General features: G+C 68.8%; 69 protein-coding genes (1 of these 69 cut by a window edge). 13 read left to right on the top strand and 56 right to left on the bottom strand.

Annotated elements, in window-relative coordinates:
- Positions 1-26: 26 nt before the first annotated feature.
- From ligD to IH54_RS0106780, 3 genes are all read left to right on the top strand, one after another.
- The gene (gene ligD, locus IH54_RS0106790) at positions 27-1,040 is read left to right on the top strand and encodes a non-homologous end-joining DNA ligase (RefSeq protein ID WP_031513808.1); all 1,014 of its coding nucleotides are present in this window, start codon (positions 27-29) and stop codon (positions 1,038-1,040) included.
- Between the two features lie 98 nt (positions 1,041-1,138).
- Positions 1,139-2,122, top strand: a complete 984-nt coding sequence (locus IH54_RS0106785; RefSeq protein ID WP_031513806.1) for a GlxA family transcriptional regulator — start codon at positions 1,139-1,141, stop codon at positions 2,120-2,122.
- Between the two features lie 145 nt (positions 2,123-2,267).
- Entirely contained in the window at positions 2,268-2,885 is a 618-nt protein-coding gene (locus IH54_RS0106780) for a DJ-1/PfpI family protein (protein ID WP_031513804.1), read from the top strand.
- On the opposite strand, the gene IH54_RS0106775 is transcribed toward IH54_RS0106780, so the two are convergent.
- Positions 2,867-3,409, bottom strand: a complete 543-nt coding sequence (locus tag IH54_RS0106775) for an Lrp/AsnC family transcriptional regulator (protein WP_078861985.1) — start codon at positions 3,407-3,409, stop codon at positions 2,867-2,869. The two genes, IH54_RS0106780 and IH54_RS0106775, sit on opposite strands and share 19 nt — an antisense overlap.
- 253 nt (positions 3,410-3,662) lie before the next feature.
- On the opposite strand from IH54_RS0106775, the gene IH54_RS0106770 reads away from it, so the two are divergent.
- Positions 3,663-4,706, top strand: coding sequence for a lactonase family protein (locus IH54_RS0106770; RefSeq protein WP_031513800.1), 1,044 nt, complete (start codon positions 3,663-3,665; stop codon positions 4,704-4,706).
- Positions 4,707-4,814: 108 nt separating this feature from the next.
- Here the strand turns inward: IH54_RS0106770 and IH54_RS0106765 are convergent, their stop codons facing one another.
- The 8 genes from IH54_RS0106765 to IH54_RS0106730 all read right to left on the bottom strand — a co-directional run bounded on the left by IH54_RS0106765 (position 4,815) and on the right by IH54_RS0106730 (position 12,101).
- Positions 4,815-5,708 (bottom strand): sirohydrochlorin chelatase, encoded by an 894-nt coding sequence (locus IH54_RS0106765; protein WP_031513798.1) that lies wholly within the window; start codon positions 5,706-5,708, stop codon positions 4,815-4,817.
- Positions 5,709-5,874: 166 nt separating this feature from the next.
- A complete protein-coding gene (locus tag IH54_RS0106760) occupies positions 5,875-6,843 on the bottom strand; it encodes an N-acetylglucosamine kinase (protein ID WP_031513796.1) in 969 nt (322 codons plus the stop codon).
- Positions 6,844-6,850: 7 nt separating this feature from the next.
- Entirely contained in the window at positions 6,851-7,687 is an 837-nt protein-coding gene (locus IH54_RS0106755; protein ID WP_031513794.1) for a phospholipid scramblase-related protein, read from the bottom strand.
- A gap of 26 nt (positions 7,688-7,713) precedes the next feature.
- Positions 7,714-8,391: a uracil-DNA glycosylase gene (locus IH54_RS0106750; RefSeq protein WP_031513792.1), complete on the bottom strand. Its 678-nt coding sequence runs from the start codon at positions 8,389-8,391 to the stop codon at positions 7,714-7,716.
- A gap of 72 nt (positions 8,392-8,463) precedes the next feature.
- Positions 8,464-9,558 carry a WD40/YVTN/BNR-like repeat-containing protein gene (locus IH54_RS0106745; RefSeq protein ID WP_031513789.1) on the bottom strand — a complete coding sequence of 365 codons (1,095 nt, stop codon included), beginning with the start codon at positions 9,556-9,558 and terminating at the stop codon, positions 8,464-8,466.
- Between the two features lie 92 nt (positions 9,559-9,650).
- Positions 9,651-10,343, bottom strand: a complete 693-nt coding sequence (locus tag IH54_RS0106740) for a TetR/AcrR family transcriptional regulator (RefSeq protein ID WP_052397146.1) — start codon at positions 10,341-10,343, stop codon at positions 9,651-9,653.
- Between the two features lie 146 nt (positions 10,344-10,489).
- Positions 10,490-11,428, bottom strand: a complete 939-nt coding sequence (locus IH54_RS0106735) for a M56 family metallopeptidase (protein ID WP_031513785.1) — start codon at positions 11,426-11,428, stop codon at positions 10,490-10,492.
- A 124-nt stretch (positions 11,429-11,552) separates the two neighbouring features.
- Complete coding sequence (locus tag IH54_RS0106730; RefSeq protein ID WP_031513783.1) at positions 11,553-12,101, bottom strand: DUF5134 domain-containing protein; 549 nt, start codon at positions 12,099-12,101, stop codon at positions 11,553-11,555.
- Between the two features lie 448 nt (positions 12,102-12,549).
- Here IH54_RS0106730 and IH54_RS0106725 point away from each other — a divergent pair, with 448 nt between their 5' ends.
- Positions 12,550-13,083 carry a GNAT family N-acetyltransferase gene (locus IH54_RS0106725; protein ID WP_031513781.1) on the top strand — a complete coding sequence of 178 codons (534 nt, stop codon included), beginning with the start codon at positions 12,550-12,552 and terminating at the stop codon, positions 13,081-13,083.
- Between the two features lie 28 nt (positions 13,084-13,111).
- Here the strand turns inward: IH54_RS0106725 and IH54_RS0106720 are convergent, their stop codons facing one another.
- A complete protein-coding gene (locus tag IH54_RS0106720) occupies positions 13,112-13,780 on the bottom strand; it encodes a glycerophosphodiester phosphodiesterase (protein ID WP_078861984.1) in 669 nt (222 codons plus the stop codon).
- Between the two features lie 224 nt (positions 13,781-14,004).
- Here IH54_RS0106720 and IH54_RS0106715 point away from each other — a divergent pair, with 224 nt between their 5' ends.
- Both IH54_RS0106715 and IH54_RS0106710 read left to right on the top strand, forming a co-directional pair.
- A complete protein-coding gene (locus tag IH54_RS0106715; protein WP_052397145.1) occupies positions 14,005-15,423 on the top strand; it encodes a DUF6421 family protein in 1,419 nt (472 codons plus the stop codon).
- A 268-nt stretch (positions 15,424-15,691) separates the two neighbouring features.
- The gene (locus IH54_RS0106710) at positions 15,692-16,375 is read left to right on the top strand and encodes a pentapeptide repeat-containing protein (protein WP_031513773.1); all 684 of its coding nucleotides are present in this window, start codon (positions 15,692-15,694) and stop codon (positions 16,373-16,375) included.
- A gap of 14 nt (positions 16,376-16,389) precedes the next feature.
- Here IH54_RS0106710 and IH54_RS0106705 read toward each other — a convergent pair whose 3' ends face one another.
- The 5 genes from IH54_RS0106705 to IH54_RS0106685 all read right to left on the bottom strand — a co-directional run bounded on the left by IH54_RS0106705 (position 16,390) and on the right by IH54_RS0106685 (position 19,718).
- Positions 16,390-17,259, bottom strand: coding sequence for an aKG-HExxH-type peptide beta-hydroxylase (locus tag IH54_RS0106705; RefSeq protein ID WP_031513771.1), 870 nt, complete (start codon positions 17,257-17,259; stop codon positions 16,390-16,392).
- A gap of 92 nt (positions 17,260-17,351) precedes the next feature.
- The gene (locus IH54_RS45355; RefSeq protein ID WP_159011697.1) at positions 17,352-17,528 is read right to left on the bottom strand and encodes a hypothetical protein; all 177 of its coding nucleotides are present in this window, start codon (positions 17,526-17,528) and stop codon (positions 17,352-17,354) included.
- 269 nt (positions 17,529-17,797) lie between these two features.
- Positions 17,798-18,277 (bottom strand): helix-turn-helix domain-containing protein, encoded by a 480-nt coding sequence (locus IH54_RS45350; protein WP_159011695.1) that lies wholly within the window; start codon positions 18,275-18,277, stop codon positions 17,798-17,800.
- 515 nt (positions 18,278-18,792) lie between these two features.
- Positions 18,793-19,209 (bottom strand): hypothetical protein, encoded by a 417-nt coding sequence (locus tag IH54_RS0106690; RefSeq protein ID WP_031513769.1) that lies wholly within the window; start codon positions 19,207-19,209, stop codon positions 18,793-18,795.
- The gene (locus tag IH54_RS0106685; RefSeq protein ID WP_052397144.1) at positions 19,206-19,718 is read right to left on the bottom strand and encodes an ATP-binding protein; all 513 of its coding nucleotides are present in this window, start codon (positions 19,716-19,718) and stop codon (positions 19,206-19,208) included. Before IH54_RS0106685 ends, IH54_RS0106690 begins: the two co-directional genes overlap by 4 nt.
- A gap of 163 nt (positions 19,719-19,881) precedes the next feature.
- Between IH54_RS0106685 and IH54_RS0106680 the strand changes: the two genes are divergently transcribed.
- Both IH54_RS0106680 and IH54_RS0106675 read left to right on the top strand, forming a co-directional pair.
- Positions 19,882-20,748 carry a helix-turn-helix domain-containing protein gene (locus IH54_RS0106680; protein ID WP_031513764.1) on the top strand — a complete coding sequence of 289 codons (867 nt, stop codon included), beginning with the start codon at positions 19,882-19,884 and terminating at the stop codon, positions 20,746-20,748.
- Positions 20,749-20,764: 16 nt separating this feature from the next.
- Entirely contained in the window at positions 20,765-20,959 is a 195-nt protein-coding gene (locus IH54_RS0106675; RefSeq protein ID WP_031513761.1) for a DUF397 domain-containing protein, read from the top strand.
- Between the two features lie 145 nt (positions 20,960-21,104).
- On the opposite strand, the gene IH54_RS45345 is transcribed toward IH54_RS0106675, so the two are convergent.
- Complete coding sequence (locus tag IH54_RS45345) at positions 21,105-21,260, bottom strand: hypothetical protein (RefSeq protein ID WP_159011693.1); 156 nt, start codon at positions 21,258-21,260, stop codon at positions 21,105-21,107.
- Between the two features lie 558 nt (positions 21,261-21,818).
- On the opposite strand from IH54_RS45345, the gene IH54_RS0106665 reads away from it, so the two are divergent.
- On the top strand, positions 21,819-22,097 hold the full coding sequence (locus tag IH54_RS0106665) for a hypothetical protein (protein ID WP_031513758.1): 279 nt from the start codon (positions 21,819-21,821) through the stop codon (positions 22,095-22,097).
- A gap of 113 nt (positions 22,098-22,210) precedes the next feature.
- On the opposite strand, the gene IH54_RS0106660 is transcribed toward IH54_RS0106665, so the two are convergent.
- From IH54_RS0106660 to IH54_RS0106575, 17 genes are all read right to left on the bottom strand, one after another.
- Positions 22,211-22,600: a hypothetical protein gene (locus tag IH54_RS0106660; RefSeq protein ID WP_031513756.1), complete on the bottom strand. Its 390-nt coding sequence runs from the start codon at positions 22,598-22,600 to the stop codon at positions 22,211-22,213.
- A complete protein-coding gene (locus IH54_RS0106655) occupies positions 22,600-23,037 on the bottom strand; it encodes a hypothetical protein (RefSeq protein WP_199923340.1) in 438 nt (145 codons plus the stop codon). The genes IH54_RS0106660 and IH54_RS0106655 overlap by 1 nt, the downstream gene beginning before the upstream one ends.
- Entirely contained in the window at positions 22,944-24,134 is a 1,191-nt protein-coding gene (locus IH54_RS0106650; protein WP_031513752.1) for a hypothetical protein, read from the bottom strand. Before IH54_RS0106650 ends, IH54_RS0106655 begins: the two co-directional genes overlap by 94 nt.
- Positions 24,118-24,348, bottom strand: coding sequence for a hypothetical protein (locus tag IH54_RS0106645; protein WP_052397143.1), 231 nt, complete (start codon positions 24,346-24,348; stop codon positions 24,118-24,120). Before IH54_RS0106645 ends, IH54_RS0106650 begins: the two co-directional genes overlap by 17 nt.
- On the bottom strand, positions 24,345-24,728 hold the full coding sequence (locus IH54_RS0106640) for a hypothetical protein (RefSeq protein WP_031513748.1): 384 nt from the start codon (positions 24,726-24,728) through the stop codon (positions 24,345-24,347). Before IH54_RS0106640 ends, IH54_RS0106645 begins: the two co-directional genes overlap by 4 nt.
- On the bottom strand, positions 24,725-24,940 hold the full coding sequence (locus IH54_RS45340; RefSeq protein ID WP_031513746.1) for a DUF7187 family protein: 216 nt from the start codon (positions 24,938-24,940) through the stop codon (positions 24,725-24,727). Before IH54_RS45340 ends, IH54_RS0106640 begins: the two co-directional genes overlap by 4 nt.
- On the bottom strand, positions 24,937-25,269 hold the full coding sequence (locus IH54_RS0106630; RefSeq protein ID WP_031513743.1) for a hypothetical protein: 333 nt from the start codon (positions 25,267-25,269) through the stop codon (positions 24,937-24,939). The genes IH54_RS45340 and IH54_RS0106630 overlap by 4 nt, the downstream gene beginning before the upstream one ends.
- Before the next feature lie 17 nt (positions 25,270-25,286).
- Positions 25,287-25,937: a toprim domain-containing protein gene (locus tag IH54_RS0106625; RefSeq protein ID WP_031513742.1), complete on the bottom strand. Its 651-nt coding sequence runs from the start codon at positions 25,935-25,937 to the stop codon at positions 25,287-25,289.
- Positions 25,938-25,951: 14 nt separating this feature from the next.
- Entirely contained in the window at positions 25,952-26,383 is a 432-nt protein-coding gene (locus IH54_RS0106620; protein WP_031513740.1) for a CHC2 zinc finger domain-containing protein, read from the bottom strand.
- Positions 26,380-26,532: a DUF7215 family protein gene (locus tag IH54_RS46085; RefSeq protein ID WP_199923339.1), complete on the bottom strand. Its 153-nt coding sequence runs from the start codon at positions 26,530-26,532 to the stop codon at positions 26,380-26,382. The genes IH54_RS0106620 and IH54_RS46085 overlap by 4 nt, the downstream gene beginning before the upstream one ends.
- Positions 26,529-26,906 carry a hypothetical protein gene (locus IH54_RS0106610; protein WP_031513738.1) on the bottom strand — a complete coding sequence of 126 codons (378 nt, stop codon included), beginning with the start codon at positions 26,904-26,906 and terminating at the stop codon, positions 26,529-26,531. Before IH54_RS0106610 ends, IH54_RS46085 begins: the two co-directional genes overlap by 4 nt.
- Positions 26,907-26,921: 15 nt before the next feature.
- On the bottom strand, positions 26,922-27,797 hold the full coding sequence (locus IH54_RS0106605) for an AAA family ATPase (RefSeq protein WP_031513736.1): 876 nt from the start codon (positions 27,795-27,797) through the stop codon (positions 26,922-26,924).
- A 531-nt stretch (positions 27,798-28,328) separates the two neighbouring features.
- A complete protein-coding gene (locus tag IH54_RS0106600) occupies positions 28,329-28,769 on the bottom strand; it encodes a hypothetical protein (RefSeq protein ID WP_031513734.1) in 441 nt (146 codons plus the stop codon).
- A 204-nt stretch (positions 28,770-28,973) separates the two neighbouring features.
- On the bottom strand, positions 28,974-29,441 hold the full coding sequence (locus IH54_RS0106590; protein WP_031513732.1) for a hypothetical protein: 468 nt from the start codon (positions 29,439-29,441) through the stop codon (positions 28,974-28,976).
- Between the two features lie 72 nt (positions 29,442-29,513).
- A complete protein-coding gene (locus tag IH54_RS0106585; protein WP_031513730.1) occupies positions 29,514-30,458 on the bottom strand; it encodes a hypothetical protein in 945 nt (314 codons plus the stop codon).
- Positions 30,455-30,754, bottom strand: a complete 300-nt coding sequence (locus tag IH54_RS0106580; protein ID WP_159011691.1) for a hypothetical protein — start codon at positions 30,752-30,754, stop codon at positions 30,455-30,457. The genes IH54_RS0106585 and IH54_RS0106580 overlap by 4 nt, the downstream gene beginning before the upstream one ends.
- A 268-nt stretch (positions 30,755-31,022) precedes the next feature.
- Complete coding sequence (locus IH54_RS0106575; RefSeq protein ID WP_031513728.1) at positions 31,023-31,490, bottom strand: hypothetical protein; 468 nt, start codon at positions 31,488-31,490, stop codon at positions 31,023-31,025.
- A 122-nt stretch (positions 31,491-31,612) separates the two neighbouring features.
- On the opposite strand from IH54_RS0106575, the gene IH54_RS45335 reads away from it, so the two are divergent.
- Complete coding sequence (locus IH54_RS45335; RefSeq protein ID WP_031513727.1) at positions 31,613-31,966, top strand: hypothetical protein; 354 nt, start codon at positions 31,613-31,615, stop codon at positions 31,964-31,966.
- 261 nt (positions 31,967-32,227) lie between these two features.
- Here IH54_RS45335 and IH54_RS46615 read toward each other — a convergent pair whose 3' ends face one another.
- The 23 genes from IH54_RS46615 to IH54_RS39390 form a co-directional block, all read right to left on the bottom strand.
- Positions 32,228-33,130 carry a glycoside hydrolase family 25 protein gene (locus IH54_RS46615; protein ID WP_063762233.1) on the bottom strand — a complete coding sequence of 301 codons (903 nt, stop codon included), beginning with the start codon at positions 33,128-33,130 and terminating at the stop codon, positions 32,228-32,230.
- Between the two features lie 70 nt (positions 33,131-33,200).
- Positions 33,201-33,539, bottom strand: coding sequence for a DUF2746 domain-containing protein (locus IH54_RS0106555; RefSeq protein WP_031513722.1), 339 nt, complete (start codon positions 33,537-33,539; stop codon positions 33,201-33,203).
- Positions 33,536-34,804 (bottom strand): tail fiber domain-containing protein, encoded by a 1,269-nt coding sequence (locus tag IH54_RS0106550; protein ID WP_031513719.1) that lies wholly within the window; start codon positions 34,802-34,804, stop codon positions 33,536-33,538. The genes IH54_RS0106555 and IH54_RS0106550 overlap by 4 nt, the downstream gene beginning before the upstream one ends.
- Before the next feature lie 12 nt (positions 34,805-34,816).
- Entirely contained in the window at positions 34,817-35,293 is a 477-nt protein-coding gene (locus tag IH54_RS0106545) for a DUF7298 domain-containing protein (RefSeq protein WP_031513717.1), read from the bottom strand.
- On the bottom strand, positions 35,293-35,559 hold the full coding sequence (locus IH54_RS0106540) for a hypothetical protein (protein WP_159011689.1): 267 nt from the start codon (positions 35,557-35,559) through the stop codon (positions 35,293-35,295). The genes IH54_RS0106545 and IH54_RS0106540 overlap by 1 nt, the downstream gene beginning before the upstream one ends.
- 32 nt (positions 35,560-35,591) lie before the next feature.
- A complete protein-coding gene (locus IH54_RS0106535; protein WP_031513713.1) occupies positions 35,592-36,809 on the bottom strand; it encodes a siphovirus ReqiPepy6 Gp37-like family protein in 1,218 nt (405 codons plus the stop codon).
- Positions 36,810-37,667 carry a phage tail domain-containing protein gene (locus IH54_RS0106530; protein ID WP_031513711.1) on the bottom strand — a complete coding sequence of 286 codons (858 nt, stop codon included), beginning with the start codon at positions 37,665-37,667 and terminating at the stop codon, positions 36,810-36,812. It lies immediately after the preceding gene.
- 7 nt (positions 37,668-37,674) lie between these two features.
- Entirely contained in the window at positions 37,675-40,971 is a 3,297-nt protein-coding gene (locus IH54_RS0106525; RefSeq protein WP_031513709.1) for a phage tail protein, read from the bottom strand.
- A 3-nt stretch (positions 40,972-40,974) separates the two neighbouring features.
- Positions 40,975-41,295, bottom strand: a complete 321-nt coding sequence (locus tag IH54_RS0106520; protein WP_199923338.1) for a hypothetical protein — start codon at positions 41,293-41,295, stop codon at positions 40,975-40,977.
- A 65-nt stretch (positions 41,296-41,360) separates the two neighbouring features.
- Entirely contained in the window at positions 41,361-41,705 is a 345-nt protein-coding gene (locus IH54_RS0106515) for a phage tail assembly protein (RefSeq protein WP_031513705.1), read from the bottom strand.
- A gap of 144 nt (positions 41,706-41,849) precedes the next feature.
- Positions 41,850-42,590 carry a hypothetical protein gene (locus IH54_RS0106510; RefSeq protein WP_031513703.1) on the bottom strand — a complete coding sequence of 247 codons (741 nt, stop codon included), beginning with the start codon at positions 42,588-42,590 and terminating at the stop codon, positions 41,850-41,852.
- 11 nt (positions 42,591-42,601) lie between these two features.
- Positions 42,602-43,099, bottom strand: coding sequence for a hypothetical protein (locus IH54_RS0106505; protein ID WP_031513701.1), 498 nt, complete (start codon positions 43,097-43,099; stop codon positions 42,602-42,604).
- Entirely contained in the window at positions 43,099-43,542 is a 444-nt protein-coding gene (locus IH54_RS0106500; protein ID WP_031513699.1) for a DUF5403 family protein, read from the bottom strand. The genes IH54_RS0106505 and IH54_RS0106500 overlap by 1 nt, the downstream gene beginning before the upstream one ends.
- Positions 43,542-43,874 carry a hypothetical protein gene (locus IH54_RS0106495; RefSeq protein ID WP_031513696.1) on the bottom strand — a complete coding sequence of 111 codons (333 nt, stop codon included), beginning with the start codon at positions 43,872-43,874 and terminating at the stop codon, positions 43,542-43,544. The genes IH54_RS0106500 and IH54_RS0106495 overlap by 1 nt, the downstream gene beginning before the upstream one ends.
- A 5-nt stretch (positions 43,875-43,879) precedes the next feature.
- Positions 43,880-44,353 carry a hypothetical protein gene (locus tag IH54_RS0106490; protein ID WP_031513694.1) on the bottom strand — a complete coding sequence of 158 codons (474 nt, stop codon included), beginning with the start codon at positions 44,351-44,353 and terminating at the stop codon, positions 43,880-43,882.
- A gap of 71 nt (positions 44,354-44,424) precedes the next feature.
- The gene (locus IH54_RS0106485) at positions 44,425-45,483 is read right to left on the bottom strand and encodes a hypothetical protein (protein WP_031513691.1); all 1,059 of its coding nucleotides are present in this window, start codon (positions 45,481-45,483) and stop codon (positions 44,425-44,427) included.
- A 68-nt stretch (positions 45,484-45,551) separates the two neighbouring features.
- Positions 45,552-46,061 carry a hypothetical protein gene (locus IH54_RS0106480; RefSeq protein ID WP_031513689.1) on the bottom strand — a complete coding sequence of 170 codons (510 nt, stop codon included), beginning with the start codon at positions 46,059-46,061 and terminating at the stop codon, positions 45,552-45,554.
- Between the two features lie 18 nt (positions 46,062-46,079).
- Positions 46,080-47,168 carry a hypothetical protein gene (locus tag IH54_RS0106475; protein WP_031513687.1) on the bottom strand — a complete coding sequence of 363 codons (1,089 nt, stop codon included), beginning with the start codon at positions 47,166-47,168 and terminating at the stop codon, positions 46,080-46,082.
- Complete coding sequence (locus IH54_RS0106470; protein ID WP_031513685.1) at positions 47,165-48,649, bottom strand: phage portal protein; 1,485 nt, start codon at positions 48,647-48,649, stop codon at positions 47,165-47,167. The genes IH54_RS0106475 and IH54_RS0106470 overlap by 4 nt, the downstream gene beginning before the upstream one ends.
- 31 nt (positions 48,650-48,680) lie before the next feature.
- Positions 48,681-50,321, bottom strand: coding sequence for a hypothetical protein (locus tag IH54_RS0106465; protein ID WP_031513684.1), 1,641 nt, complete (start codon positions 50,319-50,321; stop codon positions 48,681-48,683).
- Positions 50,322-50,337: 16 nt separating this feature from the next.
- Entirely contained in the window at positions 50,338-50,769 is a 432-nt protein-coding gene (locus tag IH54_RS0106460; protein WP_031513682.1) for a hypothetical protein, read from the bottom strand.
- Between the two features lie 286 nt (positions 50,770-51,055).
- A complete protein-coding gene (locus IH54_RS0106450; RefSeq protein WP_031513680.1) occupies positions 51,056-51,292 on the bottom strand; it encodes a hypothetical protein in 237 nt (78 codons plus the stop codon).
- Positions 51,289-51,567 (bottom strand): hypothetical protein, encoded by a 279-nt coding sequence (locus IH54_RS39390; RefSeq protein ID WP_043180011.1) that lies wholly within the window; start codon positions 51,565-51,567, stop codon positions 51,289-51,291. Before IH54_RS39390 ends, IH54_RS0106450 begins: the two co-directional genes overlap by 4 nt.
- 1,106 nt (positions 51,568-52,673) lie before the next feature.
- Here IH54_RS39390 and IH54_RS45330 point away from each other — a divergent pair.
- The gene (locus IH54_RS45330) at positions 52,674-52,844 is read left to right on the top strand and encodes a hypothetical protein (protein WP_159011687.1); all 171 of its coding nucleotides are present in this window, start codon (positions 52,674-52,676) and stop codon (positions 52,842-52,844) included.
- Between the two features lie 10 nt (positions 52,845-52,854).
- A protein-coding gene (locus IH54_RS0106430) for a hypothetical protein (RefSeq protein WP_031513676.1) crosses the window boundary here: on the top strand, positions 52,855-53,456 show its 5' portion. It continues 49 nt past the right edge of the window; the window shows 602 of its 651 coding nt (coding positions 1-602); its start codon is at positions 52,855-52,857; the stop codon falls past the right edge of the window.

Here is a 53,456-nt window from a genome sequence, read left to right as displayed (position 1 = left end):
GGGCCGTCCGGCCTAGCGTGGGAGGCATGGCAGAGACGCTGGAGCTGACCGTCGGCGAGCGCACCGTGCGCGTCTCGCACCCGGACAAGGTCTACTTCCCGCAGCGCGGCCTCACCAAGGCCGATCTGGTGCGCTACTACCTCGCTGTCGGCGACGGCGTCCTGCGGGCGCTTCGGAACCGCCCCACCACGATGGAGCGCTACGTCGACGGCGTCGAGGGCGAGTCGTTCTTCCAGAAGCGCGCCCCGAAGAACCTCCCCGAATGGATCCCGACCGGCCGGATCGCCTTCCCCAGCGGCCGCTACGCCGACGAGATCTGCCCCACCGAGGTGGCCGCCGTGCTGTGGGCGGCCAACCTCGGCACCTTCACCTTCCACCCCTGGCCGGTCCGCCGCGGCGACACCGAGCACCCCGACGAGCTGCGCATCGACCTCGACCCGCAGCCCGGCACCGGCTTCGACGACGCGGTGCGCGCCGCCCTGCAGCTGTGCGATGTGCTCGACGGGCTGGGCCTGCGGGGCTGGCCCAAGACCTCCGGCGGGCGCGGGCTGCACGTGTTCGTGCCGATCGCGCCCGAGTGGACCTTCGTGCAGGTGCGCCGCTCGGCCATCGCGGTCGCGCGCGAGCTGGAGCGGCGCGACCCCGAGCACATCACCACGGCCTGGTGGAAGGAGCAACGCGGCGAGAAGATCTTCGTCGACTACAACCAGACGGCGCGCGACCGCACCATCGCCAGCGCGTACTCCGTACGCCCCTTCGCGCACGCTCCGGTGTCCGCGCCGCTGCGCTGGGAGGAGCTGACCGAGGTCGCGCCGGCCGATTTCGACCTGGTCACCATGCCCGCCCGGTACGCCGAGCTGGGCGATCTGCACGCCGACATGGACGACCACGCCTTCCGCCTCGACGCGGCCCTCGACCTCGCCGACCGCGACGAGCGCGAGCACGGGCTCGGAGACCTGCCGTACCCGCCCGAGCACCCGAAGATGAAGGGCGAGCCCAAGCGCGTCCAGCCCAGCCGGGCGAGGAAGCCCGCGGACTGACGGGCGCCGCCCCCGCCGGTCTCACGCCCTCGGCGGATGGCGGAAATCGTCACAAGGCTGTCCTTGCCGCCATGACGGCCGCCGCCGAGGATGGACACATGACCCGCCGGACCGTCGTCTTCGCCGTCTTCCCCGGCTTCCAGATGCTCGACCTCGCCGGGCCGCACGAGGTGTTCGTGCAGGCCGGGCAGCGGGCCGAGCGCGCCGGGAGACCGGGGACGACGGTCCGCACGGTGGCCGCGGCACCCGGCCCGGTCGCGTCCAGCGGCGGCCTCGCGGTCTCCCCGACCCTGACCACACGCGAGTTCACCGGCCCGGTGGACACCCTCGTGGCCGTCGGCGGTGGAGGCGTCCACGAGGCCTGCGCGGACCGGGAGTTCGTCGACTGGTTCGCCGCCACCGCGCGCCGGGCCCGGCGTACCGCCTCGGTGTGCAGCGGCGCCTTCCTGCTCGGCGCCGCCGGGCTGCTGGACGGGCGGCGGGCGGTCACCCACTGGTCGTCGTGCGCGCTGCTGGCCGAGCGGTATCCGCAGGCTGTCGTCGACCCCGACCCGATCTTCGTACGGGACGGCGACCTGTGGACGTCCGCGGGCGTCACCGCCGGGATGGACCTCGCCCTCGCCATGGTCGAGGCCGACGACGGGCCCGAGGTGTCGCGGGCCATCGCCCGGCAGCTGGTGATGTTCGTGCAGCGCCCAGGCGGCCAGGCGCAGTTCAGCGCGCAGCTCGCCGCCCAGCGGCCGGCCCGGCAGCCGCTGCGCGAGGTCCTGGACTGGATCGCCGACCACCTCTGCGACGACCTCGGCGTGCCGGCCCTCGCCGCCCGGGCGGGTATGAGCGAGCGCAACTTCACCCGCGTCTTCCGCTCCGAGACCGGCCGCACCCCGGCCGCGTACGTCGAGAGCGCCCGCGTCGAGGCCGCCCGCCGGCTGCTGGAGTCCACCGGCACCCCGCTGGACGCCGTAGCCCGCAGTTGCGGCTACGGCACCGTGGCCACGCTGCACCGCAGCTTCAAACGCTCCGTCCGGGTGACACCCGGCGAATACCGGCGGCGCTTCGCCCCGCACACCGCCGCGGACTGAACCCCCGTCCGCCCAGGAACCGCCGTACGGGCACCGCGCGGCGCCGTCCGGCCGTCCCGCATGCCCGCAGCACCCGCGACGGGCCCTCTCCCCGTACCGCACCCACCACTCCACCGGCTCCACCGGCCAGGAAAGGCAGACCGCCATGCGCATCGTCTTCCCGCTCTTCGACGGCTTCACGGCGCTCGACGCCGTCGGCCCCTACGAGGTCCTGCGGAATCTGCCGGACGCCGACATCGTCTTCGCCGCCCCGGCGGCGGGACCGGTCACCGACGGTGCGGGCCGGCTCGTCCTCACCGCCGACGCGGTCTTCGACGACATCGCCGCCGCCGACGTGCTGGTGGTCCCCGGGGGGCCCGGTGCGCGCGCGAACACCGGGAACGCACGGCTTCTCGACTGGATCCGTTCCGTCCACGCCACCACCGCCTGGACCACCTCGGTGTGCACGGGCTCGCTGCTGCTGGGCGCCGCCGGACTGCTCGCCGGGCTGCGCGCGACGACCCACTGGAGCGCCGCCGGCCTGCTGGAGTCCTACGGGGCCGTCCACACCGAGCAGCGGGTCGTCGAGCAGGGCCGGATCATCACGGCAGCCGGGGTCTCCTCCGGCATCGACATGGCGCTGCGGCTCGCCGAGCTGATCGCGGGCCCCGTCGCGGCCCAGGCCATCCAGCTCGCGATCGAGTACGACCCGCAGCCGCCCTTCGACGCCGGCTCCTGGAACAAGGCGCCGCAGGCCGCGAAGGACTACCTGGCGGCCCGCTGACCGCCCTCCTCCGGCGCGCCGGCCGCTCCGGTCCCTTCCGGGGCGGCCGGTCCCGGCTCCGTCGCGAGCGACTCGACGAGCGGCAGCAGCCGGTGCGCGACGCGCTCGCTCAGGGCTATCTCGGTGCGGATCCGCACCACGCCCGGCAGTCGGCCCAGCCGCTGGATGACCGCTTCCAGATGCCCGTTGTCGCGCGCCACCACCCGGGTCAGCAGATCACCGCCGCCACCCGCGACCGAGAACGCCTCGACGATCTCCGGCACCGCGGCCAGCGCCTCGCCCGCCTCGTCCAGGTGCCCGCGGGCGACCTCCAGCCGTACGAAGGCCAGCACCGGGTGGCCCAGCGCGGCGGGGGAGACCCGCGGGCCCGCGACGGTGATGACCTCGTCGCGTTCCAGCCGTTCCAGCCGGGCCTGCAGGGTGCCGCGGGCAACGCCCAGGATGCGGGCGTATCCGCGGACGCTCGTACGGGGCTGGTCGAGCATCAGCCGCACTATGCGGGCGTCCAGGGCGTCGAAGGGCATGGTGCGGCCGTACTCCTTGCGGGTGGAGGGTGATCGTCGGGGATCTCATGATCACCGTACTGACGGCGCCCGGTGGACCGGCTACTTTGAGCCATCGCCGCTGTGAACGGCCGCCCGCGCCGCCCAACGGCCCCCGGCAGCCGCCGCATCGGCGGGCCACCGGCGGGCGACAGACGGCCCCCGGGCGCGACGCGACCGCCGCGAGGCACTACTCTCGGCCGCCGTACAGACAACAGGCGGAAGAGGTACGGCAGTGGCCGGGCACGCATACATCGGTTCGTTCACTTCGGGGGGCGGGCGCGGCCTCACCACGGCCGCCGTCGACCCGGGGACGGGAGCGCTCACCACGCTCGGCGCCCCCACCGCCGACGTGGTCAACCCGTCTTTCCTCGCGTTGTCACCCGATGGAGGGACGCTCTACGCGGTGAGCGAGACCGACCCCGAGGGCGCCGCCGCCGCCTTCTCCCTCGCCGACCCGGCCGCGCCGGCGCTCATCGGCGGCCCCGTCGCGGTGCAGGGCGGCTCGCCGACCCACCTGGCCGTCCACAAGGGCCACCTGCTGACCGCCAACTACTCGGCGCCCGGCAGCGTCAGCGTGCTCGCGATCCGCGCCGACGGCGGGCTCGACGTGCTGCGCTCGGTGCTGGAGCACGAGGGCGACGGCCCCAACCCGCAGCGCCAGGAGGGCCCGCACGCGCACGCCGTGCTGCCCGACCCGACCGGCCGCTGGGCGGTCAGCGTCGACCTGGGCACCGACTCGCTGCGGGTCTGCGAACTCGACGCCGCCATCGGCGAGCTGGAGATCGAACGCGAACTCGGACTGCGCTCCGGCATCGGCCCGCGGCACCTCGCCTTTCACCCGGACGGGCGGCACGTGTACGTCATGAACGAGCTGGACTCCGTGGTCACCGTGTGCGGCTGGGACGCCGAACGCGGCAGCCTGCGCCCGCTGTCCGAGACCCGGGTGCTGCCGGAAGGCACCGAGGGCGAGAACTACCCCTCGGAGCTGGTGGTCTCCGCGGACGGGAGCTTCGCGTGGGCCGCCAACCGCGGCCACAACAGCATCGCCGTCCTTGCCGTGCACGACGGCGGCGAGCGGCTCGAACTCCTCGACACCGTCGGCTGCGGCGGTGACTGGCCGCGTCACCTCACCCTCGACCCAGGGGGCGCCCGGCTCTACGCGGCCAACGAGCGCTCGGGCGACGTCACCTGGTTCGACGTCGACCCGGCCACCGGCATCCCCAAGCAGGCCGGCTCCCTCGACGTGCCGGCCGCGTCCTGCGTTGTCTTCGGCTGACCCCGCCGGCCCCGCCGCGGAGCCGGGCCCCGCGGAACGCACGAGCCGGGTGGCCCCGGCAGGGACCGCCCGGCTGCGGACGTGCGTACGGACTGCGGCCGCGCGCTCTCAGCGCATCGGCACGCCGCTGCCCTGCTGCGGCATGGGCAGACCCAGCGCCGCCGCATACTGTGTGACGACCAGCTTGCCGACCGCCGGGTAGGGGCCCAGCGCGTCCGCGGCGGAGCAGCCCGCCTCGGCGGCGGCGGTGTGCAGCACCTGCGGGGCGATCTCCGGGCCGATCAGGCACGGCGCGAGCGCCAGCGTGTCGGAGCCCGAGGACCGCAGCTGCTCGGCGGCGGAGGCGACGGAGCCGTCCTCGTCGAGCGCGGCCGCCAGCACCGGGACCGCGAGCCGGGCGGCGAGCAGCAGCCCGGTCACCCCGGCGGCCTGCGCGGCCTCCTCGCCGCCGACCGTCGCGAGGATGATGCCGTCCGCGGCGGTCGCCACCGTGAACAGCCGCGCCCGGTCGGCGCGCGCCAGCCCGGCCTCGGACAGCCGGACGTGCAGCGCCTCGGCGAGCAGCGGGTGCGGGCCCAGCACGTCGGTCAGCTCGACCTGCGCCTTGCTGTCGGCGACGGCCTGCCGTACGCGTCGCAGGACCGACGCCTCGGGACCGGCCAGCAGCGGCACCACGACCGCCGAGACGTCCTCACCGGCCCGCTCGACGGCCACCTGGTCGAGCACGCTGCGCAGCGAGGGGAAGTCGGCGTCCTCCGCGTCGGCCCCGTCGACGAAGCCGATCCGCGGGTCCAGCCCGGACAGCTCGGAACGCGCGATGCTGACGACCTCCTCGGCCAGGCTCAGCGCGGCCGTCGAGGGGGTGCCGGGAACGGCGAGGACCAGCACCGGGGCGCCCTCGGGCGCGGACAGCGCCTCGGGCCGGCGGTGCCGTCCGGTCTGGCGCGGGCGCGGCATACGAACAGGGAGACCGGAGGCGGGACCGCCTGTGGTAGTGCTCATGGCGTGGCATGCTAACGCCTCGCGGCGCCCGGCCGTCCAGCCGGGTGCGGGACGGTGCGGCCTGTCCTGAACTGTCCGTTTCCGCTGCCGTGCGGGCCGTCACCTACCGTCAGACGGCGGTCATCGTACGCGTCTGAGCAGCGACGATCGCTCCGGCACCGCCCGGCTAGCGACGGCTGACGGTCAGCAGCGCGCCGTCGCACGGCAGCGTCAGCGAACCGGTGTGCAGGGCGCCCGCGATCATCAGTGCGCCGTCCAGCGGGTCGCCCGCCGCGGGCACCAGGACGGCGTCGGGCAGCAGCCACTCCGCCTGGTCGCGCAGCGGCGCGAGCAGCGGCTCACCCATCCGGAACAGCCCGCCGGCCAGACCCACCTCGACCGCGCCCTCGCCCGGCGGGCGGGCAGCGGCGGCCGACTCCAGGATGTGCTGCGCCGCCTGCCGCAGGATGCCGGACGCCACCGGGTCCTGCGCGGCGCACCGCGCCACGTCGGGCGCGAAGGACGCCAGCACCGCGGGCCGGTCGGCGCGCGGGTAGAGCAGGCCGGGCAGCCCGTCCGGCGGCCCGAACCGCTCCCGCACGCAGGCCAGCAGCGGGTCGGAGCCGCCCGCCCGCCCGTCGTACGCGCGCATCGCGGCGTCCAGGCCCGCGCGGCCGATCCAGGCGCCGCCGCCCGCGTCGCCGAGCAGGTGGCCCCACCCGTCGACGCGCCGCCAGCCGTCGCCGGAGGTGCCCAGGGCGATCAGCCCTGTCCCGGCGGCGACCACCACGCCGGGGCGCAGCCCGAGCGCGCCGGCGTAGGCGGTGACGGCGTCCCCGGCCAGCGCCAGGGCGCGCACCCCGAAGGCCTCGCCGAGCGCGGCGGGCAGTTCGGCGCGCAGGTCGTCGCCGAGCGTGGCCATCCCGGCCGCACCGACGCAGGCCGCCGCCACCGACTCCGCGCCCGCCTCGCGCAGCAGCCCGGACACGAGCGGCAGCACCCGGTCGAGCAGGCTCGCCGCGTCGATGCCGCGCTCGCCGGTCACGGCGGGGCGGTCGGCGGTGACGGGTGCCGGACCGCTTGACCCGTCGGCGCGGGCGACGGCCACCCGTACCCCGGAGCCGCCCGAGTCGACCCCCAGTACCCAGTGCGTCATGCCGGGCTCAGCCGAGACCGCGGGAGTCCTGCTTGAGAGCGGTGTCCACGGTCAGGGCGGAGGCGACGACCATGCTCAGCAGCGGGTCCTGGAGCGGCCGGTGGATCTGCAGGACGTAGTTGTCCGCGGTCGTGAACAGGGTCTTGGCCAGGCCCTCCCACGTCTTGGTGATCCGGGCGATCTCGGTCTCGGTGTGGTCGACGATGGCGAAGTTCCAGGCGCGCCAGTTCTCCGCCTTGATCGCGCCGATCTGCTGGCCGTTGTACATGAAGCCGAAGCGGATCTTGCCGAAGGCGTTCTGCTGGACGATCTCGCCGAGCGGCTCGCCGTTGGCCCGCTGGACCAGGACCTTGGACTTGATGAACTTCGCCGGCCGGGTCAGCACCAGGTGCGGGGTGCCGTGGGCGTCCCGGACCTCCAGCTTGTGGGTCAGGAACTGGTCGACGCTGGAGACGAAGCGCAGCACCTTCTTCGCCGTGCTCTGGCCGACCTCGACGACCGAGCCCAGCGTGTTGCCGTGCTGGTCGAAGACGCTGTACTCGTTGACCAGCTCGATCAGCTTGGCCTTCTGGTTCACCACCAGGACGGGCTCGCTGAACAGCGTGCCGCCGCCGAACCCCGTCGGGGACACGCCGGCCTGCTGCTGCACCTGGTGCTGGACCTTCGCCGGGTCGGGGGTGCGGCTGACATTCAGCTCCCAGGCGTTGCCCCCGCCCTGCTGCTGGGGCACCTGGCCGGGATTCGTGTGCTCGGTCCACTGGGTGCCGTCCCAGTAGCGGAGCAGGTTCGGGGTGCCTTGCGGGTCCGCGTACCAGCCCGCCGGGGTATTCGAATGCGTTGTCACCCGGGCAGAGTACCGTTTTCGGCCGCTCAGGGGAGCTGCCAGTTCACCGGCTCCCCGCCCTGCTGCAGCAGCATCTCGTTCGCGCGGCTGAAGGGGCGGGAGCCGAAGAAGCCGCGGTCGGCCGACATCGGGGACGGGTGTGCCGACTCGATCGCCGGCAGCCGGCCCAGCAGCGGGCGCAGATTGCGGGCGTCACGCCCCCACAGGATCGACACCAGCGGCTTGTCCCGCGCGGCAAGCGCCCTGATCGCCTGCTCGGTGACCTCTTCCCAGCCCTTGCCGCGGTGCGCGGCCGGCCGTCGTGGCGCGGTGGTCAGCGCCCGGTTGAGCAGCAGCACCCCCTGCCGTGTCCACGGAGTGAGGTCGCCGTTGGACGGCCTCGGCACCCCGAGGTCCGCGCCCAGCTCCCGGAAGATGTTCTCCAGGCTGCCGGGCAGCGGGCGAACGTCGGGCGCGACCGAGAAGCTGAGGCCGACCGCGTGGCCGGGCGTCGGGTACGGGTCCTGCCCGACGATGAGGACCTTGACCTCGTCCAGCGGCTGCTGGAAGGCGCGCAGGACGTTCGGTCCGGCCGGCAGGTAGGTGCGGCCCGCGGCGATCTCCGCCCGCAGGAAGTCCCCCATCTCCGCGATTCGGCCTGCCACGGGTTCGAGCGCCTTCGCCCAGCCCGCCTCGACAATCTCGTTCAACGGTCGTGCTGTCACGGTCCGTCACTCTACTGGCTCAACAGGCCTGCCACGGACGGGGATCGGGACGCGAGCCGGCCCGCCCGGCGGTCACACGACGGCCGCCCGCACGCACAGCACGTCGGGCAGATGCGCGGCGACCAGCTCCCAGGTGTCGCCCTGATCGGCGCTGGCGTACACCTCGCCGTTCCGGTTGCCGAAGTAGACGCCGCCGGGGTCGCCGTCGTCGGTCCACAGGGCGTCGCGCAGCACCACGCCGTACGACGGGACCTCGGGCAGGCCGTCGGACAGCGCCGTCCAGCTGCGGCCGGCGTCCTCCGTGCGGTAGACGCGGCAGCGGAAGTCCGGCGGCATCCGGAAGCTGTCGGCGGCCACCGGGAAGACGTAGGCCACATCGCCGCGGCTCTTGTGCGTCGCGACCGCGAAGCCGAACTCCGCGGGCAGCCCGTCCGCGATGCCCTCCCACCGCGCCCCGCCGTCGTCGCTGCGGTAGACGCCGCCGTGGTTCTGCAGATACAGCCGCTCCGGATCGGCCGCGTCCTGGGCGATCTTGTGCACGCACTGGCCGAACTCCGGATAGCGCTGCTCCTCGGGGAGGAAGGTGGCCTGCACCCCGGAGTTGGACGGGGCCCAGCTCGCCCCGCCGTCCTGCGACCGGTAGACGCCGCCGGTCGACACCGCGACCGTGACCCGCTCGGCGTCGGTCGGGTGCGTCACCACCGTGTGCACGGCCTGGCCGCCGAACCCGGCCTCCCACTGCGGGCGCTGCGGGTGCTCCCACAGGCTGCGGACCAGCTCGAAGCTCTCCCCGCCGTCCTGCGAGCGGAAGAGCGCACCGGGCTGCGTACCGGCCCACACCACGTCGGGTGACGCGGGCCCGGCCGGATGCAGCTGCCAGACCCGCTCCAGAGAGGTGCCGGTGTCGGCGGGGAAGCGCACCGCGGGTCTGGACGGCTCCTGCCAGCTCGCGCCGAGGTCGTCGGAGCGGAAGACGGAGGGGCCGAAGTGCGAGCTGTCCGCCCCGACCAGAAGCCTCGGCACGGCACGCCGGGTGTCGATCCCCACCGAGTAGACGGCCTGCATCGGGAAATGCGGCCCGTCCATCTCCCACCGACCGCCGCCGCCCTCCCTGCGGGCGAGGAACAGCCCCTTCTGCGTGCCCACCGCGAGCATCACGTCGTCCATGGCGTGCCGCCTCCGTAGCGTCGATGTGACCGGCACCACAGAGTCTGCACCCGGCCACCGACAACGGCCCGTACGGCGCGGGTCGCCCCAGCTCAGACCGGCGTTGCAGGGGTGGCGGCAGGGGCGGTCCCGGCAGTGCCGGAGGCATCGGAGGCGGTCGTGGCGGCCGCGGGACCGGTGGGCCCGGCGGGCTCCGGCGGGGGGAAGCCCCACTCCCACTCCAGGCCGTAGCGCTGGAACAGCTCGGCCCGCAGCCGGTGCAGCGGCATCGGCGCTCCCGGCAGCAGCATCGCCACCGTCGCGCCCATCAGCAGCGCGCGCAGCAGCCGGTACTCCTCCTCCGCGTTGTCGGCGCCCCAGCAGGTCACGGTTTCCCGGAGCAGCAACGCCAGCCGCTGCTGCTCCGGGCACTGGATGAAGCCCTCCTCCTGGAGGATCGCCGCCATGTGTGTACGCATCAGCGTGGTGTGCCGGACGCTGATGCCGAGCATCCCGTCGATGGCCCGTGCCAGCAGCTGCTGCCCGTCCCCGGTCCGTGGCTCGAATTCCAGCGCCGCGGCCAGCTCGTCGGCCATCAGCCGGTGCACGGCCGACTGCAGCAGTGCCCGCTTGCCGGAGAAGTAATACGAGACCAGGCCTCTGGCCGACCCCGCGCGCCGGGTGATGTCGGCCAGCGTGGTGGCCTCGTAACCGCGCTCCTCCACGAGTTCGACGGTGGCCTGCAGCAGCCGTTCCCGGGAACGCCTGCGCATCGCTTCATTGACCGAAGCGCTCCGAGGGGACATGCTTTACTCCTGCGTTGACTGGCTCCGAGCCAATATACTCAGCGCATCCCGCCGGGCCAGTGCCCGGACGGGGCAGGGAGACGGGCGCCGTCCCGGCGACGCGGGGGATCGCCGGGACGGCGCCCGCCGTCGCATCGGGCGCCGCATCAGGTCAGGGAGTTCAGGCCGGGGCCGAAGGCGATGAGCAGCGGCACCACCGGGACGAGCAGGGCGAACGCACTCATCCGCACCCGGCGCGCCAGCGGCAGCCGCGGGGCGGGGTCCAGCAGCCGGTGCACCCGGCCGGGGAGCCCCGCGAGGGGCGTCGGGGCGGGACCGAAGACCCCGCGCTCCTCGTTCAGCTCCACCAGCGCCAGGGCTGTGGTGAGCCGGCCGACCCGGCGCGAGGCGGTGTCGTCCGCGGCCAGCTCGACCAGGTGGTGCACCTGGTCCCGGAAGGCGGCGAAGACCGGTACCTGCGGGAAGCCGCCCGCGAGCGCGCCCGCGCAGTGCAGCAGCACGTCGTGACGGGCCCGCATGTGGCCCTGCTCGTGCGCCAGCACGGCGTCCAACTGGCGGCCCTTGAGTCGCTGCAGCGCGGTGGTGGTGATCACCAGCTGCGGTTCGGCGCCGGACAGCCACCAGGCGTCCGAGCGCGCGTCCTCCAGGACGACGAGGCGCTCTCCGGGCGGCACGTCCTCGCCCGGCAGCCGGGGTGAGCGCACTCGAAGCTCCGCCCGCCGCCGGCGGCGTCTGCCGCGGGCGCCGCGGACCTCGCGGGTGAGCATGGCGACCGTCCACAGGCCGCCGAGCGCCAGCATCACCGCCAGCGCCGCGGCTCCGCGGCCGTATTCCGACAGCCCGTACGCGTCGACCACGCCGTGCGGCGCGAAGGCGAACACATGGCCGCGTACGGCCGCCCACGCGGCCGAGGCCGTCAGCGCCAGCGCCGAGAGGCAGCACAGCAGCACGGCGGCGACCACGCACTGCCACACCCACAGGGCCAGCACGGGTTCGCGTTCCGGCCACTCGGCACGGGACAGCAGGCGCGGCGCCATCGCCGCCGTCAGTGCGCCCAGTACCAGCAGCACGAACGGGACCGTCATGACGATCACCCTAGGAGCGGGCGGCGGGCCGCGGGGGCGGCCTGCACGCAATGTGACGTATCACTCACGGAACCCCGTCCGTCCCAGGCGTCACAAGGCTCCCGCGCCGCACGCCGGACCGGGCTCACATCGTCAGCAGCATCGCGAACATGCCCATCGCCATCGCCACGCGGCACGCCGCGGCCACCTCCGGGGCGTGCCGCAGGCGTGTCGCACCGCCGGGCGGCGCGGCGGGACCGGCCTCGGCGACCAGCCGGGTGCCCGCGCGCAGCACGTAGCCGGCGAAATAGGCCAGCAGCACTCCCGTCAGCACCGGGGTGCCCATCGCGCCGGCGGCGGCGTGGCCCGCGTGAGCGGAGTGCGCCGGGCCCGCGCCGGCCGTCGCCGCCGCCATGTAGACCATCGCCCCCGCGCACACCGAGTGGTGCATCCGGTGCGCCGTCGCGTGGTGCGCGGAGGGCCGGAGGGCGTACACCGCCGCGCCGGCGAAGACGGCGGCGAGCACCGCGGGGCTCCAGTGCGGCGGCTCGTACACCGAGAGGGGGACGGCCATCAGCGCCATGCCCGTGCCCAGCAGGGCCTCCGTGCGTGCTTCTCGGCGCAGCACGCACGAGAGCGCGGTCGCGGCGCTGAGCGCCACCAGCAACCACGCCACCACCGGCGGTCCGTGCACCGCGTCCACCCCCCCTCGGGCGCCCGCCCGACCCGGCGGCCCACCACCTTCCTGCCCGCGCCCGGCGGCGCACACCCGAGCGCACGGAGGCGTCCGAGGGCGTGGGTCCACCCCTTTCGCGCCGGGGCGCGTGCGCATTGCTCCGCGGGGCGAGCGTTTTTGGGGCGGCGGGGAACTGCGCGGACGGCGCCGCACTCCGCCACGTCCGGAGGGTGCGGTTCGGTCCGCACCGGACCGCCGGCCGGTGAGGTGGTTGCCCGCGCGGTCCCCGCGCCCCTGGAAACGTGCGCCCCGCGGTGCAGCCCGCAGCCCGCAGCCCGAAAGTGCTCGCCCGCGGCGCAGCCGCAACCCGGAAACACGCGCGCGCGGCGCGGCCGTGGCGCCCTCCCCGTCTCGGGGAAAGGGGCCCGGAGCCGTTCGGGGGACCGGCGGGATAGTGTGCGGGGTCATGGACACCGCCGCTTCGCCGAGATTTCGCGCCGCGACCGCGGCAGACGTTCCCGCGCTGGTCGCGCTGATCGAGTCCGCCTACCGCGGGGATGCCAGCCGGGCGGGGTGGACGACGGAGGCGGACATCCTGGACGGTCAGCGCACCGACCCGGAGGGCGTGCTCGCGGTGATCGAGAACGCGAGCAGCCGGCTGGTCGCGGTGGAGCGCGACGGGGAGCTGGTGGCCTGCTGCCAGCTGGAGCACCGCGGGGCGCACGCATACTTCGGGATGTTCGCGGTGCGGCCGTCACTGCAGGGCGGCGGGCTCGGCAAGGTCATCATCGCGGAGGCGGAGCGTTTCGCCCGCGACGAGTGGGGCGTCGCGGAGATGCACATGACGGTGATCTCGGTCCGGGAGGACCTGATCGCCTGGTACGAGCGGCGTGGCTACGAGCGCACCGGGCAGACGAGCCCGTTCCCGTACGGCGACGAGCGGTTCGGCCTGCCGACGCGCGACGACCTCGAGTTCGAGCTGCTCACCAAGAAGCTCTGAGCGGGCGCTGAGCCCCGCCCCGGCCCTGTCAGGCGGCGGGCTCGGCGGGAAGGTCCGTCACGGCGCCGTCCAGGTCCAGGGCGCGGGCGAGCGCCCAGTCCTGCGCGGTGTTCACCGTCCAGGCGATGACCTGGATGCCCGCGGCGTGGCAGCGGCGGACCGTGTCCAGCGTCAGGCGGGTGAGGTCCAGGCTGACCAGGCGCGCCCCGACCGCCTGAGCGCGGGGCACGATGTCCGGGCCGGACCCGCCGGCCACCAGCACCGTCGGTACCTCGGGCAGCAGCGTGCGGATCTCGGCGAGGGCCTCGTCGTGGAAGGAGAGCACGCTCACCCGGCCGGTGGCGCCGCGCTCGCGCAGTGTGCCGGCGAGCGCGCGGGCGGCAGCGATGTCCTTGATCTCGGCCTGGATCGGGCCTCGCACCACGTCGAGCACCTCCTCGAACACCGGCACCCGCTCGCCGAGCCCGGCGTCCAGTGCGCGGATCTCGTCGAGGGTGAGGTCCCGGACGAGCCCGCTGCCGTCCGTGGTGCGGTCCACCCCGGCGTCGTGCATCACCACGAGCGCGCCGTCCTTGCTCAGGTGCAGGTCGAGCTCGACCTGGTCCAGCCCTGCCTGCTCGGCGCGGCGGAAGGACCGCAGCGTGTTCTCCGGCTCGACGCCCATGACCCCGCGGTGACCGACGGTGAGGAAGCTCATGCCCGCAGCCTAGGCCGCCCGGACGGCGCGGGGCCGAACACACCGTGACGACTTTTCGACACCGGAGGAATTCCGGACGGTCAAGGGACGAATAGGGTCATCGGCCGCAGGAAAGGCGATCCTGGAGCCGTTCCGCCGGAGGATCTCCTCCTCGCCCGCTTGAAGCGGGAACATGGTCGCGGATACGGTGTCGGTACGGCAATTTTTCCTGTGGAGGAGCGGTGATGGCTGACATTCTTTCGTCGAGGACGGCACCTGCTCATGGGATATCCGGTGAGGACGTCATCGGGCACCCGGTGTGGACCGAGCTGAAGGAGGCCGTCGAGACCGTCCGGCCCTGGCAGCTCAAGGACGGGTCGATCGACTTCGAGGCCGAGGACGCGCCCTCGCGCACGGACGCGGCGCAGGCCGTGGACCGGGTCGCCGCGGCCGTGGACCGGCTCACCGCCCTGCTCCCGCACGACGCGGCCTACCACCACGCGCTGGCCGCCGACCTGCGCCGCTGGGCCGACGAGGGCTTCGGCGTGCCGGACTTCCTCGATTCGCTGCTGGCGTTCCGGCCCGCCGCCGACCGCACCGACGGCCGCCGCCATGTCGTCGTCTTCCCGATGTACACCCAGAACGGCAACCCGGACCGCAACCTGGAGGCCGTCGCCCTGCGCGTGATGTGGCCGGAGTGGATCGCCGAGCTGGAGCGCACCCGCTACGACAACCCGCAGTTCGTACCGATCGTCTTCGAGGACTTCACGCCGGGCTACGACACCGACTCCGCGGTGCTCTTCCCGGAGACCGTCGCCGTGCGCAAGCCCCCGGCCTCCTGGAGCTGGGGTGCGATCTTCTGCGACCGCGAGGCCGCGCGCTTCCGGGTGGTGACCGAGGCCGCCGTGGACATCCTGGGTCTCGACCTGCCGCCCGAGGCGGCCCGGCTGGTGTCCGACCAGGCGCTCGCGCAGCAGACGTACATGCTCTGGGACATGATCCACGACCGCACCCACAGCCATGGCGACCTGCCCTTCGACCCGTTCATGATCAAGCAGCGGGCGCCGTTCTGGATGTACGGCCTGGAGGAGCTGCGCTGCGACCTGACCAGCTTCCGGGCCGCCGTCGAGCTGCAGGCCGAGGGGCACCCGATGGGTCTGGGCGTGCAGTACGCCATCCTCTTCGACCGGCTCTTCCGCTTCCCGGTCACCGGCGCGCGGGTCCGCAACTACGACGGACTCGGCGGGCAGCTGCTGTTCTCCTACCTGCACAAGCACGACGCCGTACGCTGGACGGACAACACCCTGCACATCGACTGGGAGCGTGCACCGCAGGTCACCAACCAGCTCTGCGAGGAGATCGAGACGCTGTACCGGGACGGCATCGACCGCCCCAAGCTCGTGCACTGGTTCGCCGCGTACGACCTGGTCGCGAGCTACCTCTCGCCGCACCCCGGCTCGGTCTGGGCCAAGGGTCCCGATGCCCTCGACCTGTCTCTTCCTCCGCGCAAGCTGGTGGACGACGTGCTGGCGGACGAGTTTCCGCTCAGCATGTTCTACGAGGCGCTGTCCAGGAAGCTCCGTGACACGATCGCCTCCACCAAGGGGATCACCGGGAGTGGGGCAGGTTTCAAGTTCGAGATAGCCGACACGCAGCAGGCTTGACCCAGGCAAAACAGCCCCACCGCTGACAGTGGGGCTGTTGCTGTTTCATACCTGCTGGCTTGGACCGGAGCATCGGGGCAGCGGTACCCCTCGCGAGGACAGGTGAGCGCTGCCCCCACCAGGAGGCCGCCCGGCGAGGAGGTCGAACCTCCATGGGGGTACTGCTGTTCATCCATTCAAGCGCTACGGCGGGAAGCGCCACCCCGGCGAGTTGATTTCTCGTAGAATCCGAGCACGCCCAGTCGCTCGGTGAACGGATCGCTACGCTATGCCTCAGATTGCTCGTCAAGGTGGCAAGGTTGCGCGGGTTAAGAACCCCGACGCACCACGAATCCCCGGCGGCCTCCGCGCTGCTGAGATGCCCAGAGATGACTTTGAGGACGACGCCATTGTCAAGGGCCTTCTGTTCGACGGTGAGCACCTGATCGGTCGGGACGTTGAGGCCCTGGAAGTAGACGGGTGCGCGTTTGAGAACCTGCGCTTCACCGGTACGAGGCTGGTTCGAAGCCAGATCAGTGACTCACGCATCGTGACCTGCGATTTCGCCGAAGTCTCGGCACAGGACGTCTCGTTCATCCGCTGCACGGTGACCGGCAGCCGAATGACCGGTTCCTCGTGGAAGGCGGGGACCTTCCGGGACGTGACCTTCGAAAACTGCACAATCGCCCCGGCCATGTTCCGCAACACCAAGCTCTACGCGGTGGCTTTCATCGACTGTCGCATGAGTGGAGCCGACTTCCAGTTTGCGGAGATGCACAACGTGAGGTATGTGAACTGCGACCTTACAGGGGGCCAGTTCGGCAACGTGAAAATGGGAACGGTTCGGTTCGAAAACTCGACCCTACTCGATGTGGGCGGAGTGTCGTTTTTCAAGGGTGCAACAGTGCAAGGCCCAGGGTCGATGGAGCTGGCCCTGAGCCTGGCACGCGAAGTTGGCATCAACTTCGAGTAGAGCGAGGTGGCCGCTCAGGCGGCCACCTCCGGCCGGTATCCCGCGAAGGCGGGGTTCGAGATCGTCTCCGCCACGTGGGTGAAGTCGATGCCGGCCGCGAACTCGCACAGCTCGTCCAGGAGCATCGCGCCATAGTCGGTGAACGTGCCCCGGTGCGCCGTGAGGTCGGCGCAGGCGTCCCGCAGCGACTCGGTGTAGAGGTCGATCAGGGTCGTGGCGCCGCGCTGGTGCTGGAGGTACATCAGGGGGACCGTGACGACGGCGGCGTGAAACGCCTTGTCGAGCGGGCGTCGTTGGCCGATCTTGACAGCCGACAGGGCACGGTGCTCGTCGGCCTCCAGCTCGATGGAAGGCAGCTTGAAGCTGCCGTACACGGCGCCACCAACGAACAGGTTGAGGTGCATGCTCTCGTGCACGAGACATTCCATGTACTCGGGCACCCCCCAGTTGGGGCCGGGGCTCATGACCACGACGCCGGGCATCTGCGAGGCGGACCCGCCGCCATCCGCGCCGGAGTTCAGGATGACGATGTCCGTCACGAGCAGCCTGGCCATGCGGAAGAGGCCGGGGCTCGTCTCGTCGAGAAGCCGCATCGCCACGGCGAGGTGGGCCTCCCAGTTCTCGCGCGTCTCCTTGTCGCTAGGCGTTGCTCCGTCGAAGATGTGGCCGAAGATGTTGTGCGTCCGGCAGTGGTCGGCCCACTCGCCATCCTCGAAGGAGATGAGCGGGTAGTTGTCGCTGTTGTGCGCCGCCAGGGGGCGAATGGTGGTGATGGCCCGCCGGTAGGCGACGGGCAGCTCTTCGAGGGTGGGACGCTGGTTGCTCAGCGCGTGCACAAGCCGCGCGGTGTTCTCGTAGGTGTGGCCCAGGTTCATGAAGTGCATGAGGACGCCCTCCTTTTACGTGGCCGGGTGCGCCCCCGAGGTGGGGAGGTCCCACCTCGGGGGCGCGAGGTGTCAGCTACTCAGGCTGGTGCTCAGGCGGTCCAGCCGCCCATCATGCAGACGTTCGCGTCGGTCTGGGACGCGGCGACCCGCGTCTTGATGCCGACCACGACCGCGGTCGAGTCCTGGTTGACGGCGGCCACGAGGTCGCCGAGGGTGCTGTCGGAGATGGCCGGCTCGGTGGCCGGCACCACGGTCTTCACGGGCATGTCGTACCTCTTTCGGGTCGGATGACGTGCACGGATGATTCCCTTTTCGTCCGACCGCCTGACGGCGGCCGTAGCCCCCTCGCCCGGACTCGAACCGGGGTCTTCGCGGAGGCCGGCAGGGGCGGCCTCATGCGTGCTCTTCCTGACTTAGCTACGAAGGGCTGAAGCGAAAGTGGGGCCCTCATAACCCCCCACGGAATAGAGGGCCCCTTCCTCGCTGTGGCGGACAACCACAGCGAGGAGCTATAGGGTTCACTTGTAATTAGACTTTAGTTGCGCAGTACCATTTTGGTCCCCTGGAGGCGTGCGGCCTCACGGGCGCTGCGCATCGGCTGCCCCCACTCGCTGAATTGGGCGGTCATGAATTCCAAGGTGACGCCGTACTCCTTTACGAGCTTCAGCACTGCGGCACCCCCTGCGTATTTAGTGATAATCTCGTCACGATGCTCGCGTACGTATTGACAGCGCGCCGCGCGCTGCTCACGTTCTTCCAGGGTGATGCCTTTGCGCACCTCAACTCCGGCGGCGCGAAGCCACCGGTACACCCACCGGCGTGAGCGGCCGGTACGGGCCGCGAGGTCGCTTACGAGCGCTCCGTCTTCCCACGCGCGCTTGAGGCCAGCCAGGATCACCAACCGATCCGCGTTCCCGTCCTGCGCGTTGGGGGCGACTCGGGCTAGCTCCGCCCAGTCGACGTAAGGTTCTTCTGCCTGTGCAACCCGAGTTGCTAAACCGTCTGTGGCGTGCAATGTCGTTCCTTCGTTCCGATGGGGAGGCCCATCTCGTTTCGAGGACGAGACGGGCCCAACCCGGCGACACGACCAAACCGGTTCCCTATCACTGGGGGACGCCGACGTGGGAGTCACGGGTATGGGGTGTCGCCCCAGACGACGGCAGTGGACCGGAGCGACACCCCTCGGCTCGCCCCTCGGAAGGCGAACCGGCATGTGCCCTCCCACGGCCATGGAATGGGAGAACACCCGATCTCACCCTCCGACGTGAGCACGACTGATGAGATCGGAACCGTGGCCCCCGACCGCGACTCGCGAAGACCGCAGTCGGGGGGCGCCCTCGTTCGTCATAACGGAATGGGGATGACAAACGAGGGCGCTACCCCGGTCTCGCGGGTGATTTCGAGACCGGGGATTGAGGTCGGCCCGGACCCCTTCCCCAAGTGCGCTCGCGGTGTCGTTTCACCTAGGTGAGACAGAGCGCAGCCGCTTGTCCGCCGACAGCAACAGGGTCCGGACCGACAATCGGGGGGTTAGGGGCCTCTCGGGGCGCCGGCCGATAAGTTCTTCGGAGAGGCGGCCAGGGCGATCCAGGTAGCCAATTCGAGAACGCAGAGGGCCAGTCGGCGGAGGTGACCGAGTGCCGCGGCGTCATCTGCGGGCGGCGTCCCTTCGCGCAGGAGGTTGACGGCCGCTTCCCGCATCGGGTGCTCGCATGGCACGTAGCGCATGAGCCCGGCGAGTACCTGAAGCTGAAACAGCGCCAGGCTCTCCGCCTGACCGGGGGTGAGCCTGGAGTCCTCGCCCAGTACAGCTTCACACGAGTCCAAGAGGCCGGCGGAGAGGCAGACGGGGTTGAGTTCGAACAGCAGCGCGTCGAGAACGCGGCTCAGGGTCTCCTCATCAGCACGACACTCGTCAGGGACGAGGGGTGTAAGGGTGTCGGTCATGCGCCGACCGCCTCTCGGCGTTTGGAGCATAACGAGATGATCGCGACATAAGGAGGGTGATAGTCAGTGGGGAGCGGCAACGCCGCCCAGACCAGCTTTCCCCTTGGAGTTACCGGGACAGCTCCCCATTTTCCTTTGGACAGGTCGTCCACGATCAGAAGACCACGGCCGCCCTCGGCCTCCAGGGAGGCCGGTTGGGGCTCAGGGAGACGGTTGTCGAGGTCCCAGACGCCGACCCGGAGCTGGGTGCGCGTGATCCACAAACCCAGGGCATACACCGGAAGGACCTTGGGCTGACCCGGCCTCACCTTGACCAGAGAAACGGGCTGTCTGGCGTGCCGTACTGCGTTGGTGGTCAGCTCGGAGATCACGGTGGAGGCGTCCAGGGACAGCGCCTTGGGCACTTCCCACTCGTTGAACACCTGGCGGGCGTGACGCCGGGCGAACCCGATGGCAGAGGGGGTACACCGTAACTCCAGCTTGCTGAAGTAGCTGCTGGTCTGGCTCATGATCCCCCTCCACAGGCATGTGTAACGGGTGCGACACCGTCAGTTGCGGTGGCGACGCCGATAGCATGGACCCGGAGCGGCCCAAGTTGCAAGTGGTACAACTTGGTTGGTCGAGCATGTTGACTGATTGGCATATTCGTTCGCGTGCAACCCTGGAGGTCAGATGGCGGTCGTACAGCGACCCACGGTCCGCAGGCGGGTCCTTGGGGCGAACCTGCGACGGCTACGGCTGGAAGCTGGCTTGGAGCAGGAGGATGCGGCGGCCCGGTTGGGGTGCAACGCGTCGAAGATCAGCCGGATCGAGAAGGGGGAGTCGGGCATTCGGCAGATCGACCTTCGAGCGCTTCTGGACCTGTACGCCGTTACGGACGTCAAGGCGGTCGACGGTTGGTTGGCCCTTGCCCGGGAGAGCCGTGAGCGTCGCTGGTGGAGGGCGCTCGAAGATCAGCTTCGGGACGACTTCCTTGACCTTGTTGGGCTGGAGGAAGATGTCGCCGACCTCAGGGCCTTCGAGCCGGGACTCGTTCACGGCCTGCTCCAGACCCAGGAGTACGCAGAGGCGGTGATCGCAGCCGGCGAACCTGGCCCGTTGGACGACGAAGCTCAGGCTCGGATCGCCGTCCGGATGGAGCGTCAGAAGGCGATCACGCGCAGCGAGGCCCCGCTCGAAGCGTGGATCATCCTCGGTGAAGCGGCCCTTCGGCAGCAGTGCGGAGGGCCCGACGTCCTGCATCGGCAGCTCCGCCACCTCATGACTCTCTCGGAGGTTCCGAGTGTCACCCTCCAGGTACTACCATTTACAGTCGGAGCGTACCGGGGAGGGCCGTGGTCCTTCAGCATCTACAAATTCCCGGCTCCTGCGAATTTGGAAGTTGTATTGCTGGAGAACCACACGGCACACTCGTACCTGGAGACGCCAGCCGACACGGGCTACTACGGAGCTTGCTTCGACCGGTTGCGTGCCGCAGCGCTGAGCCCGATTGCCTCACAGTCCTTCATCGGGGAAGTTGCCCAGCAGCTTCGCCAGTAGAAAGAGAACTATCCAAATGCGCGAAAACTGGTTCAAGAGCAGCTACAGCGGTCAGAACGGCAACTGCCTGGAGACGCGACTCCGTGACGGGATGGTCGGCTGCCGAGACTCCAAGGACGTAGCTGGGCCGGCACTGAGCTTCGAGGCGGACCAGTGGCAGGACTTCGTGGACGCCGTGAAGACCGGTCACTTCTCCACCCCGGCCGCGTAGCGATCCGCGGTCCGGCTGACCTCTCCGCGGAGAGCCTTCGCCGTGCCGCTGGAGCAACAAGGGTCGCTGCGCCTGCTCCATGCGAATTCGAGGTGCAGCACAAGGGAGGCGCCCCCCGACCGTTGCGGTCGGGGGGCGCAGTGGTCTACCGGTTCTGCTTGGCCTGCTGTTTCATGATCTTCGTCTGCTTCTTCGCTTGCCGCTTCGTGGCCTTCGTGTAGGCCGCGGTGCGCTCCTTGTCGGAGCGGAAGTCGATCAGGCCGAGCGTGCTGATGGACAGCAGTTTGCGTGTCATCCCCATGGTGTCCCCTCCCCGGTGGTGGATCGTGGGCCAGTGTAGAGGGCAACGACGCCCCCGTGAAGGAGACTTCGCAGGTAGGGGCATCCGTGACGCTGTCGCGCCTGCTTGGCCGGCCGCGATTGGAGCTGACCCCGCGCCGGGGATGCGGATCCTCGATTTGTGATCATGGCGTTGCCCCCCGTAACGTAACGGGCACCCGCCAAGAAATCTCGGGCTGACGGTCAGTATCCGCTGATCCGAGAAGCGCAGGGTGTTCCCGAATCGGCTCGTCGGGAGCGGTCAACGTACCGAAAGTTACGGTCATCGCCGATCTGGGGTGGCCAGGGTTTGGCCCCATCTGGGGCACCCTGAGGGCTCTGCCCAGCTTTACCGAGAGACCAACGCCGAGCGAGCCGAGGCGACAGGACTCGACCAAACGACTCCTCTGGAGGGCATTAACGTCACGACAGTGACGGCCGCCTAGGAGTTTGTCATCTGTTCATTCAGGTGGCTGGGTCGAGACTGTCCAACGAGCGTCGGGCGTTCACCAGTCACCGCTACTCCGGAGGAGAAAATCCGGTGACCTGGGGTTACGCATCCCTCATCGCTTTCGCAGTCACGCTCGTGGTGTGGGTGGTGGCCGACCACTTCGGGCGGCCGACCTATGAGGCCCTCACGACGAGCGTCGTGAGCGGGTTCACTGTGCTCGCCTTCTGCGCCGCTCAGATTCCGCACTCCACGGCCGCCGAGAATGCGCATACGCCGTCAACTCGCCAGGCGTCGAGGGTGTACGTGGCGGTGTCCGGCCAGGTCTCTTCGGTGACTTCGGCCAGGCTCCGGAAGCAGGCGCGGTTGTAGGCGAGCCCGCCAGTTGCCCTGGGGGGCGACGGTCACGAGCGAAGTCCCTTTGGCGGCGCATGCGTCTCTCGCTGTCGCAGGGGGCAGCCCTGAGCGGCTGCCCCCTGCCACGTTTACACGCCCGATCCGTCGAGCTGGTCGTAGCCGTCGATGTACTTCTGGCCGTTCAGGTGGGCCGCCAGCTTCCCGACGCCCCGCTCGATCCGGTACGAGACCGCCTGCTGAGTCACTCGCTGGAAGCCGGCGATGACCTCCTGCTCCTGGTCGAGCGCGTACCGCATGAAGACGGCCTGCTTCTCGACGAGGGACAGGGGGCCGGCACCCCACGCGCGGCGCACATCGGCGAGATGAGCGCCGAAGTCGCTGCCCTTTTTCTTGTCGACGTAGCCCCTCGGCATGTCCGCATCCGGAGCCGACTCGTTCTTCATGCCGTACGGGGAGTCCGGGTCCCACATCGCAGTGAGCGTCTTCTCGACGATCGCGCGGGTGTAGCCGGCGGCCACTAGTACCCCTGCGCTTCGAGGGCGGCCTGGTTGACCTCCCAGGACTTCGCCTTGGAGCGGTGCCGAGCCTCGGTCAGGTGGGCGTCTCGCAGCCTCTGACCGATCCACCAGTACAGGGCGCCAGCGCCCGTCTCGTAGGCGCTCCTGGCGGCACTGGGCCTCATCGCGATGGCCAGTAGTGCCTCCTGGTAGGCGTCCTCAACCTCCAGCGTGTTGCCGTACTGGTCGCCCGCCTTTCGGGCGGCCCGGTGGGCGATCCGCTGGACCTCGGGGTCGTACGTCAGGGACCAGTCGGCGGACGCCTGCTCGGCGGTGTCGTGCGCGTTCGTGATCTCGATGATGTTCAGTTCACTACCTCCTTCACGGGCACGCGGCCCTTGCTGGTGACGGCGACGATCAGCCCGGGAGCGCCTTCGGCGCCCTTGGCGTGCCGCCACCAGGTGGACTCGGACTCCATGGACGGGACCTGGATGAAGGTCCGCGGCCCGTCCGCCTCGACGAACTCGTGGTGCAGGTGGCCGGCGAGCAGCACGTCGGCCTGGTGCATGGCCGAGCTGCGTCCGAACGCCTGGCCCTTCCACCACTCGAAGTGCTTGCCAGGTCGGAACTGGTGGCCGTGGGCGTGGGCCACGACCGTGCCCGAGCAGTCGACGACGACCGTCAGCTCGTCCGTGTCGGGCACGTAGAACTCGACGTGCCCGAACCGCTCGGGGTGCAGGTCCGAGGCGTCCTTGACGGCGATCAGCGACTCGGTGTCGTGCGAGTCGTCGTACCGGGTCAGACCCTTGCCCATCAGCCTCACGGCCTCGCCGTGGTTGCCCGGTACCGCGGCCATGGTCAGCCGCTCACACAACGGCGCGAAGAGCAGGAGTGCGTGCAGCATGACCCGGCGCGTGAGGCGGATCTGCTCGGTGAGCGTGAGCTGCGTTCGCCAGGTGTTCGCGCCGCCCTGGCTGACGAACCCCTCGATGTGGTCCCCGAGCCAGGCGACGTGGACGTGGCCGATGTCGAACCGCAGCCGGTACAGGGCCAGCAGCTCGGCCGCCTGATCCAGGCACTCGATCGTGCGCTGAAGCGTGCCGGCGGGCCCGTCCCCGTCCAGCTTGCCGAACTGCATGTCACCGAGCGCCACGATGAAGGTGTGCTCGCCGTCGCGCTCGTCGAGCGGGTGGATGACGGGACTCGCCTTGATCGCGGCCAGGAGCTCGTCGAGCGCCGGCCGCTCGACCGTTGCGACACTTACACACCGGGCGAAGGTGAAGCGCGTGGACACGCCCGTCTCCCCGTTGGCCATCGTCCACTCCGACGAGCGCAGGCCGGTGACCGTCCACTCGGACGGGTCGAGGCCCTGGCCCTGGAGGACTGCGGTGGCCGCGGACTCGTTGTCCTCGAAGGACTCGCCCCGCACGGTGACGTCGGCCTCGTCGCCCTTGACCTCGATCTGCCGGGTGAAGTCCCGCTCGGGGTCGGTCACTCGGGCCGGCACCGCAGGGCCGACCGGCTTGGCCAGCAGCTCGTCAAGCAGCTCGCTCACCGGAGCCTCCTTCCTGCCGGAGTGCCCGGCGGTACGTACGGATGGTGGTGGCGGACACGTCGTGCCCGAAGCGGCGGAGCGTCGCGCTCAGCCAGTCGGCGGACGACTCGCCCAGCAGGTGCGACGCGAAGGCGTCCTGCTCCGCCTCCGTCATCGCCGCGTAGATGTCGTGCAGGGTCGGGCCGGGCTCACCCGGCAGTTCCGCCAGCCTCACTCGGCCTCTTCCGGGTAGAGCAGGGCAACGCCGTGGTCGTACTCGGTGGTGCCGTAGGAGTAGCAGTAATACTCCGACGACCATGCCGCCACCCAGTAGCGACCGGGGATCAGGCCGTCCGTCGCCTTCTCGCCGGCCTCGACGTCAGCGCGATGGAAGAACTCGTCCAGGCCCACCCAGTCCTCGTTGAAGGCCACGTCGCACGCCACCTCGCCCCACTGGTCGAGGCAGTCGTGCATGTGCTCGACGGTGAAGCCGTCGTCCGGGTGCTCCTCGACGACCAGGACGTGGGGCAGCTCGCCGCCCGGCCGCTTGCCCGGGAAGACGATGGGCCGCTCCTCGGGGATCTCGTCCCAGTCGATCTCGAAGTCGAGGGTCACTCGAACACCCCCAGCTCCGAGGCCCAGAACGTCTGGACCAGGTCGAAGGTCTCCTCGCGAGTGAAGCCCTCCTTGCGGAGGGCGGCCCGCAGGTCGCCCAGGATGGACGCGGCCCGCTTCACGTTGCCGAAGACGTCCACGACCTCGTCGTCCTCCTCCTGGACCTCGACTCCCTCCCAGTCCTCCGAGAAGAACTCCTCCTCGGCGCTCACCTGGCACCGTCCGGGCGGGCGGCTTCGTTGAGGGCCACGGCGGCGAGCTGGACGAGGGCGTGGCGCCGCTCGTGCTCGTAGCTGCTCAGCACCTCGAAGGCGTACCCCAGGATCAGGCCGTCGAGCCGGCCGCTCTTGCGGTACTCGTTGCTCCAGGCCGCCGCCCGGCGGTCGTGCCCCTGGCGGAGCTGGTCGTTGATCTCGGTCACCTCGTACTCACCGAGGTTCTTGATCGCGGCCTTCACGTCGGCGATGAGCTGCGTCATCGGATCCGGCCTCCGGCCACCCTTCTTCGGCGCCTGCTCGGTCTCGACGGTCTCGGTTTCCACCACTGTCGGTCCTCCTTCTATGCGGCGAGGGAGAGCACGTGCTCCGCCCCGTGTGCCAGGTAGGTGTCGGTCACGTCGGCCTTCAGGCGCACCGCCTTCGCGGAGCGTAGAGCGCGCGTGATCTTGCCGGTGAGCTCGGCGCCCGCGTCGTCGGGGTCGGCCCAGCTCCATACGCGGCTGAAGCCGGCGAGCATCCGCCTGTGCCGGCCGAACCACATGTTGGCGCCGGGGATGGCGACCGCATGCAGGCCGAGCTTGGTCAGGATGATCGCGTCGAGCTCGCCCTCGGTGACGTGGATCTCTTCGCCTGCGCGGTGGACGGCCCCCACGTTGAACATGCGGGGGATGTCGTCCTTGATCGTGTTGTACTTGCCGTGGAAGTAGTCGCGGTGGTTGTGCTCGACGAGGCACCGGAACCGCACGGTGAGCGGCTGCCCGTCGCGCCCGAGATACGGGATCGCGAGCATGCCGCGGTACTTCTCGTGGCCCGGCGCCGGGTCGGCGACGATCCCCAGCCGGAAGGCCATCGCCTCTTCCCGGCCAATGCCCCGGTTGAGGAGGTACTTCGCGGCCTCCGCGGTGACGTGCCGCTGGTAGGTGGTGACCGCCTCCTCCAGCATCTCCTTCTGGGACGTCGAGAGCGGCGTGAGCGGGTCGTGCTCGGCCAAGCTGTCCTACCTCCTTACTTCCTCTTCCAGGCCGGCACGTAGCCGCCTGCGGCCGGCGTGCGGCCCTTCTTCTGTGCCGCCCGGTGGCCGCCTCCGTATCGACTGGAGTAGCCGTCGTTCCTCTCGACGACCGCCCCCTCTTCGAGGCCGTGATCCTTCGCGTACTGCTTGACCTGGGGGAAGGTCAGCTCCTTGCCGAGCTGCATCGCGTGGTACTTCGCGATCAGCGAGAAGCTGTCCCCGCCGTTCGAGCACGAGTGGCAGTTCCACAGCCCCTCGTCGAGCCGGTAGGAGAACGAGGGCGTCCGGTCCTCATGCAGCGGGCATTTCGCCATGCCGGAGTTGCGCTGGTCGTTGAAGTCCACGTCGAAGTGATGCAGCACCGCGGCGAGCACGGGCTTGCTGTCGGCGCCGGCCGACCCACTGTCGATGCGCGGGAACCTCACGGATGCACCACCCCGTACTCCTCCTCGACGGCGAGGATCATGTCGAGCTCGCACTCCGGGTCCTCGACGTACGCGAAGAACGCCTCCAGGTCGTCGTGCATCTCGTCGAGCTCGGCCTGCGTCTTGCCGCCGCCGATGACCCCGATCACTGAGGCTCCAGGTCGAAGTAGTCCTCGACGGTGGTCAGCACGAACGCCTTGCGCCAGTTCTTGCCACGGCGCTTGACCACGACGATCGACTCGACGTCGTCCAGGTCCAGGCCGCGGTGCTTGGCGAAGTTCAGCCGCTCCCGCTCGGCCTCGCCAATGAACGTGCCCGGCTCGAACTTGGCGTTCTTCGTTTCGACGACGATGAAGTGCCCGCGGCCCTCACGGATGACGTGGTCGCCCTCGTCCTCGGCGCCGGCCAGGCGCAGGCGCTCGATGTCGAAGCCCTCCTCGCGCATGCCGTTCGCGAACTCGATCTCCCAGTCCGCGCCCTTGCGCTTGTTGTGCTGGTTCCGTGCAGCAATGCTGTTGCTCAACTTACACACCTCCTCTTAGCTGAGTGCGACCTTCGACGGGGTCCACTCCTGCGTCGGCGCCGCCTTGGCGGCCTGGATGATCTCGCGCTTCTCGGCCTTCTTGAAGCGGGTGTATTCGGGCTCGCAGATCATCGTGGCGTAGCGGCCGGCAGTCGGATCGGACGGACCCATGCGCTGCTTGATGCACGCCACGTTGTAGGCCATCGACGTCGGGTCGAGAGCCACAGACAACGCGAGCTCGGGCTTCTCGGAGAGACCGCCCTTCACCTGGTCCCGACTCGGCGGGGACCAGGGCGAGGTCTTGGCCTCCCACGCCTTGTCGCTTGCGTGGTGCAGGATGATCACCGTCGCGCCCGTGTGACGGGCCAGCTCGGTGCAGCCCTGCATCACGGCCATCTGCTCGGTGTAATCGCTCTCCGCGTTTTCGAAGTCCATGAGGTTGTCGAAGACCAGGACGCTCGGATAGGCCTCCCACAGCTCGACAAACCCCTCCATCTCCTCGTCGACCGCGCGCCAGGAGATCGGCGAGCCGAAGCTGAAGGTGATGTTCAGGCCGTCCAGCGCGTCGATGTAGCCCTGTCGGTACTTGCCGCCCTCCGCCATGCCCGCCTCGACCATCGTCGAGGTGTCCCGCGTCATCATCGACGCGAGCCGCGAGGACGCCGTGAAGGCGCTCATGTCTGCGCTGAAGTACAGGGTCGGCAGGTTCATCTGCGCCACCCAGAACAAGGCGAAGCCTGACTTCTGTGTGCCCGAGCGGCCGGCGATCATCACGACCTCGCCGTGCCGGGGACGGACGCCCATCGCGTACAGGTCGTCGAACGCTTCGACGCGGGGGAGTTCGCGGCCGGCCTCGGCGTTCTGGGCGAGTGCCCTACCGGGGGTCAGCATGCGGTAGCCCCCTCCCAACTCGGCCTCATCGAGACCTCCTCTCTGCCCGCTGGCGCGGGCTCATGTGCCTCCTCTCGTCGTCACGCACGGCAAGCGCCGTGCTACATTCATAGTGCGAGCACGTTCGGAGAGGCCCCCCAGATGGGGGGTTGTGACGTGCAGACGTGTCCAGCGACCTGGGGCCAGTGGCCTTGAGGTGTGGTTAGCCCGCACGACCCAGCAACACCCTGGTCCTTACGCGACCGCAACGAACCGTCATTGACGGCGCACGGCAAGCGGGCACCGTGCGACAACAGGCATCCGCCTGTCGTTGCGGGCGCCTGCTCGGCACCCGTTTCGCGGGCAGTCGAGCGAAGGATGGAACGTGTGGTCTTGGGTCGGACACTTTCTCGTGACAGCGCCGTGGGTAATCGCGCTGATTGTCGCAATACCAGCCGCTGTTGTGCTCGTGTCCTTTCGGGATACGACCCCGGAGCAGCGCGCAGACATGATCAAGGCTTGGGCAGACGTCTTCCGGGGTGGCCGGCGGGACTAGTCGTCGAAGCCGGGGGCGTCCGCCAGTGCCGCCTCCGCGGCGGCCTCGCGCTTGGTGGCGTACTCGACCACGGCGTTGCGGACCGCGGCGTCGGTCACCGGGCGCCAGACCCACGCCGGCTTCTGGCCGGGCTTGGTCGGGGCCGTCTGGTCGAGCTTGGCGATGGTCGCGCCGCCGACGATCGTCTGGAGGTCACGGGCGAGGATGGTCTGCTCGATCCTCTGGCCCTTGGTCACCTCGGGGGTGCCGGCCGCGAGCGAGGCCGCGTCCTTGAACACGGTCACGTCGCACAGGGCCGAGTCCTTCGGGCCGTTCGGGGTGGGGCGCTGGCGCTCGAAGCTGTGGACCTCGATGAGGATGGCCGCCGCGTCCTTGTTGTCCGCGGGCTTGAACCAGCCGCCGCCCTGGACCGGGATGTCGATGAGGTTGAGAGCCACTGTGTCTGATCTCCTTCGTTCGTTGCCCGCTCGGGCAGTTACGGGGTGATTACTTGTGGGTGATGCAGCGGGCCGGCATGTCGCCGGCCTTTCCGAACCGCCACGCCTCGCAGGGCGCAGAGGTCCAAGTCCAGATGGACGCGGCGACCAGGACGATCACCGCGATGACGAGGAGGATGTCCCCGGTCTTACTCGGGGACCGGTTCACGCGGCAGCCGCCTGGAGCGCCTTGCCCTTCGCCTTCCAGGCCGCCATCACAGAGGCGTCCGCGAAGAAGCTCTGGTTCTCGGCCCACAGCTTCTTCAGGCCGTCGACCGTGGTCTGCTTCTCGATCTCGCCGAGGATCCAGGCGTTCGGATTCACGGCCGGCTGCTCTGCGACACTTACACTGCTGGACGTGTTGGCCGCGGTCGCCCACGGGTCGCCAGCCGGCTGCGCCGGCTCACTGGCCGTCTCCTCGACGACCGTGGCGCCGAGCGACGTGGCGATCAGGCCCTTGCCGTGCGCGATCTGCGTCGCGTTGACGACGACGCTGCTCAGGCTGAGCCCGACCTGCGTGGCGGGGTCCATGCCGAAGTAGTCCATGATGTCGGCCCTGACCTCCGGGGTCGCTCCCTCGAAGACCGCCCAGGTGTCGTCGTAGCCCTTGCCGTACTTGATCGTGATCTTCACGCGGTGTTGTGCTCCTCTCTCGCGGTGACGTTGTTCAACTTACACACATTGTGCAAGTGCGTCAAGCTCGGATCATGTGGCCTGCGTCACGAAAGGTGTCAGCGCCCCCTTCGTCGACCGTGCTTCCCGGATGGTGAGGGCAAGCTGCGCCAGGGACCACCCGATCCGCAGGTTCGCCCAGTACAAGTTGCACACCCCCTGCCCTTGCGGCAAGTGGACGATGATGCCCCAGTCCTGGTTGACGGGAGGCAGTGACGAGTAAGCCTGCTCGGCCTCCTCGGCGGTGAACTCCTGCTTCTTCCAGGCCGCGAACGCCTTCTTGTCGTCCTTGCTCGGCGCGGGGAATCTGGTGTGGTCGTACAGCACGCCACGCGAATAGGTCGCGAGCTGACTGGCCATCTTGAGTCGGCCGTACTCGATGCTGCCAGTCTTCGTGTCGGTAATGAAGTTGCCCTCGATCGGCTTGCCGTCCGGGCCGGGCCCCTCGTAGCGCGACAGTCGGTCGAACGTACCGCCCACCGACAGCTCGGGCACGATGACGAACTGCTCGACAGCCACAACCGTCAGCGCGCTGGTGGCCATCATGTATGCGGCCATGTCGTCGAGGTCGGCTCCCGAGACGGTCCGGGGCAGCGGCTCGCCGCGGTCGGCGTACTCGCTCAGGTCGTGCAGGTAAGTGCCCTTGCGGGACTTCTCGTTGGCGCCGGCTGCGTCCTCCGCCTGCTCGGCAAGGGCGTTGAGCCGCTTCTTGTCGGCCGGGTCCTCTGGGTCCAACTCCAGGGCCGTGGCCGCCAGGTCGGGCCGCTTCGCGACGCCGATCAGGACGTTACGTGCCTTCCAGTCGACGATGTTCGACTTGTCCTCGATGCAGTCGATGAACGTCGTCGTGCGGGTGTGCCCCTTGGGCTTGCCGCCGCCACGTGGGACGACCAGGGGTCGGCCCCAGCCGTCGCGCGGAACAGCCATGTTGGGGTGCAGGGGCTTGGCCTGCGGCAGTTCCATCAGGTTCAGGGTCACGCAACCACCGCCAGCTCCGGCACGCATGCCGGCCTCGGGCACAGGTAGATGCGGATCGTCTCGTCATCCACGAACTCGGGGTCTCCTTCGCTGTCGTCCAGCAGTTCAAGGTTGTATTGCGAGGCCATCAGAAGTACCGACCTCATGAGGTGGGCGCTGTAGCCTTCCTTGGCGTCGATGTAGAAGTTGTACTCCTCCTCGTCTACCACGAGCTGGATCAGTCCGTCAGGAGAGGTGTACGCACCCTTCCATCCTCCCGGTGCGAAAGAAGGGCCGCCCCCCAGGCGATGGACCATCTACGACCTCCTTGTGTGTAAGTGTAGCCGGACGTTCATCCTTCATGAGCCGTCAAGGGCTGTCAAGGGCTACGCTCACACTTTGTTCACGAAGCTTCACAAGACCTCCACGACTCGACAGTTCGACCCGCAATCCGGGCAGAAGGTTGCATCGCGCAGGTAATAAAGTTGAGGATGTGACTGTGTGGACCCTACTCTTGGGCAACGACAGGGCCCCCCACACTACGGATGTGGGGGGCCCTGTTCTGCGCCTGACCTGCGATCATCTTCAGTCTTCGTTGTCCATCGCCTTGTCTGCGTTCGGGCGTGCAGTCTTCTCCTTGGGTCGATGAATGAGGTCATCCCCGGGCTGGCGAGGCACCAGAAAAAAGCCCTCCTCCGTGTCGGGGTCGTAGTGCACTACAGCCTCGGCCTCGTCCAGCATCTGCAACCAGGAGGCCAGGCGACCGGCGTCGTCAGCCGTGAGTTCCTTGCCGGCCCGGCGGCGAGCCTCCACTCGAAGCATCACCAGCGGATAGATCCAGCGGTGCTCCGGCTTCACGGCCCAGGGGATGAGGTCGTCGTCGCGCACGATCCGCCGTTCCAGACGCTTCCGGCGGCGGTAATTCCCCCACATTGAAGGGGAGGTCTCTATGTTGTAGAGCTCAAGGTACTTTTCGACCATCTGCTGGTATGTCAAGCCTTCTTCAAACCAGCGGTCGACCTCGGTCTCATTCTGGATCTTGCGCTTGCCCATGTTCCTCCTTACTCACTCAATCGTTCCATCCATGCTTCTGCAACACTTCCACACTACCGCAAGTGCGTCAATGGTGCGGGAGTATCGTTGGGGTCACACCAAGATACACACCAGGAGACGGCATGAAGATCGAGGTCACCGCTTGCGACACCTGCAAGCTGATCCCGGCCAAGACCTACGTCATCAGCGTTAGTGACGGCCGAAGCATCGAAAAGGACCTGTGCGCCGAGCATGGCGCGCCGCTCGAAGAGTGGCTGGAGGAGGGCGAGTTGGAGCCAGTGCAGGGGCTCGACCCTGCGGTGACGGCCATGGTTGAGAGCGCTGTCGGCCAGACGTCCGAGCCCGCGAAGAGGGCCACGTCGGCTAAGAAGGCGGTGCCCGCCAAGAAGGCGGCGCCCGCGGGTCCGACTGGCAGGCGTCGCAGGGCGCCGAAGGTTGTAACGCTGGAAGAGATCGAGAAGTCCAAGCGGCAGTGAGGGGTCGAGGGGCCCCCGCCGGAGTGCACCGACGGGGGCTTTGTTACTCGCTGTCGATAAGCCCTATACCCAATTTATCGAGTACCTGTTCGATTGCGGGGAGTCCCATGACGTGCGCCAGTACGGTCGAGACGACGACCGCTTGAGCTGCGTACGGGACGGTGTTCCCAAGGCCCGCAGAGGAGAGCAGTCCGGGAAGCGCGGACGCGATTCCGACGACGCCCTGGAGAAAGGTGCGGATGACCCGCTTGAGGTGAGGGCTCATGCCTTTACCCCGAACCCGTGCTTCTTGCCGAGCGCCTTCAGGCTCGACAGGCCGGCGTAGCCGTCCGCGTCCTTGCCCTTGTAGCCGAGCCGACGCTGGTAGGCCGCGTAGGCGACCCTGGTCTTGGTGCCGGCACTGCCATCCACGTACTGAGCCGCGAGGAGGCCCTCGGTACGGAGCGCCTTCTCCACCACCAGGGCCTCGGCCGTGTAGGTGGTGTGCCCCTGCTTCCCCTTGCTGTCCGCCTTCTGGGCGGCGAGGAAGTGGGCCAGGCTGACGACCGGCTTCGCCGCGGGCTTGGCCGGCGCTGGCTTCGGCTTGGCCGGCGCCGGAGCGGCCGGCTTGGGGATGAGCGCCCGCTGCCAGGTCTCCATGGCGGCCTTGCTCACGAAGTTCGCGACGTCGGTGTCCACGGGAGTCGAGGTCCACTGGTCGATGACCCAGGCGTGCTCGATGTTCGGGGCGCCGGCCAAGCCGTTGTACTGGGCGATCCATAGGGCGTCGCCGCACACCGAGGTGTGGTCGTGGTTGACCCAGAAATCGCGCGAGCAGTAAAGGCCCACGCGGTGCGTCGGCCGCAGCCGCTTGACCTCCGCGAGGAAGGCGTCCTTGTCGGCGCAGGAGACCTTCGGGTCCTCCCAGTCGGCCCAGAAGGTGTCACCCTCGACGCTGGCCGCCTTCGCGACGAAGTACGCCGCCTGCTTGGCCATGTCGCCGGGCCGGAGGAAGTGGTAGAAGCCGACGAGCAGGCCGTTCTTCCGGGCGTGCGCGGTCTGCTTGGTCATGTTCGGACTGGTGTAGCTGGTGCCCTCGGTGGCCTTGATGATGACGAAACTGAGGCCGGCGGTGGACGGCTCGGCGACCTGGTGACTGGACCAGTCCTGACCTTTGATGGTCACGATGCGTATCTCCTTCGGGCAAGACGAAGGCCCCGACTCCGAGCTGGAGGGGGGCCATGACAGGGGGCGATCAGGTAGTGGCGGCCATGTGGTCGTCGAGTCGGGAGGCCACAGCCAGGCGCTCGCGCCGTTCGTGCGCCATGTCCTCACGCAGGGCGCCCAGCTCTCGGCCGTGCAGCTCCTGTAGTTCGAGGACTCGGTTGAGCTGGGCGGCCACCGAGTCCAGGTCGTCGCGCAGGTTGGTCGTGTGCGTGTTGGCGACATGATCCCGCGCCACTTGCACGTTCTCGCGAACCTCGCTCATGGCGTTGACCTGCCGGCGCATGTACTCGACGAGCAGGCCCAGGCCGGCGACCGCCACGGCACCGCCAGCAGTGATCAGCGACACTTGCACATTCGGGTCGATCACGCGGACTCCAGGGCCGTCAGGCGGGCCTCCAGCGCGGCGATCTGCTCGGCCTGGCGCTGGACGACCGGGAGCAGAGCGACGCCGAGCAGGTCGTAGCGCAGGCCGTCGACCTCACCGTCCATGTACTGAACGAGCCACTTCAGGCCGAGCTCGTCGACCTCGTCCGCGATCAGGCCGACTTCGTTCTTGCGGCCTTCCTTCCACTCGCCGGTGTCCTCGGAGACCTTGCCCTTGCGGTCGTAGATGACCGGCCGCATCGCGAGGACGGTGTCCGGGTCGATCTCGAAGCTCTCGATGTTCTCCTTGAACTTCTTCGCGCTGGTGTTGCGGCAGAAGCTGCCGGAGCCCTCGACCCACACCGAGTACCAGGTGCCGTCCGTCGCGGTGTTGCTGTAGGGACGCTTCGAGCCGTTGGCCCAGGAGATCGTGTCTCCGGATTCCAGGTAAGTGGAGTGCGAGTGCGCGCTCGGCGCGAACGTCGTCGGCTTGCTGGTGATCGACGTCCAGGTGTGCGAGTGGGTGGCCGGCGGAAAGGTCGTCGGCTTGCTGGTGATCGAGTTCCAGTCGTGCGAGTGGGTGGCCGGCGGGAAGGCGGCCGGCTTGTCGGTGATGTCGGCCCACAGGTGCGTGTGCGCGCTCGGGGGGAAGGTGGCTGGCGCGCCGGAGACGGACGACCAGGTGACGGTCGGCGCGAGATCCTTCCACTGCGTGCCGTCCCAGTATTCCCAGGTGCCCGTCGACCCGTTCAGGCCGAGTCGTCCAGTGCGGGGGCCCTGCGGCCGGGTTGCGGTCGTCCAGCCGCCCACGGTGTTACCCAGGAACTCGCGCTCGCCGGTCACCTGGCTGGCCGTAATGGTTGCGGCGCCGGCTGGGACGCTGACGGTGGCGAGGGGGAACTCGTAGATGCCGGTGTCGGTTTGAGTTAGCGCCGGCGCGCCAGCCCCGGAGGTGCCCTTCACGACGGCGATCAGGATGGAGTTCGCAGTCGGGTCCAGGCGCAGGACGACGCGGTCATACCGCTGGGCTCCGCTGGCCGCCGCGATGGCCATAGTCTCGATCGCCGTGGACTGGATGGCGTGGCCGCGGATGATGGCGAAACCGGGGGCCACCTTCACCTGCATGCCCGAGCTGTCGCCGGTCACGGCGAAGCTGGTCCCGCCGAGCGTGTCGGCGACGCCGGAGTGCGAGGCGAGCTCGCGGAAGAAGCGGCTGAACTGAGCCTCACTGACGGACTGGCCATCGAAGGGGTAGCTGCTCTGAGTCACTAGTTTTTCCTCCTAGGTTGCCGTGGCGCCGTTGTCGGAGACCAACAGTTCAGATTGACCGTTGGTGCCGTAGTGCACGCTGCCGTAGGTGCTTGCCGGCTGCCGAAGGGCGTACAGGCTGATGCCGATGGTGATGAGGCCGGCCGGCGGGGAGATGAGGTTGAAAGTGGCGTCTACGCCGGATGCGCGGGTCAGGTCGGGCGCGAAGGCGGTGGTGTATACGTCGCCGATAAGTGTGCCCGCGGTGGTGACGGTGGAGCCGGCGGCCCATCGGCAGATAGTGCGGCCGGACTGCACTGCGGTGCCGTCGCCCGCGCTGTTGCCGAGTACGGCGGTGCGGAAGTGGATCTCGTAGTTCCGTCCGGCCTCCGCGTAGAAGGTCTGTGTGTACATCATCGTCTCGGTGTTGCCGACCAGCGCGCTGGTGCTCACGATCTGACGGACGATGACGCCGCGGGGGCGCGGGTCCGGATAAAGAGTCACTCCCATCAGGACGACACCTCCACACCGCAGATGTGCACGCCGAGTGAGGTGGCGCCACCGAGCACCGAGATGTCGTAGCTGAACACCTGCTTGACATCCAGAGTGAGCACGCCCTGAGGCGGCACCACGGCACCCGAGATCAGGGCGACGTCGTCCAGGGTGATAGTGATCGACCCCGGCGTGGTCGCCGAGTTGGATACCGCGATGCTGGTCACGATCGGCGTCACGCCATCCGGTGCCGAGTACATGGTCGTGGCACTGGTCGGCGCCACGGATCGAACGAAAGCCTTGGGTGTAGTCGCCATTACCAGCCCCCCATGATCGACATCATCTCGTTGTCCGTGATGGTGGCGCCGCCACTGTCTGACGCCCGCTCCAGTTGTGAGACACGGGTCTCGGTGTTTGTCACACGCTTCGACAGCGCGGCGTTCGCATCGAAGCCGCTCGGGTCACCCAGCAGGACGCCGACCTTGAAGCCGTCCGCGTCCGCCTTCATGACCACGCCCGTCGCGTTGGACGTGAGCTCCTGGCCCTCGACGATCACGGTGACCTTGTCACCCAGGCCCCAGTCGATGCCGTAGCGCATCGCGCCGTCCTCCATTGGGACGACCTGCACGTTGACCGCGGTGAAGCCACTGTCGGCCATCGCCTGATCGCCGGCCTGTTGGAGTTCCGTCCAGTCGGCCGTTTGGCGCTGGTCGATGAACGACTCGATGCGCCGGCCCCAGGCCGCCTCCGCGGCGATCGACTCATCGGTGTCGACCTCCAGGAACTGGCGGTCGGTCATCTGCCCCTGGCCGGCCACAATGGCGCGCGTGACGCCGGGCGGGCTGATGGCGACACGCTGCCCGGAGAGCGTGCCGTTGGCTACGTCGAGGCGGATCAGATTGGTCCGGTCGGTGATGGCGTAGGTCTCGAAGACGAGGTTCGTACCGCGCTGTATGACACGGAATCCGAGGCTCCCCAACAGGGCGGTCTCGGCGAGCAGGTTGCCCAGCACGGGGAAGCGGGCGGACTTGGTGACGTCCGGGCCGCGGTGCTGGCTGGGGCTGTCGATCAGCGCCGTCTTGCGCCTCTCGGCCGGGGCCGTTGGACCGATGTTGGCCATGACGAAGGCGTGCATGACGTCCTCGGCCTTGCCCTGTCTGACGTCGTGAGCGAGTGTCTGGCTGTCGCCGTCCGGGTTGGTCGGGTCGGGGAACGCCAGCGTGTCGGCCAGGATGACCGTGTCCGACACGCCGTCGAAGCTGATGGACCCGCCCGGGTCGTCCTGCGTCGCCGCGAACTCGGCCTTCACCATCGGCCCGGACATCAGGACGTCGGTCGGGCCGGTGACGATGATGCCGGCGCCGGGCTGGCGCAGGACGTCCGCGAGGGGATTCTCGGCCGCCAGGGTCAGGGACCAGGAGCCGATGTTGTTGAAGTTGTCGGTGAGCGTCATCGACAGCTCTTCCGGACGGATGAGGCCGCGACGAGTCAGGGACTTGTCGCGGACCTCGACCGTGATGTCCGAGAGCTTCACTCACACCACCATCCACTTCCGGGGTCGCCAGGAGCACGCGATCCTGGAGGTGCTGCCGATGTCTTCGAGCTGGGCGGTCGCGCTGGACAGGCCCGGCTTGACCGTCCACATACGCGGTGCCGGGCCGAGCTCGGCGTACCGGTTCGCGCCGGTCTGGTCGACGACGGTTCCCTTGCGGGTGTCGATCGTCAGGCTCTGGCCGGTGGTGAGAGTGCCGTTCCAGGCGAGGCGTTCTCCGGCAGGGGAGACGGCGACAAAGTTCCGTCCGGGACCGGTGATCTCCCAGATCGGGTACGCCTCCGCGTCGCCCGCGTTGTCGAGCTCGATCTCGCCGATGGCCTGCGAGGCGGTGATCTTCACCTGGGCCAGGTTGTTCAGGAACGGCCCCGCGGTGTCGTCGCCTCCGATGTACCGATTCTGGGCCTCGGAGTAGGTCCAGTACGGATCGGGGGAGCGGAAAGTAATGACCATCTCCATGTCCCGATCGCCGGTCGTATCACCGCCGTACGTGTAGTCCCCGCCGCCGGTCCGGTAGACATCCGTCGTCCATCGGGTGCCGTCGTCGTCTTGCAGAGTGAGGGTGCACCTCCCGGCCAGCGCGAGGGCCAGCCGGGAGGTGAGCTGCTGGAGGTGGGCTCGATCTCGGCCCAGGATCTCCAGCGGGATGTCGATGTCGCGGGTCAGAACTCGACGCCTGCGGTAGATCGCGCCGTCGCCGGCACCTTCAAGCCACTGGACGCTGACGGGGGGCAGGCCGAGGCCCGTCACCCCCGTCTTCGCCTGGTAGCCCAACCCCTTGTCCATGATCTCGTTGAGGTCGAGGACGTCGGAGTCCGACGACAGGAGGAGCTTGGGCATCCGTCGATCACCATCCCATCCGGGCGCGGTTGGCGGCGGCGAACAGATCCTCTTCGGACCCGAGACTGCTGCCGGGCGCGGCGTAGTAGTTGAGTACCTTCGTCGTGCCTCCAGTCGAGCCACTCAGAGCCGCCGCGACTGCGCCACTTACACCACCGGACACCCCGGCCGCGGAGACGCCCGGGATCTGGAACTGCGTGCCGGCGACATCGTCCGTCAGGCCCTGGAGAGACCTGCGGACCGCGTCGTAGCGGGACTCCAGCCCCTTGATGAAGCCGCCGATGACGAGCTGGCCGGCGCCCACCAGGAGCACGCGGTCCAGGGACTCCGGACCCTTCCAGGACGTCAGCTTCGAGGTGAGGCCACCGAGAGTGGACTTGACCGCCCCGAACTTGCTCTTGATGCCGTCGATGAACCCGGTGATCAGCGCCTTACCGGCCGCGACCAGTACCGTACTCATCGTCGAGAGTGCGGCCTGCGCCTTGCCGGGCAGGGTGCCCACTTCGGTGACCGCCTTGCCGATCCAGGTGGAGACCGTGGTCACCAGCTTGCCGAGCTCGGTCTCAGCGGTCGTGCGAATCGTGGTCCAAGCGGACGAGATCGACCGCCCGATGGATGCCATGGCATCGACGAACGCCTGTCGAGCGCCCGAGCTGAACAGGGTGATGTAACTGCGAATCGTCGCGAAGTTCGCGGTGAACAGGTCCGTGATGACCCGCCAGCCGGCCTGGAAGCCGGCGCCGATGGCCTTCATTCCCTTGCTGACTTCCCCGAGGAAGCCGATGTCGAGGAACAGCCGCAGGGCACCGAGGATGATGTCCCAGACGCCGTGGACGATGTTGTAGATGCCGTTCCAGAAGTCCGACCAGCCCTGCGCCAGGGTCGAGAAGCTGCCGGTGAAGATGCCGGAGATCAGGCCCCAGGCCAGCTCGATCGCGCCGACGATGGTGTCCCAGACGCCGATGCAGATCTCGACCAGGCCCTCGAAGACCTCGGCGACCGCGTTGACCGCGTCGACCAGGATGGTCCCCAGGAGGGTGGCAAGGAAGCTGATGGTCGGCGCGAGGACCGGCATCAGGACGGTCACGACCTGGAGGAGCGCGATCAGGATCGGCTCGATCGCTTCAGCGACTCGGGTAATGGCGTCCGCCAGGGGCGGGAGGAGCTGCTGAAGGAGCTGCGACAGGACCGGCAGGAGCGGCAGGATGACCGCGGTGACGATCTGAAGTGCCGTCTCGACAAGGGGCTCCAGCGCCGTAAGCACCTGACCGAGCGCGTCGCCAAGCACGGGCAGGACGGGAGTCAGGTTGCTGATCAGCGCCTTCGCCAGGGGCACTACGGCTGCCAGGAGGTCGCCGAAGATGGCCGTGACCGGAGGCAGGATGGCGGCCAGCGTGTCGAATGCGGCGCTGAGGAGCTGGCCGACGAGCGGCGAGAGCTGCTGGATGTACGGCGCGAGCATCTGTACCGCCTGCGTCAGCGCGCCGCCGAGCAGCGAAATGATCGGCGTGATCGACGGTGCGAGCGCAGACAGCGCGCCAGCCAGCGGGATCACCGCGGCCGAGACCAGCTTGGCGAAGACGGGGAGCATCGTGGCGACTACCTGCGCCAGTGCTGCGAGGAGCTGGCCGACCGGGTCGAGAGCGGGAAGTAGCGCGGTCACTGCGCCGTCCAGGCCGTCGAACAGGGCGCTGATGCCCTGCGAGATGGCGGGCTGCGAGAGGGCGTTGGCGATGCCGCCGAGGGCCTTGCCGATGATGTCGCCGGCTTCCGGCAGCACTGTGGTGAGCAGAGAGCCGAGCTGCTTGAAGAGCGTCTTGACTGCCGGCCCAGACTGGTTGGCGATGTTGTCCATGGCCGTGTGCGCGGCCTTGAAGACGTCGACCATGCCGGACTGCCAGCCGGGGGAGTCCACCGTCTTGTGGATGCCAGCCAGCGCGTTGTTCAGCGAGGCGAGCGACGTACCGCCGGCATCGGTGGCCGCCTTGGCGACGCCCGACAGAATGCCGTAGGTGTTGTGGAGGACGCCTCCGAGATCCTTCAGGGCCTGAATACCCTCGTCGATCTCGGCCGTGATCCCGTTGTCGCCCTTGGCCTTCAGGAAGTCCGAGAACTGCTTGGAGATGTTGACGAACCACTGGCTGAGCTGCGGCAGATAGCTGGTACCAACACGGCCCAGCACGGTAATGATGTTCGCGAAGGCGCCCGTGCCGGTCGTCGCGATGTGGATCGACGACGAGAGGTCGACGAACATCTGGTTGAGCTCGGGGTCGAGGGCGCCCTTCAAACTGGTGGCCAGGCCACCGAAGAAGTTTCCGAGCTGCGTGGCCGTCTTGTTGACGCCGGCCGTGAACTCGGGCAGGAGCTCGTCGACCATCTCCTTGATCGGCGCCCTGGCCTGGTCCCAGAACCTCGCGCTGATCGAGTCCTGGAGCGCGTGAAGCGCTGCCTTGACCTCGGGGATCTCCTTGTTGAAGTCCTTCAGCGCAGCGACGGTGACGCCGATGCCGACCGCGAAGCCCCCGAGCAGGCCGGGGAGCAGGGCGATGGTCGGCCCGATGTTCGCCAGCGAGGCGGACAGCGCGAAGAGGTTGCTCGTCGCGGACAGGATCCAGCCGGCGACGCCAGCGATGGCCGCCGCGAGCGTGCCGATGAGCGGGACGCTCCGGTCGAGATCCTTGATGAAGTCCCGGAAGCCGCTGAAGAGCCGGTCGAGTACCCGGAGGCCGGACAGGGCGGCGAGCAGAGTGGAGACCTTCGCGAGGGCGGCCTTGTTGATCTGCGGAACGATGGACACCGTCCGCGGCCGGGTCAGTACGCCGAGGCGGGCGCTGGCCGCGAGGCTCGACGAGGAGGCGACGTCAGGCTCGATCTTGATCTTGAGCGGGCTGTTGTCGTCGCGCCACTTCTTGAGCTTGTGCGTCATCTCCTTCAGCGATTCCTCGCTGATGGCCAGCTTGACGTCGCCCGCGTCGAGCTCGGTCTGGAGCTGAACCTTCGAGCCGGACCGAGCCTTCGCGTTGTACTGCCGAATGGCCTTGGCCAGCTCGCCGGTCATCGTGCTGGTGTCGATGCGGGTGTACAGCTTGATCTTCCGTGCGTCCGACTGGCGGTTCTGCTGCGAGATCTTGCGGATCTCGGTCAGCATCTGCGTCAGGAAGCCGGTCATGTCGGCCTTGGTCTGCACGGGGACTTCGAGCTGCTTCTCGATCACGTCGAGCTTCTTCTGCGCATCGCGGCGGAAGGAGTCGGTGTCGGGAAGCACGCGGACGCTGACGCGGCCGATTACCTGCCCTGCGGGCATGGGCTACCTCCGGGCTGTGAAGCTCCTGTAGATGTCGGCCACGGAGACTCGGCGTCCGGGCTTGGGATCGGGCGTGGCCTTGGCCGGCTGCTTCAGCGGCTTCGGGCGGGGCCAGGCCGGGATCTTGGGTGGCTTCTTGAAGTTGCCGGTCGCCCGGGTGTTCTGGTTGATCGCGTCGAAGACGTCGGCGAGCATGTGGCGGTTTGTGCCCCAGCCGAATTGGTCCCGGCCGCCGGACGCGAGAGCGACGGTCAGGGAGGTGTCAGGCAGCCTCCGCACGAGCGCGAGGACGAAGTACGGGGAGGGACCTCGCCCCTCGATCACGTCCACCAGGTCAATGCCGTAGTGGAACCGGAGGTCGGCGTACAGCCCCTCCCCGTAGTCGTCGATCAGGCGGCAGAGGCCAAGGCTTCCCCCACCTGAGCGCCCTTGCCGTAGGTCTCGAAGATCTCGGCGAGCACCGCGAGGTCACCGTTCACGGCCTTCAGCAGGGCCTCGGCCTTGCGCGGGTGGTCGGCCACCAGGCGGATCGCGTCGGACAGCACCTTCTCCTGGTCGACGTCCCCCTCGGCGTCGAGCTGGTCCTGGATCGAGGCGAGCTGGGCGCGCTTCTCCTTCGGCAGCCGGAGCGGGTTGAGCAGGTGGACGGTGGTCTTCTCGTCCACGGTGATGTCGGTCGAGCCGTACTTGGCGTCGGCGGCGGAACGGATGTCGTCGAGAGAAAAGCTGGCCATGGGGTTGCGGACCTCCAAAGTCGTGGGTTGTCAGGTGCGGACCGTCAGGCAGGGCCCCGAAGGGCCCCCGGCGTGCGAGGAGGTCCGCGTCACTCACACGCCGGGGGAGCAGCAAGGTCGCGTCAGCGACACTTACACATGTGGTCAGGCGACAGGGCCGGCGATCCAGTCGGAGCCGTCCCAGTGCGCCTTCGAGGCGTCGCCGAGGTTGACGTACTGGCCGGTGGTCCAGGCGGTCGCCGGGTTGGCGATCACCGAGTCCAGGTCGGCCAGGTCGAACGGGCTGACCGCGCCGGCCGGCGTGAAGGAGCCGGGGGTGCCGGCGGTCGCGCCGGTGGCGACGACCGAGCCGAGCGGGGTAATGGCGTAGGTCCAGTTGTTCGGTCCGAAGGCCATCGGCTTGACGCCGAGCGGCAGGCCGGCCAGCGACTCGGTGTCGCCGACGCTCAGGTCGTCCGCCCGGTAGATCTCGGCCTTGGGGGCGTAGATGCCGAAGACGTTCTCGCCGTCCACGAAGACAGCGAGGAAGGCGCAGGTCGTCGGGACCGGGTCGGCCGGCACGCCGACCAGACCGTTCGGCAGGAGCGGGGCGTTGGCGCCGTAGTACAGCTTCAGGCCCGCGGTGTCGAACTGCTGGAGGGTGAAGGCGATCGTCTCGGTCCGCGCGCTGTACTTGGTGCGCAGGCTCTTGTTCTGGAGCGAGCCGATCGTGGTGGCGTCGCCACCCTCGGAACTGATGGAGAGGACGTCCTCCAGGCTGGTGTGACCCACGGCCTCCCAGGGGGAGGTCGGTGCCAGGAGGTCGTCGGGGATGTCGGTGCCGACCGCAGCGGTCAGGTAGTTGCCGCTCCCGATGACGAGAGTTGCGAGGTCGTTCAGTGCCACGAAGGGACTCCTTACGGGGTGGGGTACGGGCGGGTGCGCGGCTTGCGGATCTCGATGTCGTACTGCGCCTCGTAGCGCCAGACACCGGTCGGCAGGTCGGCGTACTGGACGGGGCCAGCGCTGGTGGCCCAGTCCGTTTGCCGGCGGGGAGCGGATGCGAGGTCGATTCGCGTGATGTGCCCGAGACCCGGGTAGACCGTCTGGCTGAGCCAGGCGTCCCGGAGCACGACGCGGACCGCCTCGGAGAGGATCGCCGCGTCCTCGTCGCCGTCAGGGTCCTCGCAGAAGCACTCGACGGACACGCGGGCCGCGTCGAGGAAGCGGGTGTCGCCCGCCCAGTTCCCGAAGGTCGTGTCGCGACGCGGGAGGACGAGGGGGAAGGTCTGGTCCTTCGAGATGAGGGATTGGACCTGGATGCCGGGGAGCCCCTGGCGGAGCACCGCGAGCATCAGATCCTCGACCGGAGTCAGTTCGGCCAGCGCCTTGATCTGTGGGGGGAGTCCAGCCATCAGCCTCGCCCCCCGCTGCGGTTGCGGTAGAACTTGCTGGCCTTGATCTTCACCGTCTTCGCGACGTGCACCGGGCGCTGCTTGCGCGGCAGGCGCGAGGCGTCTTCGAGGATGTGAAGGCCCTCGGCCGGCGCGACGGTGTACTCGCTCACGACCTCGCCTTGGTCGTTGACGACCTGCACGTTGTAGCCGTTGCGGCCGAACTCGATCGAGGCAGCGGAGTTGGCGCCACCACTCGCGTTCGTCACGTTGGTGTCTTCGAGCACCACGTAGGCGTCGATGTCGCCCTTCGCGATGTCGACCTGAGCGATGCCCTCGTACCGGTGCGCGACCAGGAGCTCTTCGGCTCGGGCCGCGATCTCGAAGGTGCGCTCCCAGATGGCCTCTTGGACCTCGGGGAGCTGGGCGATCAGCTTCGGGGTGCGCTGGTAGATAGTGGCCATCAGCTCGGTCTCTCTCGGATGTCGATCGACCAGTGCCGGGTGTGGCGCTCGCCGTGGTGGTAGGCCGGCGGAGTCACCACGTCCCAGACGGACCCGAGCACTTCGATACGCGACCAGAGCGTCACGCCTTCGAGGTCGGGGTCGACGATCATCCGCGTGATGTTGATCTGCTGCTGGCCCGGCACTTCGGCCCTCGCGCTGCGCTGCGGGATCAGCGCGCAGCGGACCTCGTACGGGCCGTCCGCGTCGGCGACCAAGACTCGGTTGCCGCGGTGGTCGGTCCGGTACGAGGACTTCCAAATCCGCGCGGTGACGCCGCGCCTGCGCTGCATGGAGCTCACCAGGGCTCCATCTCGTCCGAGAACATCGGGAAAGGCTTGGCGTTCGGGGCCGGCTGTGCGACCGGGACCAGGCCGACCGTGACGGGCCGGCGCACCGAGTTCCAGGCGCTGACCTCCACTGAGGCCAGGCCGGGCTTTCGGCCGCCGATTTCCCGGAGGAGTCGCTGTTCGTCGCCGGTGTAGTGGACGGTGCCGGCGTCCTCGCCCTGTGCGTCACTCCACGCCAGGGTTTCGTCGCCGGCTCGGGACTGTGTGTAGCCCGAAGGGTTGATCATGTACCGCTTGGCCGCCTTCAGGACCAGGGTCCTGACGATGCGGGGGACGGACGCCTCCAGCCACTCACGGTTGGCGTAGTGGCCGGCAAGGTCGGAGGCGTCCTCCAGGGCCGAGCTCGCGATGCGCTCCTCGTCAGCGTCGAGCGTCCAGTCCAGACGAGCCTTCAGCTCGTCGAGGGTGGCGTAGGTCGCCAAGATGTTCTCCTTCGCTCACGAGGAGGGGCAGGGCGCGACACTTACACACCCCGCCCTGCTCACTCAGCCGATCAGACGGTGGCACCGTCCGCGGTGCCGGCGATGCCGGTGATCGCGGCGAGCTCCTGCTGCTTGGCGTCCGGGCCGTCCGGGTCGGGCAGCACGTCCGCGGTCGCGTCGAGGTCCAGCTTGATCGCGCGCACGAAGTGCTCGTACGTCGACACGTAGCCCTGCGAGGGGTTCTGGTTGTCGCGGCCGACCAGGAAGTCGGACACGGTCCGGAAGCCCTTGTAGGTGTTCACGATCGAACGGTCCATCAGGCGCCTGGAGTCGTAGTCGCGAATCCAGCGCAGGGCCACGCCGTTGTAGCTGGCGGAGGCGCCGAACGGGACGGACTGCGGGACGCTCGGGGCGCCGGTCACGAAGATGAACGCGCTCGGAACCATCGCCACGGCGAAGTCGGCGGGGACCTCGTCGCTGGTGACGATGTTGAAGCCGTACCGGCGGCCGATGGTGGCCTCGCGCAGAGCGGAGACGGCCTCGGCGTCGCCGACGTTGGAGGCGAGGTTCAGATCCTCGTCGGACAGGAGCTCGTTCTCCCAGCCGGAGCCGATCAGCAGGGTCCGGCTTTCCTTCGGGATGCGGAACTTGTTCATCACCTCGCGCGCCCGGATGAGGGTCTGGCGCAGGGAGCGACCGGAGACCGCGCCGCCGAGGGTGACCTCGTACGGGGCGTTGAGCAGGTAGTCGACGGCCTGGTACTCCAGGCCCTTGCCGACCGCCTCAGTCTGCTTGGCCATCAGCTTGGCCCAGCCGTTCAGGTCCATCTCGTTCTGCTCGTCGGTGAGCTGGACGCCGGAGTAGACGTCGCCACCGAAGGTCACGGACACGGTCCGCTCGCTGTAGGTGTCGAACTGGATCTCGGTGCTGCGGTCGTTCCGCCACCCGTAGGTGCGATAGGGCAGGACGCCCTCGACCTTGATGTTGACCGTATCGTCCTTGGCGCCCTTGAACTGGTCGATGCCCTCGCGCTGGAAGACCGCGGGGACGACGAGGGACTGCTCCAGGGCGACCGCGGCGGTGGCCGCGATCTTCTCCGGCTTGACAACGTCGTGCTCGGTGTACGGCACTGTGTGGTTCTCCTGTCAGTAGGGGATGCAGGGAGGCTCGGCGTGCGTCACTTACACGCCGGGGTGGATCAGTAGCGGCGCTTGCGCGCCTCCTGAGCGGCCTTGACGGGGTCGAAGTCGTCTCCGTCGTCGGGGTCCAGGCCGCCGCTGAGCGAGGCGGGGGCGATCGGTGCGACGAGCTTCTGGAGCTCCTTGGCGTCGGCCTCCAGCTCGGCCGGCGTGGTGCCGGTCAGCCGCTTGGCCAGGGCCTCGGGGAGCTCGAACTTCGCTGCTACGTCGCGGAGCAGGATCTGTCGCTCCAGCGCTTCGACCTGACCCTTCAGGTCGGCGGTCGCCGCCTCGAACTCCTCGACGGTCTTGGCCGCGCTGAGCTTGGCCTCCACGTCGCGGAGCTTCGTGCGGTAGCCGGCCGCCTCGGTGTTCGCCTCGGTCAGCTTCTTGCGAAGCACCTCCGCGGGAACGGTCTCCTCGGTCTGAGCCGTCTCCTCGCCCTTGGGCTGCTCGCCCTCCGGGGGCGTCTCGACGGTCTCGGCCGGGGTCTCCGGGGTCTCGGTGCTGGGGGTTTCCTGCTCGGGCACTTCACGCCTCCTGGACGCTCATTGGGGACGCCGAGCCTCCTGGGCTGCGGCCTTCTGCGTTTGCCGGATGTTCCGGCGCCAGGCGGACACAGCCGCCTTGCCGGACAGGCCGTGCGTGACCTTGGGCCACAGCTCGGCGTACCGGCGGTTGAGCTCGTATGCGGGCGAGCTCTGGTACTGCCCGCGCGAGAACACAGGCTCGGCGTAGCAGTGGCAGTTGTCGTGGTACTTGTCGCCGTCCGCGAACTCCGCGGCCTTGGCGGAGCTGTAGACAGCACCACGGCTGATCAACATCGCGCACCACCCACAGGGGGTACCGGTACGCGAAAGTCGGATGTAGCCAATCGCCCGGCGGTCCCTGGACATGTGCGTCCAGATCGCCGACCGGCCGCCGTTCATGGCAACGCGCTCGGCGGCTGCGGCCTGGCGGGCGCCGGCCTGTCGATGGGCTTCCTCGCGCTCCTGGTCAACCTCGTCAGCGCTCCTGGCGCCGTCGATCGCGTCGACCTTCTGCTGGAGGTTGTTCGAGCCGAGGGCCTCCAGCACGGTGCGGAGCTCCTGCTCCGCGTCGCGCTCGGCCTGCTCCTCGGCTGCGATCAGGCCCTCGATCTCCTCGACGAGAATGCGGTCGAGCTCGTCCTCCCGATCCTGGTCAGGGTCGGTGGCCTCCCCGCCGGCTTCCCCAGACGCGCTGGTCGCGGCCGACGAGGAGGAGTCCGAGGTGTTGGAGCTGGAAGAGTCCGAGGGCTCCTCCTGGGGGCTCTCAGGCGGTTCTCCTGCCAGCTCGGCGAACTCGCGGCGGAGCACGTCGAGGGTGATGTACGTGGGCTCGGGGTGGTACGGGTCAGCTACCGTCGCCCCGGTCCGCAGAGCGCGGGCCAGGCGGTAGTAGGCGCGGGCCAGGTCTCGGCTCTGCCGGCGCCGGCCCATCACCAGCGTGATGGCCCGCTTCAGCCAGCCGGCCGCGGTGGACGTCCGAGCATCTGTCGGGACGTCCTGCCACAGCGTCATCGCGTCCACGACGGTGGCCGCGCCGATCTGGTTGAGCGCCGTCTGGAACGAGGCGGCTGCCCGATCGGCCTCGGACTCGCGGGACCAGCTCGTCACGCGGCGACCGCCCCGTTGCTGTCGTTACTGGCCGGCACCGGGTCAGCCGAAGGCGTGGCCCGGGTCAGCGCGTTGGCGAGCTTGCCGGCGGAGTCTTCGTCCTCGGCCATGTCGACCCAGTCCTCGTACTCCGTCTGCGTGACGCCAGGCACGCGCTTCCACAGACCCTGCGCGGGGATACCGAGCTGGTCGCGGAGCTTGCCGAGCGCATCAGCGGACTGCGACAGCGAACGCGACTCCATGTCGCGCCACTTGACCTCGCCCATGTAGTCGTCCTGGGCGGACTCGATACCGTCCATCTCCGCCGCGATCCTGAACACCCGCTCCCATGCCTCTCCGAAGAGCGACTGGAACTCGGTGATCTTCCGGTTCAGCGACGTCTCGGCGGCGAGCAACGCCTCGGCGGACAGGTTCGCGATCTGCCCGAGCAGGTAATGCGGGGGAGTCTGCGAGATCGCGGCCAGGTGCCGGATGCTCATGTCGACGGACTCGATCAGCGGGGCGATTGGGCCGGCCGGCAGGCTGCCGAACTTGACGTCCGGATCCTCCGCGAACAGAAACCTGCGCGCGTTGTGATTCATCGGGGCCGGCATCGGATTGCCGTCCGGCCCGAGCTTGGGCCGTGTGTCGACCGCCAGCGCCGCGTCGGTGGTGACGTTGCCGTTCTCGTCGACCAGCTCCATCAGCATGGGCGGAGCCATGCCGGTCGCGTACCGGACCTCGTGCGAGGTGTACGTCTGTGCGACCAGGAGATCGAAGATCGTCTGGTTGAGGCGGTTCTGCAACGGGATCATCGGCTCGACCACGCCGACCGTCCGACCTTCGAGGTCGACTTGGGCCGCGAAGCGGGTCACCGGGCACTCCGAGGCGCCGTGCAGCACGCCCTTACTGGCGCGCACCGAATCCGCGTCGAGCAGGGACTCGAACGTGACCGCGTACTCGTACCTGCCGTCGAACATCCGGGCCTTGCCCGGCTTCTTGTCCTTCGGCCAGGCCGTGACGGTCAGGGCCGCGTACGGCTCGTCGTCGTTGGCCGGGTCCTCGTACAGGGCCGCGGTCTTCTTCGCCGACAGGCCCTTCGAGATCACGCCCTTCTTGGTCCGCTCCGTCAGCACGAAGGAGTGACCGAAGCCGAGCGCGCCGCGGTAGATGGCGGCCTGCCGGGCGTCCAGGCGCGAGCGCTGCCAGTGCGACCACTGCGGGCTCGTCGAGGCCGACGCCTTGGGCAGGCCGCCCTCGTCGGTGCCCGGCCGGTAGCCGTCCACGTACAGGGCCTGGGCCGGCGTGCCGATGAGCAGGGGCATCCAGTTGGAGACCGCGCGCTTGGCGAGCAGCTTGTACTCGTCGTCCGCGTGGGGCGGCATGTACGGGTCATCGTGCCGGCCGCGGATGAAACGGTCGATCCGCTCCAGGCGGCCCTCGTCACGGTCGAGAATGGCGAGGAGTTCCACTGCCAGAGCCTTCGGGCTGGTGTCGGCCATGCCTCACCACCTTTCGCGTCACTTACACAGGTCACATGAAGTAGCCCCGGCCGGTCCGCTTGCGGACCTTCTTGCCGCGCGTACGCAGCTCGTGGAGGGCTTCGTGCGCGAGCATCAGCGCCGCGTAGGCGTCGATCTTGCGCGGGGAGTCCTTGCTCTCCTTGCCGAAGGAGATGCCGTAGTTGTTCGTGCGACGGCGAGCTGAGAGCACGTGCCGGCGCAACGTCAGGTCACCGTCGTGGGACAGCTTCTTGTCGAAGATCGTGCGCATCAGCCGCTCATGGGCGAGCGTCACGGTCTTCTGCGAGCCACGCATGTCCCAGCCGATCGAGTCCTTGCCGACCGGCGACTTCACCGCCAGGCCCTCGCCGTACGTCTCCGACCAGTCGGTGATGTAGCTCTCCCACAGCGCGACGTCCGCGAAGAACGCCTGCACCTCGAAGAGGCGGAACGCCTCGTGCACGGCGCTGTCGACCTCATGCCGCGGGACCGTCCACTCCTTCGCCTGCTCACCCTCCGGGTGCTCCCAGATGTTGAGGAGGACGGCGTGCATGTCGCGCACGCGGAGAGCCACCAAGGCTGTGCTGTCTGAGGTCTTGCCGCCATCGAACCCGAGAACGATCTCGTCTCCGGGCTTCAGCGACTTGCCTTCGTCGAGGAGTGGGTCCCACTCGGCCGGCCCGTAGATCGCGTCCTCTTCGGCCACGACCTGGTTCAGCCACATGCGCCGGCTCCGGGACGGAGCGATCGTGGCGTCCATGACGGACGCGATGATCGACTCCACGTTCAGCCAGACCGCGTCACCCCGGATCTTCGGGATGACGATGCGCAGGGACTCCGCGGTGAGCGGAGTCTCCGGGTGAGCCTCAATGCTGTCGTAGAGGAAGCCGATCTGGGCCATGCGGCCCTCGCGGATCTTCTCCCACGCCTCGCGCATCCGCTCAGCGACCGAGTCCTCACCGGGGAGGTAGGCGTTGGTGATCGCCAGGTACCGCGAGTCCTTCTTGGTCGCGTTGCCGTCGATCGTTTCGTACATCCGGTGGCCGTTGTTCCCGCTCACCCAGTGGTGGGTTTCGTTCAGCAAAGTGAACGTCGTTCGCTTGCCCTCTAGGGCGCGGTAGCTCGACGTCACGGCTTCGAGCCGGCACTTGCCGCCGTTCGCACGGATGAGGACCGCGCCGTCCTTGATGCCGTACTTCACCTTGAAGGCGTCCGACATCAGGGACGGGATCAGACTCATCGTGTTCGTCGTCTGCGACTGGTTGACCGCGGTGACCTGCACCCACGCCTGCGGGTGCGGGATGCCGACCGGCTCGCCGGCCTCGTCCCAGTGGGAGAAGCGGCTCGGGCCGACCAGCTCGACCAGGCACATGACCGCGAGGAGCGGGTCCTTGCCCCAGCCCTTCATGCGCTGGAGGACGCCCTTGCGGTGGATAAACCGGCCGGCGCCGTCCACGGCGTACCAGTGCAGGATGAAGCGGAGCTGTTCTTTCGTCAGCTTCCAGGGCCCGCCGTTCTCGGCGAGCAGGTACTCCGAGCACCAGCCGGCGATCTGCCAGCCGAGCGTCTTCTCCGGCAAGACCCAGCGACCGAAGGTGTCCTTCTGCCAGGTCGGGCCGATGTGGCTGGGCTCCAGGAGGTCGATCTCCTCGGGGGTGAGCGCATGAGCCATGGCCCACCTCCAAGGGTCAGTCGACCTCCAGCTCCCGCTTGTAGTCAGCGATGGCGAGGATCGAGGCCGGCGTCGTTTCCGGTTCGGGCTCCTGGAGCTCGATGCGCACGCGGCGCCGATCGCCCTCGGTCACCAGGAGGTTCCCGAGGGCGGAGTACAGGGTCTGGGCCATCTGCGCCGAGCGCTTGTACGACTTCTTGTAGTGCGAGAAGTCGTCCATGAGCGCCCAGGCGTAGGCCCAGTCGGACTGCTGGTAGAAGTCGGATTGCCCGGACTTCCGCAGGCTCTCGTAGAGCTGCTTGGCAGCCGGGTGCCAGTCAGGGTCAGCGCGGGGGATGCGGACCGGCCGCATCATGCCGCGCTTGGTCTCCTGCTCGTCGGACCCCTTGCGCGACCGGGGGCGCGCGAGGTCTTCCTCACGGTTTGGGACAGGGCCACGTGCGCCCACCGGTCACCTCCTTTCAGTTCACTCGCCGCCGGACTCGTTCGGCTCGGTCGACATCAGCTCGATGCTGTCGCGCTCGCCAGCCTCGGTGTAGAGGACCACGCGGACGCTGTAGGGCTCGAAGTTGATGAGCGCGCAGAACGCGAGGTAGGCGTCGGCTACGGCCTTCGCCGCGGCGTCGACCTCCTGCGTGCGCAGCTCCGAGGGAACCGTCTGGCTGAGACTGCCAGTCGGACCCAGCTCGAAGCTGTAGGTGGTGTTGTCGTACGTATCGGGCAGGGCCCCCTCCTTAGAATCGGCCGCCCGTCAGGAAGTGGACGGACAGCCAGGCCATGAACGCGAGCAGGCCGAAACGGCGCAGCCGGACCCAGCCGGACGGAGTACCCGCCGAGCCCTGGCCCGTAGCGAACCACTTCCAGACGTGCTCACTGAGGGTGTCGCCCTCCGTCTTGTTGAAGAGCGCCTTGCCCTCGATCACCACGAAGGCGCCGAGCCAGGCGATCCACGCCCAGGTCCAGCCGGTCACGCGGAGATCCGCTCGTACTCGACGACGACGACCTCGCGCTGACGCACCGGGTAGAACTCGGCGAACTCCCGGTACCACCAGTGGTCGCCCTCCTGGTTCTCGGTGAGGCCGTCCTCGTAGTCGCTCGCGAAGAGCTGGCCGGCTTCGTCGCGCACGATGAGCTGTCGAAGCTCATGCCATCGACTCTCGCCGGTCTGCACGTCCGTGACGTACTCGAAGCCGGCAGACGAGATGCCTTCGAGCAGGTCTCGGGCGTCGTCAGCCTTGATCTTCACGGTCTTGATGCGCGTCCCCTCCTTCGAAGAATGCCGGGCGTTAATGACGTGTGGCCCGGTAGGCACGGACGGGCTATTTGATCGAAGGAGCATGGCCGTCATCCGCTCCTTGTGCGCCGCGCGGGATCGAACCCACGAACCGGGGTGCACGCACCGGCTGCGAACCTGCCGACGCGGGGGAGCGACCCCCAGCCTCAACCCGGCCGCGCAACGCATACGAGGACTCACATGCGCGGCCGGAAGTCTCGGCCCTGGTGGTGAGCCAGGGGCCGGCGCCTCGCCCGAGGAGAGGAGGGCTCGGGGGCGCTCGCGCTCAACCGGGACAGACTCAGGGGGCGGTGTTGTCCCCCTGCGCCCAGGAGCGCGGGTCAGAGGAGCCCGGGATGCTGCTCGGTGCGTCGGAACTTCCGCTCGATCGCACGTCGCTTGGCGGCCAAGGCCGCCGCACCCTCACGGCTCGACTTGATCCGGTGGTGGTATGAGCACAACGACGTCAGGTTCGAGTCGCTGTGATCGTCACCGGGTCGGACGTGGTCCACGTCGGTTGCGGTCGAAATGCAGCGTCCACCCGCTTCTGTCAGCGCGGTGCACTGCCCTCCGTCCCGCCGCAGGACCCGGAGCCGGCGCTTGGGCCAGTCGGCCGGCAGGCGCGAGCGCCTGTCCGACCCTTCCCAGTTCGGCATCGGATCACCTCCGACGTGGAAGTTGCACCCTCGGTGACGTCCTACCTGTCGAGGTAGCTGCCATGAGCTGTCAACCCGAGGGGGTCTGTAGGTAGTAAGTAGCTACGCTCAGTGGGGCGCTCCGCGCCCCTAACTGCGAAGCACGCTTGCTCCAGCGAGGCCCGACAGGGCCTTCAGCCTGCAAGTTCGTCTTGCTCTTAGCTACTTACACTTATAGATACGGAGCTCGGCTGGCCTCGCACAAAGACCACTTCACGTGACGGTGGTCACACTTACACATGAGGCTTGGGGCTGGGCCGCCTGGCGGCGGCCACCGAGGCTAGTAGCAGCGGCGAAGAGATGTCTGGCGAAGCGGCTGGGGGCGCCCGGAGGGGCGCCACAGAGCGTGGGCGGCTTGCTGGCCTACGCCTTACGCTGGAGGGCATGACCGACGACGACCTCGCCTTCGCCCTTCAGGTCGCCGGCACCGAGCTGGCCACCGAGCCCCCCGCCCCCGACTCCCCGCTCGGCCGGCTGCGGCTGTTCGCCGCCGCGCACCCGGAGGTCGCGCTGAATGCTGACCATGTTCGTCAAGCCCTGGAGGGGACGCTCTAGAATCCGGGGCATGTTGACTGCGGCGGCTTGGTACAAGGACGGCGACTTCTGGCAGTTCGCTGTCACGACAGTTGTTGCCCTGGCGCTCGGAGCGCTCGGCGCGTTAGCGACCGTGCGGGCCAGCAACCCCAAGCGTCGCCTTGTGTACCGGACCCTGGCGAACACGTCACTGTTTGTGGCTTCTCATAGTGCGACCAGCGCGCTCATGGTGACTCACGGCATTACGCCTGTTCTTCGGCCTCGCGTAATTGAGCTGGAGCTCAAAAACGGCGGTCGCAAGGACATCACTCTCGACCAGTTTCACGCCGGCGCGCCGATCAAGTACGACCTCGGGGCCGACATCGTTGCTGTGCTTGACGTCTCGACGGAGCCGACTGGCAGCACTCCTCCCGTCGTTGAGGTCGATCCCGCTTCGCGCAACAGCCTCACGGTGAAGCCCTTCCTCCTGGCGCGTAAGCAGGTTGTGCGGATCTCGATACTTGTCGATGGCGCCCAGGCGGATGTGCAGTTCCTCAGTGTCCCCCTGGTCGACGTGGATCGCCGCGAGGGGGCTGCTGTCGAGGAGCCTCATTGGACGAGGAAGGTGACAGACAATCTGCCACCCATCGCGTT

The organism is Streptomyces sp. NRRL F-5123, from assembly GCF_000721495.1.
Lineage (GTDB): Bacteria > Actinomycetota > Actinomycetes > Streptomycetales > Streptomycetaceae > Actinacidiphila.
Note: the sequence above shows the minus strand (reverse complement) of the source record. Positions and strands in the feature narration are given on the sequence as shown.

Excerpts from the sequence above, each read along its gene's own strand:
- IH54_RS45335 (WP_031513727.1), top strand. The coding sequence starts at position 31,613 with ATGAAGATCGAGGTCACCGCTTGCGACACCTGCAAGCTGATCCCGGCC.
- IH54_RS0106725 (WP_031513781.1), top strand. The coding sequence starts at position 12,550 with ATGGACACCGCCGCTTCGCCGAGATTTCGCGCCGCGACCGCGGCAGAC.
- IH54_RS0106735 (WP_031513785.1), bottom strand. The coding sequence starts at position 11,428 with ATGACGGTCCCGTTCGTGCTGCTGGTACTGGGCGCACTGACGGCGGCG.
- IH54_RS0106685 (WP_052397144.1), bottom strand. The coding sequence starts at position 19,718 with ATGAGCCAGACCAGCAGCTACTTCAGCAAGCTGGAGTTACGGTGTACC.
- IH54_RS0106765 (WP_031513798.1), bottom strand. The coding sequence starts at position 5,708 with ATGAGCACTACCACAGGCGGTCCCGCCTCCGGTCTCCCTGTTCGTATG.
- IH54_RS45330 (WP_159011687.1), top strand. The coding sequence starts at position 52,674 with ATGACCGACGACGACCTCGCCTTCGCCCTTCAGGTCGCCGGCACCGAG.
- IH54_RS0106720 (WP_078861984.1), bottom strand. The coding sequence starts at position 13,780 with ATGAGCTTCCTCACCGTCGGTCACCGCGGGGTCATGGGCGTCGAGCCG.
- IH54_RS0106715 (WP_052397145.1), top strand. The coding sequence starts at position 14,005 with ATGGCTGACATTCTTTCGTCGAGGACGGCACCTGCTCATGGGATATCC.
- IH54_RS0106605 (WP_031513736.1), bottom strand. The coding sequence starts at position 27,797 with ATGCTGACCCCCGGTAGGGCACTCGCCCAGAACGCCGAGGCCGGCCGC.
- IH54_RS0106530 (WP_031513711.1), bottom strand. The coding sequence starts at position 37,667 with ATGCCCAAGCTCCTCCTGTCGTCGGACTCCGACGTCCTCGACCTCAAC.
- IH54_RS0106575 (WP_031513728.1), bottom strand. The coding sequence starts at position 31,490 with ATGGGCAAGCGCAAGATCCAGAATGAGACCGAGGTCGACCGCTGGTTT.
- IH54_RS0106515 (WP_031513705.1), bottom strand. The coding sequence starts at position 41,705 with ATGGCCAGCTTTTCTCTCGACGACATCCGTTCCGCCGCCGACGCCAAG.
- IH54_RS0106580 (WP_159011691.1), bottom strand. The coding sequence starts at position 30,754 with ATGGTCCATCGCCTGGGGGGCGGCCCTTCTTTCGCACCGGGAGGATGG.
- IH54_RS0106690 (WP_031513769.1), bottom strand. The coding sequence starts at position 19,209 with ATGACCGACACCCTTACACCCCTCGTCCCTGACGAGTGTCGTGCTGAT.
- IH54_RS45355 (WP_159011697.1), bottom strand. The coding sequence starts at position 17,528 with ATGCCCGTGAAGACCGTGGTGCCGGCCACCGAGCCGGCCATCTCCGAC.
- IH54_RS0106545 (WP_031513717.1), bottom strand. The coding sequence starts at position 35,293 with ATGGGAGTGACTCTTTATCCGGACCCGCGCCCCCGCGGCGTCATCGTC.
- IH54_RS0106680 (WP_031513764.1), top strand. The coding sequence starts at position 19,882 with ATGGCGGTCGTACAGCGACCCACGGTCCGCAGGCGGGTCCTTGGGGCG.
- IH54_RS0106745 (WP_031513789.1), bottom strand. The coding sequence starts at position 9,558 with ATGGACGACGTGATGCTCGCGGTGGGCACGCAGAAGGGGCTGTTCCTC.
- IH54_RS0106470 (WP_031513685.1), bottom strand. The coding sequence starts at position 48,649 with ATGGCCGACACCAGCCCGAAGGCTCTGGCAGTGGAACTCCTCGCCATT.
- IH54_RS0106710 (WP_031513773.1), top strand. The coding sequence starts at position 15,692 with ATGCCTCAGATTGCTCGTCAAGGTGGCAAGGTTGCGCGGGTTAAGAAC.
- IH54_RS0106740 (WP_052397146.1), bottom strand. The coding sequence starts at position 10,343 with ATGTCCCCTCGGAGCGCTTCGGTCAATGAAGCGATGCGCAGGCGTTCC.
- IH54_RS45345 (WP_159011693.1), bottom strand. The coding sequence starts at position 21,260 with ATGGGGATGACACGCAAACTGCTGTCCATCAGCACGCTCGGCCTGATC.
- ligD (WP_031513808.1), top strand. The coding sequence starts at position 27 with ATGGCAGAGACGCTGGAGCTGACCGTCGGCGAGCGCACCGTGCGCGTC.
- IH54_RS0106465 (WP_031513684.1), bottom strand. The coding sequence starts at position 50,321 with ATGGCTCATGCGCTCACCCCCGAGGAGATCGACCTCCTGGAGCCCAGC.
- IH54_RS0106705 (WP_031513771.1), bottom strand. The coding sequence starts at position 17,259 with ATGCACTTCATGAACCTGGGCCACACCTACGAGAACACCGCGCGGCTT.
- IH54_RS0106525 (WP_031513709.1), bottom strand. The coding sequence starts at position 40,971 with ATGCCCGCAGGGCAGGTAATCGGCCGCGTCAGCGTCCGCGTGCTTCCC.
- IH54_RS0106760 (WP_031513796.1), bottom strand. The coding sequence starts at position 6,843 with ATGACGCACTGGGTACTGGGGGTCGACTCGGGCGGCTCCGGGGTACGG.
- IH54_RS0106505 (WP_031513701.1), bottom strand. The coding sequence starts at position 43,099 with ATGGCTGGACTCCCCCCACAGATCAAGGCGCTGGCCGAACTGACTCCG.
- IH54_RS0106500 (WP_031513699.1), bottom strand. The coding sequence starts at position 43,542 with ATGGCCACTATCTACCAGCGCACCCCGAAGCTGATCGCCCAGCTCCCC.
- IH54_RS0106775 (WP_078861985.1), bottom strand. The coding sequence starts at position 3,409 with ATGCCCTTCGACGCCCTGGACGCCCGCATAGTGCGGCTGATGCTCGAC.
- IH54_RS0106780 (WP_031513804.1), top strand. The coding sequence starts at position 2,268 with ATGCGCATCGTCTTCCCGCTCTTCGACGGCTTCACGGCGCTCGACGCC.
- IH54_RS0106675 (WP_031513761.1), top strand. The coding sequence starts at position 20,765 with ATGCGCGAAAACTGGTTCAAGAGCAGCTACAGCGGTCAGAACGGCAAC.
- IH54_RS0106785 (WP_031513806.1), top strand. The coding sequence starts at position 1,139 with ATGACCCGCCGGACCGTCGTCTTCGCCGTCTTCCCCGGCTTCCAGATG.
- IH54_RS0106495 (WP_031513696.1), bottom strand. The coding sequence starts at position 43,874 with ATGCAGCGCAGGCGCGGCGTCACCGCGCGGATTTGGAAGTCCTCGTAC.